Annotated in this window: 57 protein-coding genes and 2 tRNA genes (2 of these 59 cut by a window edge); 30 read left to right on the forward strand and 29 right to left on the reverse strand. The window is 61.5% G+C overall.

Translation table 11 applies throughout. The annotated features are described in order from the left end of the window. The 5 genes in view from RCH10_RS07620 to tatC are tightly spaced (at most 60 nt apart) and all read left to right on the forward strand, a layout consistent with a single transcriptional unit that may run on beyond the window. Nucleotides 1-228 carry the 3' portion of a hypothetical protein gene (locus tag RCH10_RS07620; RefSeq protein ID WP_187054548.1) on the forward strand. The gene continues 162 nt to the left of window position 1, outside the view, so 228 of the gene's 390 nt are visible here — the last part of the coding sequence; the start codon falls outside the window, past its left edge; it ends in the stop codon at nt 226-228. Continuing rightward, entirely contained in the window at nt 218-577 is a 360-nt protein-coding gene (locus RCH10_RS07625) for a histidine triad nucleotide-binding protein (RefSeq protein ID WP_323494668.1), read from the forward strand. Before RCH10_RS07620 ends, RCH10_RS07625 begins: the two co-directional genes overlap by 11 nt. Nucleotides 578-621: 44 nt before the next feature. After that, nucleotides 622-858 carry a Sec-independent protein translocase subunit TatA gene (gene tatA / locus RCH10_RS07630; protein WP_323494667.1) on the forward strand — a complete coding sequence of 79 codons (237 nt, stop codon included), beginning with the start codon at nt 622-624 and terminating at the stop codon, nt 856-858. A gap of 13 nt (nt 859-871) precedes the next feature. Then, nucleotides 872-1,333, forward strand: coding sequence for a Sec-independent protein translocase protein TatB (gene tatB / locus RCH10_RS07635; RefSeq protein ID WP_187054551.1), 462 nt, complete (start codon nt 872-874; stop codon nt 1,331-1,333). 60 nt (nt 1,334-1,393) lie between these two features. Further along, the gene (gene tatC, locus RCH10_RS07640) at nt 1,394-2,203 is read left to right on the forward strand and encodes a twin-arginine translocase subunit TatC (protein WP_409051914.1); all 810 of its coding nucleotides are present in this window, start codon (nt 1,394-1,396) and stop codon (nt 2,201-2,203) included. Between the two features lie 61 nt (nt 2,204-2,264). Here tatC and RCH10_RS07645 read toward each other — a convergent pair whose 3' ends face one another. Next, nucleotides 2,265-3,431, reverse strand: coding sequence for a Do family serine endopeptidase (locus tag RCH10_RS07645; RefSeq protein ID WP_187054553.1), 1,167 nt, complete (start codon nt 3,429-3,431; stop codon nt 2,265-2,267). Between the two features lie 77 nt (nt 3,432-3,508). Here RCH10_RS07645 and RCH10_RS07650 point away from each other — a divergent pair, with 77 nt between their 5' ends. Together RCH10_RS07650 and pdxA are read left to right on the forward strand one after the other, a co-directional pair. Then, entirely contained in the window at nt 3,509-4,282 is a 774-nt protein-coding gene (locus RCH10_RS07650) for a Nif3-like dinuclear metal center hexameric protein (protein WP_409051915.1), read from the forward strand. Then, on the forward strand, nt 4,279-5,349 hold the full coding sequence (gene pdxA, locus RCH10_RS07655; RefSeq protein ID WP_409051916.1) for a 4-hydroxythreonine-4-phosphate dehydrogenase PdxA: 1,071 nt from the start codon (nt 4,279-4,281) through the stop codon (nt 5,347-5,349). The genes RCH10_RS07650 and pdxA overlap by 4 nt, the downstream gene beginning before the upstream one ends. Here the strand turns inward: pdxA and mscL are convergent. Beyond that, nucleotides 5,336-5,764: a large conductance mechanosensitive channel protein MscL gene (mscL, locus tag RCH10_RS07660; RefSeq protein WP_323494664.1), complete on the reverse strand. Its 429-nt coding sequence runs from the start codon at nt 5,762-5,764 to the stop codon at nt 5,336-5,338. The two genes, pdxA and mscL, sit on opposite strands and share 14 nt — an antisense overlap. A 162-nt stretch (nt 5,765-5,926) precedes the next feature. Here mscL and petA point away from each other — a divergent pair, with 162 nt between their 5' ends. From petA to RCH10_RS07690, 6 genes are all read left to right on the forward strand, one after another. After that, entirely contained in the window at nt 5,927-6,547 is a 621-nt protein-coding gene (gene petA, locus RCH10_RS07665) for a ubiquinol-cytochrome c reductase iron-sulfur subunit (protein WP_187054557.1), read from the forward strand. A gap of 11 nt (nt 6,548-6,558) precedes the next feature. Then, the gene (locus RCH10_RS07670) at nt 6,559-7,995 is read left to right on the forward strand and encodes a cytochrome bc complex cytochrome b subunit (protein ID WP_187054558.1); all 1,437 of its coding nucleotides are present in this window, start codon (nt 6,559-6,561) and stop codon (nt 7,993-7,995) included. Between the two features lie 54 nt (nt 7,996-8,049). Further along, a complete protein-coding gene (locus RCH10_RS07675) occupies nt 8,050-8,838 on the forward strand; it encodes a cytochrome c1 (protein WP_187054898.1) in 789 nt (262 codons plus the stop codon). Between the two features lie 96 nt (nt 8,839-8,934). After that, entirely contained in the window at nt 8,935-9,546 is a 612-nt protein-coding gene (locus tag RCH10_RS07680; protein WP_187054559.1) for a glutathione S-transferase N-terminal domain-containing protein, read from the forward strand. Nucleotides 9,547-9,573: 27 nt separating this feature from the next. After that, complete coding sequence (locus tag RCH10_RS07685; RefSeq protein WP_409051917.1) at nt 9,574-10,143, forward strand: ClpXP protease specificity-enhancing factor; 570 nt, start codon at nt 9,574-9,576, stop codon at nt 10,141-10,143. 68 nt (nt 10,144-10,211) lie between these two features. Next, nucleotides 10,212-10,287, forward strand: a tRNA-Thr gene (locus RCH10_RS07690). Here the strand turns inward: RCH10_RS07690 and RCH10_RS07695 are convergent. Beyond that, complete coding sequence (locus RCH10_RS07695; protein ID WP_409051994.1) at nt 10,261-11,007, reverse strand: TetR/AcrR family transcriptional regulator; 747 nt, start codon at nt 11,005-11,007, stop codon at nt 10,261-10,263. The two genes, RCH10_RS07690 and RCH10_RS07695, sit on opposite strands and share 27 nt — an antisense overlap. 62 nt (nt 11,008-11,069) lie before the next feature. Between RCH10_RS07695 and RCH10_RS07700 the strand changes: the two genes are divergently transcribed. From RCH10_RS07700 to RCH10_RS07710, 3 genes are read left to right on the forward strand one after another with little or no spacing between them, the layout of a single operon-like run. Beyond that, nucleotides 11,070-12,101 carry a Rieske 2Fe-2S domain-containing protein gene (locus RCH10_RS07700; protein ID WP_409051918.1) on the forward strand — a complete coding sequence of 344 codons (1,032 nt, stop codon included), beginning with the start codon at nt 11,070-11,072 and terminating at the stop codon, nt 12,099-12,101. Then, nucleotides 12,098-13,063, forward strand: coding sequence for a PDR/VanB family oxidoreductase (locus RCH10_RS07705; protein WP_409051919.1), 966 nt, complete (start codon nt 12,098-12,100; stop codon nt 13,061-13,063). Before RCH10_RS07700 ends, RCH10_RS07705 begins: the two co-directional genes overlap by 4 nt. A 22-nt stretch (nt 13,064-13,085) precedes the next feature. Continuing rightward, nucleotides 13,086-13,343 (forward strand): hypothetical protein, encoded by a 258-nt coding sequence (locus RCH10_RS07710; protein ID WP_323495540.1) that lies wholly within the window; start codon nt 13,086-13,088, stop codon nt 13,341-13,343. Between the two features lie 70 nt (nt 13,344-13,413). Here the strand turns inward: RCH10_RS07710 and RCH10_RS07715 are convergent, their stop codons facing one another. Next, nucleotides 13,414-13,722 (reverse strand): hypothetical protein, encoded by a 309-nt coding sequence (locus RCH10_RS07715; protein ID WP_409051920.1) that lies wholly within the window; start codon nt 13,720-13,722, stop codon nt 13,414-13,416. A 170-nt stretch (nt 13,723-13,892) separates the two neighbouring features. On the opposite strand from RCH10_RS07715, the gene secA reads away from it, so the two are divergent. From secA to RCH10_RS07735, 4 genes are read left to right on the forward strand one after another with little or no spacing between them, the layout of a single operon-like run. Continuing rightward, nucleotides 13,893-16,679: a preprotein translocase subunit SecA gene (gene secA, locus RCH10_RS07720; RefSeq protein ID WP_409051921.1), complete on the forward strand. Its 2,787-nt coding sequence runs from the start codon at nt 13,893-13,895 to the stop codon at nt 16,677-16,679. A 29-nt stretch (nt 16,680-16,708) separates the two neighbouring features. Then, complete coding sequence (gene argJ / locus RCH10_RS07725) at nt 16,709-17,938, forward strand: bifunctional glutamate N-acetyltransferase/amino-acid acetyltransferase ArgJ (protein ID WP_409051922.1); 1,230 nt, start codon at nt 16,709-16,711, stop codon at nt 17,936-17,938. A 13-nt stretch (nt 17,939-17,951) separates the two neighbouring features. After that, on the forward strand, nt 17,952-18,827 hold the full coding sequence (locus RCH10_RS07730) for an ATP-binding protein (RefSeq protein WP_323495536.1): 876 nt from the start codon (nt 17,952-17,954) through the stop codon (nt 18,825-18,827). After that, entirely contained in the window at nt 18,824-19,273 is a 450-nt protein-coding gene (locus tag RCH10_RS07735; RefSeq protein ID WP_409051923.1) for an NUDIX domain-containing protein, read from the forward strand. The genes RCH10_RS07730 and RCH10_RS07735 overlap by 4 nt, the downstream gene beginning before the upstream one ends. Before the next feature lie 10 nt (nt 19,274-19,283). Here RCH10_RS07735 and RCH10_RS07740 read toward each other — a convergent pair whose 3' ends face one another. The 11 genes from RCH10_RS07740 to RCH10_RS07790 all read right to left on the reverse strand — a co-directional run bounded on the left by RCH10_RS07740 (nt 19,284) and on the right by RCH10_RS07790 (nt 29,701). After that, nucleotides 19,284-19,499: a DNA gyrase inhibitor YacG gene (locus RCH10_RS07740; protein ID WP_187054569.1), complete on the reverse strand. Its 216-nt coding sequence runs from the start codon at nt 19,497-19,499 to the stop codon at nt 19,284-19,286. Nucleotides 19,500-19,522: 23 nt separating this feature from the next. Further along, a complete protein-coding gene (zapD, locus tag RCH10_RS07745) occupies nt 19,523-20,278 on the reverse strand; it encodes a cell division protein ZapD (RefSeq protein WP_409051924.1) in 756 nt (251 codons plus the stop codon). Nucleotides 20,279-20,308: 30 nt separating this feature from the next. Then, nucleotides 20,309-21,274, reverse strand: a complete 966-nt coding sequence (locus RCH10_RS07750; protein WP_409051925.1) for a hypothetical protein — start codon at nt 21,272-21,274, stop codon at nt 20,309-20,311. Nucleotides 21,275-21,315: 41 nt separating this feature from the next. Next, complete coding sequence (locus RCH10_RS07755; protein ID WP_409051926.1) at nt 21,316-22,326, reverse strand: hypothetical protein; 1,011 nt, start codon at nt 22,324-22,326, stop codon at nt 21,316-21,318. 2 nt (nt 22,327-22,328) lie between these two features. Then, nucleotides 22,329-23,822, reverse strand: a complete 1,494-nt coding sequence (locus RCH10_RS07760; protein WP_409051927.1) for an MBOAT family O-acyltransferase — start codon at nt 23,820-23,822, stop codon at nt 22,329-22,331. A gap of 80 nt (nt 23,823-23,902) precedes the next feature. After that, nucleotides 23,903-24,505 carry a dephospho-CoA kinase gene (gene coaE, locus RCH10_RS07765; protein WP_409051928.1) on the reverse strand — a complete coding sequence of 201 codons (603 nt, stop codon included), beginning with the start codon at nt 24,503-24,505 and terminating at the stop codon, nt 23,903-23,905. A gap of 19 nt (nt 24,506-24,524) precedes the next feature. Beyond that, complete coding sequence (locus RCH10_RS07770) at nt 24,525-25,484, reverse strand: prepilin peptidase (protein WP_409051929.1); 960 nt, start codon at nt 25,482-25,484, stop codon at nt 24,525-24,527. After that, nucleotides 25,484-26,704 (reverse strand): type II secretion system F family protein, encoded by a 1,221-nt coding sequence (locus RCH10_RS07775; protein ID WP_187054576.1) that lies wholly within the window; start codon nt 26,702-26,704, stop codon nt 25,484-25,486. The genes RCH10_RS07770 and RCH10_RS07775 overlap by 1 nt, the downstream gene beginning before the upstream one ends. A 21-nt stretch (nt 26,705-26,725) precedes the next feature. Then, nucleotides 26,726-28,459, reverse strand: coding sequence for a type IV-A pilus assembly ATPase PilB (gene pilB / locus RCH10_RS07780; RefSeq protein WP_409051930.1), 1,734 nt, complete (start codon nt 28,457-28,459; stop codon nt 26,726-26,728). 119 nt (nt 28,460-28,578) lie between these two features. Next, nucleotides 28,579-28,655, reverse strand: a tRNA-Pro gene (locus RCH10_RS07785). A gap of 47 nt (nt 28,656-28,702) precedes the next feature. Next, complete coding sequence (locus RCH10_RS07790) at nt 28,703-29,701, reverse strand: polyprenyl synthetase family protein (protein WP_409051931.1); 999 nt, start codon at nt 29,699-29,701, stop codon at nt 28,703-28,705. A 186-nt stretch (nt 29,702-29,887) separates the two neighbouring features. On the opposite strand from RCH10_RS07790, the gene rplU reads away from it, so the two are divergent. The 4 genes from rplU (at nt 29,888) to proB (ending at nt 32,798) form a co-directional block, all read left to right on the forward strand. Then, nucleotides 29,888-30,199, forward strand: a complete 312-nt coding sequence (gene rplU, locus RCH10_RS07795) for a 50S ribosomal protein L21 (protein WP_187054579.1) — start codon at nt 29,888-29,890, stop codon at nt 30,197-30,199. Between the two features lie 12 nt (nt 30,200-30,211). Further along, nucleotides 30,212-30,481, forward strand: coding sequence for a 50S ribosomal protein L27 (gene rpmA / locus RCH10_RS07800; protein WP_187054580.1), 270 nt, complete (start codon nt 30,212-30,214; stop codon nt 30,479-30,481). Between the two features lie 68 nt (nt 30,482-30,549). Next, a complete protein-coding gene (gene cgtA / locus RCH10_RS07805) occupies nt 30,550-31,617 on the forward strand; it encodes an Obg family GTPase CgtA (RefSeq protein ID WP_187054581.1) in 1,068 nt (355 codons plus the stop codon). Nucleotides 31,618-31,622: 5 nt separating this feature from the next. Further along, nucleotides 31,623-32,798, forward strand: a complete 1,176-nt coding sequence (gene proB, locus RCH10_RS07810; protein ID WP_409051995.1) for a glutamate 5-kinase — start codon at nt 31,623-31,625, stop codon at nt 32,796-32,798. Here the strand turns inward: proB and RCH10_RS07815 are convergent, their stop codons facing one another. Continuing rightward, on the reverse strand, nt 32,799-33,428 hold the full coding sequence (locus RCH10_RS07815) for a CNP1-like family protein (protein WP_409051932.1): 630 nt from the start codon (nt 33,426-33,428) through the stop codon (nt 32,799-32,801). Further along, complete coding sequence (locus RCH10_RS07820; protein WP_187054901.1) at nt 33,370-34,038, reverse strand: RNA pyrophosphohydrolase; 669 nt, start codon at nt 34,036-34,038, stop codon at nt 33,370-33,372. The genes RCH10_RS07815 and RCH10_RS07820 overlap by 59 nt, the downstream gene beginning before the upstream one ends. A 124-nt stretch (nt 34,039-34,162) precedes the next feature. On the opposite strand from RCH10_RS07820, the gene RCH10_RS07825 reads away from it, so the two are divergent. Together RCH10_RS07825 and RCH10_RS07830 are read left to right on the forward strand one after the other, a co-directional pair. Beyond that, complete coding sequence (locus RCH10_RS07825) at nt 34,163-35,908, forward strand: proline--tRNA ligase (protein WP_409051933.1); 1,746 nt, start codon at nt 34,163-34,165, stop codon at nt 35,906-35,908. After that, entirely contained in the window at nt 35,905-36,621 is a 717-nt protein-coding gene (locus RCH10_RS07830; RefSeq protein ID WP_187054584.1) for a lytic transglycosylase domain-containing protein, read from the forward strand. The genes RCH10_RS07825 and RCH10_RS07830 overlap by 4 nt, the downstream gene beginning before the upstream one ends. Nucleotides 36,622-36,648: 27 nt before the next feature. On the opposite strand, the gene RCH10_RS07835 is transcribed toward RCH10_RS07830, so the two are convergent. Beyond that, complete coding sequence (locus RCH10_RS07835; protein ID WP_409051934.1) at nt 36,649-37,938, reverse strand: hemolysin family protein; 1,290 nt, start codon at nt 37,936-37,938, stop codon at nt 36,649-36,651. Nucleotides 37,939-38,017: 79 nt separating this feature from the next. On the opposite strand from RCH10_RS07835, the gene RCH10_RS07840 reads away from it, so the two are divergent. Further along, on the forward strand, nt 38,018-38,251 hold the full coding sequence (locus tag RCH10_RS07840) for a hypothetical protein (protein ID WP_409051935.1): 234 nt from the start codon (nt 38,018-38,020) through the stop codon (nt 38,249-38,251). A gap of 33 nt (nt 38,252-38,284) precedes the next feature. On the opposite strand, the gene RCH10_RS07845 is transcribed toward RCH10_RS07840, so the two are convergent. From RCH10_RS07845 to hemA, 5 genes are all read right to left on the reverse strand, one after another. After that, nucleotides 38,285-38,791 (reverse strand): cupin domain-containing protein, encoded by a 507-nt coding sequence (locus RCH10_RS07845; protein WP_409051936.1) that lies wholly within the window; start codon nt 38,789-38,791, stop codon nt 38,285-38,287. Next, on the reverse strand, nt 38,788-39,114 hold the full coding sequence (gene grxD, locus RCH10_RS07850; RefSeq protein ID WP_187054588.1) for a Grx4 family monothiol glutaredoxin: 327 nt from the start codon (nt 39,112-39,114) through the stop codon (nt 38,788-38,790). The genes RCH10_RS07845 and grxD overlap by 4 nt, the downstream gene beginning before the upstream one ends. 34 nt (nt 39,115-39,148) lie before the next feature. Next, nucleotides 39,149-39,976: a peptide chain release factor N(5)-glutamine methyltransferase gene (gene prmC, locus RCH10_RS07855; protein WP_409051937.1), complete on the reverse strand. Its 828-nt coding sequence runs from the start codon at nt 39,974-39,976 to the stop codon at nt 39,149-39,151. Further along, complete coding sequence (gene prfA / locus RCH10_RS07860; protein ID WP_409051938.1) at nt 39,973-41,061, reverse strand: peptide chain release factor 1; 1,089 nt, start codon at nt 41,059-41,061, stop codon at nt 39,973-39,975. The genes prmC and prfA overlap by 4 nt, the downstream gene beginning before the upstream one ends. Before the next feature lie 115 nt (nt 41,062-41,176). Then, nucleotides 41,177-42,451: a glutamyl-tRNA reductase gene (gene hemA / locus RCH10_RS07865; RefSeq protein ID WP_187054591.1), complete on the reverse strand. Its 1,275-nt coding sequence runs from the start codon at nt 42,449-42,451 to the stop codon at nt 41,177-41,179. Between the two features lie 106 nt (nt 42,452-42,557). On the opposite strand from hemA, the gene RCH10_RS07870 reads away from it, so the two are divergent. Continuing rightward, nucleotides 42,558-42,836, forward strand: a complete 279-nt coding sequence (locus RCH10_RS07870) for a hypothetical protein (RefSeq protein ID WP_409051939.1) — start codon at nt 42,558-42,560, stop codon at nt 42,834-42,836. A 14-nt stretch (nt 42,837-42,850) separates the two neighbouring features. Here the strand turns inward: RCH10_RS07870 and RCH10_RS07875 are convergent, their stop codons facing one another. The 6 genes from RCH10_RS07875 to ugpB all read right to left on the reverse strand — a co-directional run bounded on the left by RCH10_RS07875 (nt 42,851) and on the right by ugpB (nt 50,249). After that, nucleotides 42,851-45,277 (reverse strand): DUF3772 domain-containing protein, encoded by a 2,427-nt coding sequence (locus RCH10_RS07875; RefSeq protein WP_409051940.1) that lies wholly within the window; start codon nt 45,275-45,277, stop codon nt 42,851-42,853. A gap of 52 nt (nt 45,278-45,329) precedes the next feature. Next, a complete protein-coding gene (gene ugpQ, locus RCH10_RS07880; protein WP_409051941.1) occupies nt 45,330-46,067 on the reverse strand; it encodes a glycerophosphodiester phosphodiesterase in 738 nt (245 codons plus the stop codon). Then, entirely contained in the window at nt 46,064-47,071 is a 1,008-nt protein-coding gene (ugpC, locus tag RCH10_RS07885; protein ID WP_409051942.1) for a sn-glycerol-3-phosphate ABC transporter ATP-binding protein UgpC, read from the reverse strand. The genes ugpQ and ugpC overlap by 4 nt, the downstream gene beginning before the upstream one ends. Nucleotides 47,072-47,083: 12 nt before the next feature. Continuing rightward, on the reverse strand, nt 47,084-47,935 hold the full coding sequence (ugpE, locus tag RCH10_RS07890; RefSeq protein WP_187054596.1) for a sn-glycerol-3-phosphate ABC transporter permease UgpE: 852 nt from the start codon (nt 47,933-47,935) through the stop codon (nt 47,084-47,086). Between the two features lies 1 nt (nt 47,936). Then, entirely contained in the window at nt 47,937-48,818 is an 882-nt protein-coding gene (gene ugpA, locus RCH10_RS07895; protein WP_409051943.1) for a sn-glycerol-3-phosphate ABC transporter permease UgpA, read from the reverse strand. Between the two features lie 120 nt (nt 48,819-48,938). After that, nucleotides 48,939-50,249 (reverse strand): sn-glycerol-3-phosphate ABC transporter substrate-binding protein UgpB, encoded by a 1,311-nt coding sequence (ugpB, locus tag RCH10_RS07900; RefSeq protein ID WP_409051944.1) that lies wholly within the window; start codon nt 50,247-50,249, stop codon nt 48,939-48,941. Nucleotides 50,250-50,428: 179 nt separating this feature from the next. Between ugpB and serA the strand changes: the two genes are divergently transcribed. Together serA and RCH10_RS07910 are read left to right on the forward strand one after the other, a co-directional pair. Next, nucleotides 50,429-51,658, forward strand: coding sequence for a phosphoglycerate dehydrogenase (gene serA, locus RCH10_RS07905; RefSeq protein WP_409051945.1), 1,230 nt, complete (start codon nt 50,429-50,431; stop codon nt 51,656-51,658). A gap of 181 nt (nt 51,659-51,839) precedes the next feature. Further along, nucleotides 51,840-55,734: the 5' portion of a DUF3683 domain-containing protein gene (locus tag RCH10_RS07910; protein ID WP_409051946.1), read on the forward strand. It continues 23 nt past the right edge of the window; only the first 3,895 of its 3,918 coding nucleotides appear in the window; it begins with the start codon at nt 51,840-51,842; its stop codon lies off the right edge, out of view.

Consider the following 55,734-nt stretch of genomic DNA (forward strand, 5'->3'; position numbering starts at 1 on the left):
CGCGATGATGCGGCCGGCACTTGGCAGGCGTCGCACTTCAGCTGGCGCATTCGCTCAGTCTTGTGGGCTGGGGTGCTGTACCTGCTGACCTCGTGGCTCTGGCTGCTGCTGTTGGTGCCGGGATGGATTGCCTGGGGCTTAATCTCCCTGTGGTTTCTCTACCGCATCGTCAAGGGAATGATCCGCATGAACGACGGCCGCCCGATGGACACCAGCAATGTCGTCTGACCCGAACTGCGTTTTCTGCAAGATCATCGAAGGCAAGATTCCTTCGCGCAAGGTCTACGAAGACGACGACCTGTTCGTCTTCCACGACATCGCGCCTTGGGCGCCGGTCCATTTCATGATGGTGCCCAAAGACCATATTCCGTCGATGGCGCAACTGACACCCGCACACGCCGCGCTGATGGGAAAAATTATGACGCTGGCGCCCAGCCTAGCGACGGAGCAGGGCTGCCGCGCTTACCCGGAAGGCGGCTTTCGCGTCGTAGTCAATACCGGCGCCGAAGGTGGGCAAGAAGTGCACCATCTCCATGTTCACGTCATGGGCGGCCCTCGTCCGTGGCTGCGCGGCTGAGATCGCCGCAAGACTAAAATTCATACATTCTTCAGGAGTCTTCCATGGGTTCTTTTTCTATCTGGCATTGGCTGATCGTGCTGCTGATCGTGGTGATGGTGTTCGGCACAAAGAAGTTGCGCAATATGGGCAGCGACCTTGGCGGTGCCGTCAAGGGTTTCAAAGACGGCGTCAAAGACGGGTCGAGCACCGACACGGCGGTACCGCCCGCCGGTCACGTAACGTCGAACCCGGCCGCCGACAAGTCGACGATCGACGTCGAAGCGCGCCAGAAGTCCTGAGCCGCCGCACCCAGTGTTCGACCTCGGTCTAGAAAAGATGGCGCTGATCGGCGTGGTCGCGCTGGTCGTCATCGGTCCCGAAAAGCTGCCCCGCGTGGCGCGCACCGTCGGCATGCTGCTGGGCAAGGCGCAGCGCTATGTCAACGACGTCAAGTCCGAGGTAAATCGGTCGATGGAGCTCGATGAGTTGCGCAAGATGAAGAGCACTGTCGAAGACGCGGCGCGCGACGTTCAGAGCAGCATCCAGTCGAGCGCGAGCGATCTCGAAAAGCAGCTCTCCGGCAGCAGCGCCGAAACGTTGTCGGCGCTGGCCGAGCCGGAGCCGGTCGTTCCGGAATACAGGCACCCCCGCAAAAACTGGCGCCTGAAGCAGGGCGCCACCCCGCAGTGGTACAAGTCGCGCAACGGTGTGCGCACCAAGGCGCTTTCGGGTGCGGCGCGCGTTGCGCGCTTCCGCCCCCACAAGATCAACTAGCGCACCACCCAAGCGACCCTCGCGCGCCGCACGGCGCTCGACAGCGCTCATTTGCTCCCCATGGCTGATTCCGATACCCATAACAAAGAAGACGAACTGGCCGGCACCGAGCAGCCTTTCGTCGCGCATCTCGTCGAGCTGCGCGACCGATTGCTGTATTGCGCCTACGGCCTTGCCGTCGCCGCGGCGCTGCTCGCTATTTGGCCCGGCCCGAGTGGTCTGATCGACATGATCGCGGTGCCGATTCGCGCGCACATGCCAAGTGGGGGCAAACTGATCGCCATTGGCGTGTTCTCGCCGTTTTTCGTGCCGCTCAAAGTGTTGGGCATGACCTCGGTGTTGCTGGCGCTGCCTTGGCTGATGTACCAGATCTGGATGTTCGTGGCGCCTGGCCTGTACAGCCACGAAAAACGCTTTGCCTTGCCGCTGATTTTCTTCGGCAGCTTGCTGGCGTACACCGGCATCGGCTTCGTGCAATTCTTCGTGCTCGACAAGATGTTTGGCTTTATCCAGCGCTTCACGCCGGTGTCGGTCAATGCGACGCCCGACATCTCGTCATACGTCGAAGCCATCCTGTCGCTGTACATCGCGTTCGGCGTTGCGTTTCAGGTGCCGATCGTGGTGATGTTGCTGGTGCGCTTCGAGATGGTCACCGTCGAAAAGCTTCGCTCTTTTCGTGGCTACTTCATCGTGGTCGCGTTCGTCGTCGCCGCCGTGTTGACACCGCCCGACGTGGTGTCGCAACTGGCACTCGCCATCCCTATGTGCCTGCTGTACGAGATCGGCATTCTCGGCGCGAAATACTTCGTAAAGCACAGCAAGAAGCCCGACGACATCGCGGCATCGACCGAAGTCGATGCCAAGCTTTGAGCTGAAATTCGTCTGAGCCGAAGGGCGCTTGAGCCGAACTTCGCCGAGCGGCGGTCGGAGCTTATTCGTTGTCTTGCGCAGGTGCCTTGCGAATCGGCGTCTTGGGTCGCAGGCCGGGCGTCACGTCGAGTTCCATCTTGTCGCCGCCGCGGCGCAAGGCGAAGCGCGAGGCGTTGCCCGGCTTGAGTCCGGCGACCGCGGTCAACAGCTCCTGCACGTTGTCGATCTTCTTGTCGCCCACACCGGTGATGACGTCACCCGGACGAATCCCCGCTTTGGCAGCCGGCCCGGCCTGCAGTACGCCGGTGATGATGACGCCGGTGTCGGCCTTCACGCCGAAGGTTTCGGCCAGCTCGGGCGACAGGTTGTTCGGCTCCACGCCGATCCAGCCGCGCCGCACCTGGCCTTCTTTGACGATGCCTTCAAGCACGATCTTCGCCATCGACACGGGGATCGCGAAGCCGATGCCCATGCTGCCGCCCGAGCGCGAATAGATCGCGGTATTGATGCCTTCGAGGTTGCCGTTCACGTCGATCAGCGCACCACCGGAATTGCCCGGGTTGATGGCGGCGTCGGTCTGAATAAAGTTCTCGAAGTTGTTGATGCCCAACTGGTTGCGGCCGAGTGCGGAGACGATGCCGCTGGTCACGGTCTGGCCGACGCCGAACGGGTTGCCGATGGCCAGCACCTGATCGCCCACTTCCAGCCCGTCCGAATTGCCAAGGGTAATGACCGGCAGCTTGTCGAGTTCGATCTTGAGCACGGCCAGGTCGGTATCGGGGTCGGTGCCGATGACTTTGCCATGCGCATGCCGGCTGTCGTTGAGCGTGACTTCGATCTCGTCGGCGCCCTCGACCACATGGTTGTTGGTCAGGATGTAGCCATCGGCGCTGACGATCACGCCGCTGCCCAGTCCGACTTGTGGCTGGTCGCCCCCCTGGTCGCCGAAGAAAAACTTGAACCACGGGTCGTTGCTGCGCGGATTGCGCTGTGCGGCCTTGCTGGTGTTGATGCTGACCACGGCGGGAGATGCCTTCTTGGCAGCAGCGCTCAAGCTGCCCGGCGCGATGTTGTTCAGTGCGCCTGCGGGCGCTTCGACGACCGACACCACTCCACCGAGCAACGTGGCACGTCGGTTGACCCATTCGGGCTTGAGCGTCGACACGACGAAAAAAGCTGCCAGCAGCACGGTGACGGCTTGGGCGAACAGCAGCCAGATACGTTTCATGGGAAGTGGAAAGGGGGAGAAAAAGAAAACGCATTGTCCCTCAGCGCCTGGCCTTCGGCCGCGGCCACAATGGCGTGATGAGCACGACCCGCCACGAACTCCTGCATGCGTTCGACCTGCTGCTGGCCCCCGCACGATTCAAGGACTACGGGCCAAATGGCCTGCAAGTCGAAGGCCGTACGGTGGTGCGCAAGATCGTATCCGGTGTCACTGCCAGCCGTGCGTTGATCGAAGCCGCCATTCATGCCGAAGCCGACGCGATTTTTGTCCACCACGGCTTGTTCTGGCGCGGGCAGGACGGGCGTGTCACCGGCTGGATGAAGCAGCGGCTCGGGCTGCTGCTTGGCGATGACGTAAATCTGTTCGCGTATCACCTGCCGCTCGACGCGCATCCCGACCTCGGCAACAACGCGCAGCTCGGGCTCAAGTTGGGCTTGGTCGCGCAACCTGGCTCCGGTGGTCGGTTCGGGGAGCAAGAGCTCGGGTTTCTCGGCGGACGTACCGATGGCGCATCGTTCCCCAGCGCCGCTTTGCTCGCGATTCATATTGAAAAAATACTCGGACGCCCGGTCACGCTGGTTGACGGCGCGCATCGTCCGATCAAGACTATTGCGTGGTGCACCGGTGGCGCGCAAGGCCACTTCGAGGCAGCGATCGCGGCGGGTGCCGACGCCTTCATCACCGGAGAAATTTCAGAGCCGCAAGCGCATTACGCGCGCGAAATGGGTGTGGCGTATCTCGCCTGCGGCCATCACGCGACGGAACGCTACGGTGCGCCTGCTGTGGCCGGGCATATCGCTGCGCAGCTCGGCTTGGCCCACGAGTTCATCGACATCGACAACCCGGCATGAAGACGACGAAGCCCATTGCAATTACGTTGGGCGACCCGGCAGGTATCGGCCCCGAGATCATCGTCAAGGCTTTTCGGGATGCGCCGGATGCCACGCGAGGTTGCTTCGTTGCGGGTGATGTTGCGACGGTGCGCGCTGCATGTGCGGCGCTGGCGTCACCGGGGCAACTGGCTTGGCCGGTGGCATTGCTCGACAGCGCAAGCGAGGCGGTCGATGTTCCGCCTCGTTGCGTTCCGGTGCTGCAAGTGGTCGAGCCGCCGCCCGTTATCGCCGTGGGCATCGTGAGTGCATTGGCAGGAAAAGTGGCGGGCGACTGCGTGGTGTGGGCGGCGCGTGCTGCACTTCACGGTGACATCGCTGCGATCGTGACTGCGCCGCTTCACAAGGAGTCCCTGGCTGCGGCCGGTTTTCCATATCCCGGTCACACCGAGTTGCTGCAGGCCGAGTCGGCGGCGTATCTCGGGCGCCCTGTCTCCAAGGTGCCGGTGCGCATGATGCTGGCAACCGACGAGCTGCGAACTGTGCTCGTCAGCATCCACATGTCGCTTCGAAACGCTATCGATGCCGTGACGTTCGAAGGCGTGTTGCAGACGTTGCGCATCACGCATTCAGCTTTGGGAGCGGCGCTCGGGCACGCGCCGCGAATCGGTGTGGCTGGCCTCAATCCCCACGCAGGCGAGGGTGGGTTGTTCGGCTCGGAAGAGCAGCACATCATCGCGCCGGCGATAGCCGCGGCGCGTGCCGAAGGAATTGACGCGCACGGACCGTATGCGCCGGACACCGTGTTCATGCGCGCGCGCGGCAAGCCAGGCCGCAAAGGCGAGTTCGATGTGGTCGTCGCGATGTACCACGACCAGGGGCTGATTCCCGTCAAGTACCTTGGTGTCGATAAAGGCGTCAACGTGACGCTGGGCTTGCCGCTGGTCCGCACCAGCCCCGATCACGGCACGGCGTTCGACATTGCCGGCACCGGACGCGCAGATGCATCGAGCCTGATCGAGGCGCTGCGCATGGCCCGCACGTTGGCTGGCGTCGGCAGAGATAAAGCTGCAGTTACGAGCGTTTGAGGCTGTCGCGGATTTCGCGCAACAGCACGATGTCTTCGGGCGTCGGCGCAGGGGGTGGCGCCACGTCGTCGTGCCTGCGCAGTTTGTTGATCTGCTTAACCATAAGGAAAATGATGAAGGCAAGAATCGCGAAGTTCACCGCCACGGTGATGAAGCTGCCGTAGGCGAGCACGGGTACGCCAGCCTTCTTCAGGTCGGCCAGCGTGTTGGCTACGCCGGGTGGCGCTGTGCCCATCACGACGAAATAGTTCGAAAAATCGAGCTTGCCGAAAACGAGCCCGACGATCGGCATGATGATGTCGCCGACCAGTGAGTCGACGATCTTGCCGAACGCTGCCCCGATGATCACGCCCACTGCCAGGTCAACGACGTTGCCTTTGACTGCGAACTCGCGAAATTCCTTGATAAAACTCATGCCGGTTCCTCGTGCGCTAGGGCTGATTCAGGCGTCGAGTATAGGAGGCTGAAACGGCGTTGCGGGGTGGGCCGACGCCCCGCCGCACGTTGAATTCGCCTGTATCGCTCCGCTACAATCGCGGGTTGAGCCAAGCCCCAGCGAAGAAGATTGAGGACCCCCATGAGTGACATCACTGTCGGCCAACCCAGGATCGACACCAGCAGACGTACGTGGTTGATCGCATCCAGTTGTGCAGGCGCAGTGGGCGGCGTCGCCGTCGCAGTGCCCTTCATCAGCACTTTCGAGCCTTCGGAAAAGGCCAAGGCAGCGGGTGCACCGGTCGAAGTAGACATCAGCGCTCTGAAGGTCGGCGAGAAGATGACCGTCGAATGGCGCGGCAAGCCGGTCTGGATCCTGAAGCGCACACCAGCGCAACTGGCCGAGTTATCAAAGCTTGATCCGCAATTGGCGGATCCGCTTTCGAAGCGTCACCCCGACGAGTTCACTCCCAAATACGCGCAAAACGAGCACCGTTCGATCAAGCCTGAATTGCTCGTCGTCGTCGGCATCTGCACGCACCTCGGCTGCTCGCCGAGCGATCGCTTTCAGGCAGGTCCACAGCCGTCGTTGCCCGCCGATTGGGAAGGCGGTTTCTTGTGTCCTTGCCACGGCTCGACCTTCGACCTGGCCGGCCGCGTATTCAAGAACAAGCCCGCACCCGACAACCTTCCGGTGCCTCCGCACATGTACATGACCGACACGCGTTTGCTCATCGGCGAAGACAAAAACGCCAAGGCTTGAGAGACAAACACATGGCTGAATTCCACGAGATATCGCCCAATGCACCAGCCGGTGAAAAGCTGTTGAACTGGGTCGACAACCGGTTCCCGCTGACCAAGCTGTGGAACGACCAATGGGGCAAGTACTACGCTCCGAAAAGTCTTAACTTTTGGTACGTTTTCGGTTCGCTTGCGATGCTGGTGCTGGTCATACAGATCGTGACCGGCATATTTCTGGTCATGCACTACAAGCCTGATGCAACGCAGGCGTTTGCGTCGGTCGAGTACATCATGCGCGATGTGCCCTGGGGCTGGCTCATTCGTTACATGCATTCGACGGGCGCCTCGGCGTTCTTCGTCGTGGTGTATCTGCATATGTTCCGCGGGCTTCTTTACGGCAGCTATCGCAAGCCGCGCGAACTGATCTGGGTCTTTGGTTGCGCGATCTTTCTGTGTCTGATGGCTGAAGCCTTCATGGGCTATCTGCTGCCATGGGGCCAGATGAGCTATTGGGGCGCTCAGGTGATCGTGAACCTGTTCGCCGCGATCCCGTTCGTCGGCCCTGACCTCGCATTGCTGATTCGCGGTGACTACGTGGTGAGCGACGCCACGCTCAACCGCTTTTTCAGCTTCCACGTGATCGCCGTGCCGCTGGTGTTGCTCGGCCTGGTGGTTGCGCATTTGATCGCGCTGCACGAGGTGGGATCGAACAATCCGGACGGCATCGAGATCAAGGCGAACCGCGGCGCCGATGGCCATCCGGTCGATGGCATCCCATCGCATCCTTACTACACGGTGCACGACATCTTCGGCGTGGTGGTGTTCCTCACTATCTTCTCGGCGGTGATCTTCTTCGCGCCTGAAGCGGGTGGCTACTTCCTGGAGTACAACAATTTCATCCCGGCCGATTCTTTGAAGACGCCGAACCACATCGCACCGGTCTGGTATTTCACTCCGTTCTATTCGATGCTGCGTGCGACCACTGACGACATGGTCAACGTGTTCGCGCTCATCCTCGCGATCGCGGCGGTCTGGAACTTCATCAAGGGTAAGTCGGGCATGTTCATCAAGGTGGCTGTCGTGGTCGCGGCTTTGGTGCTGATCGCCTTGCTGAAGTCGTTCGACGCCAAGTTTTGGGGCGTCGTGGTGATGGGTGGTTCGGTCATCATCCTGTTCTTCCTGCCGTGGCTCGATCACAGCGAAGTGCGGTCAATTCGTTATCGCCCGAGCTGGCACAAGTATGTGTACGGCGTGTTCGTGTTCTTCTTCTTGATCTTGGGGTACCTAGGCATCGAGCCGCCAGGCGTATGGGGCGGCATCACGATCGGCTCCCTCACGCTCGACATCGCGCAGACGGTTTCGCAAGTCGGCACGTTGCTCTACTTCGGTTTCTTTCTTCTGATGCCTCTCTGGAGTCGCGCAGGCGAGTTCAAGCCGGTGCCCGACCGCGTTGTTTTTGCTGCGCACTGAGGCCGGACCAGCATGACCAAAAAGACAAATACATCGACAGGCTCTGCGACCACGATGAAGACGCTGAAGCAGGGTATTGCCAGCTGGCTGGCAACGTTCAGCCTCGCCCTAGGCTTGGCCTTTGTGGTGGCTGCCCCGGCTGCTGCCGAGAGCGAAGGTTATGTGTGGGACAAGGCGCCCAACAAAACAAACGACGTTGCCGCGTTGCAAAACGGCGCCAAGCTCTTCGTCAACTACTGCCTGAACTGCCACTCGGCTGCGTTCATGCGCTACAACCGGCTGCAGGACATCGGCATCACCGAGCAGCAGATTAAGGACAATCTTCTGTTCACGACCGACAAGGTCGGCGAGACCATGAAGGCCAACATCGATCCTCGGCAGGCCAAGGAATGGTTCGGCGCCAATCCACCCGACCTGACTTTGGTCGCGCGCTCGCGCGCTGGCCATGGCGGCACTGGCGCTGACTATCTTTACACCTACCTGCGCACGTTCTACCGCGACGACACCAAAGCGACGGGCTGGAACAACATGGCCTACCCGAGCGTGGCCATGCCGCATGTGCTGTGGGAACTGCAAGGTGACCGTCGCCCGGTCTACGAGAAGATCGAGCAACACGGTCATGAGACCGAGGTGTTCAAAGGCTGGCAACAGGTCACTCCGGGCACCATGACGCCTTTGCAGTACGACCAGTCCATTGGCGATCTCGTCAGCTACCTTCAATGGATGGCCGAGCCTGCACAAAACACGCGTGTACGCATCGGTGTGTGGGTCTTGTTGTTCTTGCTGATGGCGGTGGTCTTTACGTGGCGGTTGAACGCGTCTTACTGGAAAGAAGTCAAGTAGCGTCCGCTTACCGCCGATCGGCCGCTGACGCGTCCGGTCCTCCAGAGTGGGTTGCTGATGCTGCCCACTCTTTTTGATTTTTAGGAGTCTTTCGCCATGATGGTTCTGTATTCAGGAACAACCTGCCCCTTTTCCCATCGCTGCCGCTTTGTCTTGTTCGAGAAGGGCATGGACTTCGAAATTCGCGACGTCGACCTCTATAACAAGCCAGAAGACATCAGCGTGATGAACCCGTACGGGCAAGTGCCGATCCTGGTCGAGCGCGACCTCATCCTGTACGAGTCGAACATCATCAACGAGTACATCGACGAGCGCTTTCCGCATCCGCAATTGATGCCCGGCGACCCGGTCGACCGCGCACGCGTCCGGCTGTTCCTGCTCAACTTCGAAAAGGAACTTTTCGTGCATGTGTCGACGCTCGAAAACCGCACGTCGAAAGGCAACGATAAGGCGCTTGAGAAGGCCCGTGCACACATTCGCGATCGCCTTACGCAGCTCGCGCCGGTTTTCTTGAAGAACAAGTACATGCTTGGCGACAACTTCTCGATGCTCGACGTCGCGATTGCACCGCTGCTTTGGCGCCTTGACTACTACGGCATCGATCTCAGCAAGAACGCTGCACCGCTGCTCAAGTACGCCGAACGCATTTTTTCGCGCCCGGCCTACATCGAAGCGCTGACGCCGTCTGAAAAGGTCATGCGCAAGTAAGCGCTCTTTGCCGGTGACTTTGTCGAAATGATCAACGCGCTCGAATCGTCTTCCACGCGACCGTACCTCATTCGGGCACTGTACGAATGGTGCATCGACAACGGGTTCACGCCCTATGTCGCGGTACTGGTCGACGAGACCGTGCAGGTCCCGCGCGAGTACGTCAAGAACGGCGAGATCGTGTTGAACATCAGCTTTGACGCGACGAGTTCGCTCAAGCTCGGCAACGATTTCATCGAGTTCAAGGCTCGCTTCGCAGGCACGGCGCGCGAGATCAACGTACCGGTCGGTCGCGTGATTGCCATCTACGCGCGTGAGAACGGGCAGGGGATGGCTTTTCCGGCGCCTGCGCAGCCGGCTGCTGCAAAAGGCCCACAGGTAACTCAGTCAACCGTTGATATAGGCGAAGGGCGCTCACCGGTGCGCGCAGCGCAACGCGGCGACGGTGCCAGCGACACCAAAATCATGCACCTCGTCACTGGCGACGAGTTGCCCGGCCACCGTGGCACAGCCGAAGATGCACCGACGGATCAGGACGATCCGCCGCGGCCCCCAGCGGGCGGCGGCGCCAAGCCCTCGTTGAAACGCATCAAATAGTCGACGAAGTCGAGGCTACAAGTTGACACCGCGATGCGCGCTACGCGCACCGCTAAAATCCAGATCCCGCCGCTTTAGCTCAGTTGGTAGAGCAACCGCCTTGTAAGCGGTAGGTCGTCAGTTCGATTCCGACAAGCGGCACCATTCATGACCGGGGCTCAAGATGCCCCGCACAAACAATCCCAGCACGGCGCTCAGGCGCTTCATGCCACTGGCGAGCCTTGGCGGCTCGTCGTTCAGCCAGCGGCGCACCTCGATCAGGTACAGGCTGAAGATCAGCGAAGCGATCTGGTCGGCGGGCACGTCATCCTGTGCTTCTCCGCTTTTTTGTGCAGCGCGCACCATCTGTTCGATGTGGCCCAAGATCACCGGGCGGCGGGCGTAGAAGCGATGCGCCTCTTCGCCGTGGTTGACCCCCGGCGCCAGAAATTCGGACGTCTCGCGCAGCGCCGGACGCGCCAGCCGCGGTTCGCTGGCCCAGTAGCGGTATCGGAGCTCGAAGTACGGTAGCAATCTTTCGCGCAGCGAGCCTGGTCTTTCCAGCAATGCTTGTCCTTTGAGATTGACCGCGTCGAGCTCGTCGTTGACCACCTGTAGCAACAAGTCGCGCTTGTCCTTGGCGTAGACGAATACCGTGCCGGTGGACACGTCAGCCCGCGTGGCGATCTCGCGGGTAGTCGCCGCCTCGTAGCCATGCTCGATGAACACAGCGCGCGCCGCCTCGATGATGCGCTTGCGTTTGTCGGTTTTGCTCCGCTCGCGCAGGCCCGCTCGGGGTGCTTGTGTCGGCTCAGTCTCGAAGTTGGGCATCCACGCATTATCTAATCGTTGACGAGAAAATTGAGCAAAGTTATATTTGAGCACGCTCAATTAAACGAGTCAGTTGCCTGAAGTGGCGAGTGCCACCCCACCAAAGAGAGACACGCATGTTCCCGAAGAATGCTTGGTATGTTGCCTGCATGCCCGAGGAAATCGACGACAAACCATTGGGTCGAAAGATCTGCAGTGAGGCGATCGTTTTTTATCGCGGCCCGGACAACGTGGTCGCAGCGCTCGAAGACTTTTGCCCACATCGCGGTGCGCCGCTCTCACTGGGCTCAGTGGTCGAAGGCAAACTGGTCTGCGGTTATCACGGGCTGGAAATGGGATGCGACGGCAAGACCATCGCCATGCCGGGCCAACGCGTGCGCGGCTTTCCAGCGATACGTGCTTATCCGGTGATCGAGCGCTACGGCTTTGTCTGGGTCTGGCCCGGCGATCCAGCGCAAGCCGACGAGGCCAAGCTCCACCGGCTCGAGTGGGCCGAAAGCCCCGAATGGGCGTATGGCGGCGGGCTCTATCACATCGGATGCGACTACCGCCTCATGATCGACAACCTGATGGACCTGACGCACGAAACCTACGTTCATGCGACCAGCATAGGGCAGCCGGAAATCGACGAGACGCCGACCAAAACGACCACCGAGGGCGACGAAGTGATCACCGCCCGCCACATGGAAAACATCATGGCGCCGCCATTTTGGCGCATGGCGTTGCGCGGCAACCATCTGGCCGACGACGTGCCGGTGGATCGGTGGCAAATCTGCCGCTTCACCCCTCCGAGTCACGTGCTCATCGAGGTGGGCGTCGCCCACGCAGGCAACGGCGGCTACAACGCCGACGCCAAGTTCAAGGCGTCGAGCATCGTGGTCGACTTCATCACGCCGGAAACCGAGACGTCGATCTGGTATTTCTGGGGCATGGCGCGTAACTTCAATCCAAACGACAAGGCGTTGACAGCCAGCATTCGCGAAGGCCAGGCCAAAATTTTCGGTGAAGACCTCGAGATGCTCGAGCGCCAGCAAAGGAACCTGTCGGCGCACCCTCACCGCGCGTTGCTCAAGCTGAATATCGACTCGGGAGGAGTTCAGTCGCGCCGCGTGCTCGACCGTATCCTCGCGGCGGAGAGCGCTTCGTGACGCCAAGTGACCATCAGGTTCGCGTCGCTCGCAAGGTCGACGAGGCCATCGACATTGCAACCTTCGAACTGGTCAGCATCGACGAGCGTCCCTTGCCGGCGTTTTCGGCAGGTTCCCACATCGACGTGCACTTGCCCAACGGGTTGACTCGCCAGTATTCGCTGTGCAACGACCCGAAAGAAGCGCATCGCTACCTGATCGGCGTGCTGCGTGACCCAGGCTCGCGTGGCGGCTCGCAAAGCCTTCACGATGCGGTCAACGAAGGCGACATCTTGCACATCGGCGCGCCGAAAAATCACTTTCCGCTGGCGCACGAAGCGAAGCACAGCGTGCTTGTCGCTGGAGGCATCGGGGTCACGCCGATTTTGTGTATGGCGGAGCGCCTCGCGGTGACGGGAGCGTCGCTGGAAATGCACTACTGCACTCGCTCGCCCGAGCGCACTGCGTTCCGTCAACGCATCGCAGCTTCTGCGTTTGCAGCGAAGGTGCAATTCCATTTCGACGACGGCGATTCAGCGCAGAAGCTCGACCTCGCCCGGCTGTTGTCCACGATGAACCCAGGGGTGCATTTGTATGTCTGCGGGCCCGAGGGCTTCATGGACTGGTTGCTGAATGCCGCCCGCGCCGCGGGCTGGCCGGCGGAGCAACTTCACTATGAATTTTTTGGCGCGGAAGTCGTCAAATCAAAGGACGACGCCAGCTTCGAGGTGAAGCTTGCGAGTCCGGGCAAGGTTGTCTTCGTCTCCAAAGAGCAGACCGTGGTGCAAGCCCTGGCCGCCGCCGGCATCGAGGTGTTGACTTCGTGCGAGCAGGGCGTCTGTGGTACTTGTCTGACGCGCGTGCTCGAAGGTGAGCCCGACCATAGGGACATGTACCTGACGCCGGAAGAGCAGGCGGCCAACGACCAGTTCACGCCGTGTTGTTCGCGCTCGAAGTCGCGGCTTCTGGTGCTTGATTTGTGACCTTCAACTGCGAGGTTTTCTGATGTCTTGCTCGATCTCAAAAATCGTTTTTGCGTTCTTCGTTGCCACCGCTGCCGTCATGGTGAACACCGCCGATGCAGCGCCTGTGAAGCGACATGGCGCTCACCCGGTCAAAAAGGCGCGGGCCGCTGTCGATGCACCCAAGCCGGAAAAACTGGTTCGGGCGCCCGGCGGCGTCATGGTGCCGAAGCAAGCAACGGCGGGCCGCAACCCGGGCTTCATGGACGACGGAGCGAGCAAGCGCGGCGACAAGCCCTGAGCCACTCGAGCAGCTTGCGCGCGCTCTGAGAAAGCAAAAAGCCGTGAGTCGGCCAGAGCGGCGATCGCAGTCAGCGTCGAGTCTGCTGCACCTTGATTCGCAGCGTCGCCACCTCCCAGCCCCGGTCCTTCAGTCGCGCGACGATCATGGGTGCCAGCTGGCGCAGCTTGGCCGCCGCGGCGCTGCCATTGACCAGCACGCACCACACATCGCAGTCGGCCGGGCCGGGCTGAACCGCGGCACGCATCTCCTTCGGTATCAGCTCTTCCACCGCTTTTAGACGTTCCGAGGCGTCGCGGGCGCGTGCCAGCAAGCCCGCGAGGGTGGGGGAGCCGTCGGCAGCCTGGAGCAATGTGAAGGTGGTTGTGCGGCGGGTCATAGGGAAATAACGGACTGAAACAAGCTGGCTAAAATGCGGGGTTTGTCGGCGCATTCGCCTGGCATCAGGGCCGCTTGCTTTTCATGAAAGTGCGCCCAATTGCTTTCACCATATCTTAGGGATCTGGATCGCAGCGCCCCGCGTGCAGGGTGTCCGTCGATCCTCCACTCATGGCAACCAATTTCCTGACCCAGATTTTCGGCAGTCGCAACGACCGTCTCCTGAAGCAATATCGGAAGACGGTCGAACGCATCAATGCGCTCGAATCCGAGTTCGAAAAGCTGAGCGACGACGCCCTGCGCGCCAAGACCGAGGAGTTCAAGGCCCGCGCCGCCAAGGGCGAAACCCTCGACGACCTGCTGCCCGAAGCCTTTGCGACTGTGCGAGAAGGTTCCAAGCGTGTCATGAAGATGCGCCACTTCGATGTGCAGTTGCTCGGCGGCATGGCCCTGCACAACGGCAAGATTTCTGAGATGCGTACCGGCGAGGGCAAGACGTTGACCGCCACGTTGCCGGTGTACCTGAACGCGCTGTCGGGCAAGGGAGTGCATGTCGTCACAGTGAACGACTACCTGGCCAGCCGCGACGCGAAATGGATGGGCCGGCTCTACAACTTTCTCGGTCTATCGGTCGGCATCAACCTGCCGAACATGCCGCGCGAAGAAAAGCAGCAGGCGTATGGCAGCGACATCACGTACGGCACGAACAACGAGTACGGCTTCGACTATCTGCGCGACAACATGGTCTACGAGCCCGGCGATCGGGTTCAGCGCGGCCTGAACTACGCCATCGTCGACGAAGTCGATTCCATCCTGATCGACGAGGCTCGCACGCCGCTGATCATCAGCGGCCAGGCCGAAGACCACACAGACACCTACCTCGCGATCAACAAGGTCGTACCGCTGCTCACCAAGCAGGAAGGTGAAGCCGATCCCCGCACCGGCGAGGGCGTCACCAAGCCCGGCGACTTCACCGTCGACGAAAAAACGCATCAGGTCTTTCTGACCGAAGACGGTCACGAGAACGCCGAGCGCATCCTCAGCGAGTTCAAGCTATTGCCCGATGGCGCATCGCTCTACGACCCGGCCAATATCACGCTGATGCACCACCTGAACGCCGCGCTGCGTGCGCGGCACCTCTATCACCGCGATCAGCATTACGTGGTGCAAGAGGGCGAGGTTGTGATCGTCGACGAATTCACTGGCCGCCTGATGACGGGCCGCCGCTGGAGCGATGGTTTGCATCAGGCCGTCGAAGCCAAGGAAGGCGTGCAGATCCAGGCCGAGAACCAGACGCTGGCGTCGATCACGTTTCAGAACTATTTCCGTCTCTACGGCAAGCTGGCTGGCATGACGGGTACGGCAGACACCGAGGCCTACGAGTTCCAGGAAATCTACGGACTCGAAACCACGATCATTCCGCCGAATCGACACAGCAAGCGCGAAGACCAGCTCGACCGTGTCTACAAGACCACGCGCGAAAAGTACGAAGCCGCCATCGAGGATATTCGCGAGTGCTACGACCGCGGTCAGCCGGTGCTGGTCGGCACCTCGTCGATCGAGAACTCCGAAATCATCGACGAGCTGCTGAACAAGGCGGGCCTCCCGCACCAGGTGCTCAACGCGAAGCAGCATGCGCGTGAGGCCGACATCGTGGCGCAAGCCGGCCGCACGAAGATGATCACCATCGCGACCAACATGGCCGGTCGCGGCACCGACATCGTTCTTGGCGGCAACGTCGAGAAAATGATCGAGCTGGTCGAGGCCGACGAGGGCCTGGACGATGCGGGCAAGCAGGCCGAAATCGCAACGCTGCGCGTCGAATGGGACAAGGACCACGAGTTCGTGAAGTCGCTTGGCGGTTTGCGCATCATCGCGACCGAACGGCATGAATCACGTCGTATCGACAATCAACTGCGTGGCCGCTCAGGCCGGCAAGGCGATACGGGCTCGTCGCGCTTCTACCTGAGCTTGGACGATCCGTTGATGCGTATTTTTGCAGGCGATCGGGTGAAGGCGATCATGGACCGGCTCAAGATGCCGGACGGAGAGGCCATCGAAGCCGGCATCGTCACGCGCAGCATCGAGAGCGCGCAGCGCAAGGTCGAGGCGCGCAATTTCGATGTGCGCAAGCAGTTGCTCGAGTACGACGATGTTTCGAACGATCAGCGCAAGGTGATCTATCAGCAGCGCAACGACATTCTTGATGCATCCGACCTGACGGCGCAGATCGAGGCGCTGCGAGAAGGTTGTTTTACCGATCTCGCGCGACAGTTCGTCCCGCCGGAATCGGTTGAAGAGCAATGGCAGCTGGCTGCGCTCGAGAAGTCGCTGAACACCGAGTGGGGCCTCGACATTCCGTTGCAAAAAGAAGTCGAATCGGCTGCATCCATCTCCGACGAAGAGGTCGTCGAAAAGGTCGTTGCAGCAGCCAATGCCGCCTTCGACGCCAAGGTGGCGTTGATCGGGCAAGAGAACTTCACGCAGTTCGAACGCATGGTCTTGCTGCAAAGCATCGACACGCATTGGCGCGAACATCTTGCATCGCTGGACTATCTGCGCCAGGGCATCCATCTGCGCGGCTATGCGCAAAAGCAGCCCAAGCAGGAATACAAGCGCGAGGCTTTCGAGCTCTTCGGCCAGCTGCTCGACTCAGTCAAGAACGAAGTGACGCGTCAGCTGATGACGGTGCGGGTGCAGTCCGGTGAACAGCTCGAAGAAGCCGCCGAAGCGCTCGAGAGCCGCGGTGAGAACCTCGCCAACATTACCTACTCGGCGCCAACGGAATCGGGCGAAGTAGAAGTGCGCGTTGAGGAAGAGAGCCAGCGTCGCATCGCCGCGGCTGGGCTCGGCACGCTGGGCGCTGAAGCCGCTGCGTTGGCGCGCGTCGGGCGCAACGATCCATGCCCGTGCGGCAGCGGAAAGAAATTCAAACAATGCCACGGCAAGTTGAGCTGATTGGCAAGGAACCAAAACCATCTAACCCCATGCCCGTCAATCTGTCTGCCCCTGATCCTGCCGCCTTGTTCGCGGTGCCTGGCGTTCGCATCGGTGTGACCGAAGCGGGCGTACGCAAAGCCAATCGCAAAGACCTGACGGTCGTGTTGATCGACGAAGGTGCGGCGGTCGGCGGTGTATTCACCCAGAACCGCTTTTGCGCAGCGCCGGTGCAGGTGTGCCGCGATCACCTGAAGGCGGACCATGGCATTCGTGCCATGGTCATCAACACGGGCAACGCCAATGCCGGCACTGGGGAAGATGGTCTGGCGCGCACGCGTACGGTGTGTGTTGCGCTGGCGCGGCATCTGAACATTTCACCAGAGCAGATCCTGCCGTTTTCGACGGGCGTGATCATGGAGCCATTGCCCGTCGATCGCATCGAAGCCGGCTTGCAGGCGGCCCTGGCCGATGCGGCCCCTGGGCATTGGGCGCGTGCGGCCGAAGGCATCATGACCACTGACACCGTGCCCAAGGCCTTCAGCGAACGGGTGCTGATTGGCGACGCCACGGTGACGATCACCGGCATCAGCAAGGGCGCCGGAATGATCCGGCCCAACATGGCGACCATGCTCGGCTTCATGGCGACCGATGCAAAGATCGACGCGTCGTTGATTCAGCCGCTGGCGCTGCAATTGGCCGATGCGTCCTTCAATCGCGTCACCATCGACGGTGATACCTCGACCAACGACTCGTTCGTTGTCATCGCGACGCAGAAGGCTGGCAACCAGAGCATCACATCGCTCGATTCGACTGACGGTCAGGTTTTGGTGGCGGCGATGCAGAACGTGGCGCGCCAGCTCGCACAGGCGATCGTTCGTGACGGCGAGGGCGCGACCAAGTTCATCACGATCCGTGTCGAAGGCGGCAAGAACTCGGCGGAGTGCCGCCAAGTCGCGTACGCCGTCGCACACTCGCCGCTCGTCAAGACCGCCTTCTTTGCCAGCGACCCCAATCTCGGTCGCATCCTGGCCGCTGTGGGCTATGCGGGCATCGACGATCTCGACCAGACCGGCATCGATCTCTATCTCGACGACGTGCATGTGGCCGTGCACGGAGGGCGCTCCCCTGACTATCGAGAAGAAGATGGCCAGCGCGTGATGAAGCAAAGCGAGATCACGGTACGCATCGGCCTGGGTCGCGGCGATGCCAGCGACACCGTGTGGACTTGCGACCTGAGCCACGACTACGTGTCGATCAACGCTGATTACCGCTCCTGACCATGCGCACGCGATGAACGAGAACTTCGAACACCTGCTCGTGCGCGCTGAGCAACTCATCGCGCGCATCGAATCGATTCTTCCGCAGCCGCTGGTTGCACCGACCGATTGGAACGCGTCGATCGCGTGGCGCTACCGCCGTCGCAGCTCGGGCCATGGTTCGCTGGAGCCGGTTCGCCACGTCGGCACCATGCCGCTCGATGCGCTGAAAGAAATCGAAGTTCAGAAAGAAAAGATCGAGCGCAATACGCGGCAGTTCGTCGAGGGAAAGCCTGCCAATAACGTGCTGCTGACGGGCGCTCGCGGCACCGGTAAATCGTCGCTCATCCGCGCATGTTTGCAGGCTTATGCACCGCAAGGCCTGCGCTTGATCGAGGTCGACAAGGCGGAGCTGGTGGACTTGCCCGACATCGTCGATGTCGTGTCGGGTCGGCCGGAGAAATTCATCGTCTTCAGCGATGACTTGAGCTTCGACGAAGGCGAGCCCGGCTACAAGGCGCTGAAGTCGATCCTCGACGGATCCATCTCCGCACCGACGCCGAATGTGTTGATCTACGCGACCAGCAACCGGCGTCATTTGCTGCCGGAGTACATGAAGGACAACCTCAGCTACACCCACACAGAAGAAGGCGAAGTACACCCTGGCGAGGTGATCGAGGAAAAGATCTCGTTGTCGGAGCGCTTCGGCCTGTGGGTCAGTTTCTATCCGTTCAGCCAAAACGAGTATCTGACGATCGTGGCGCAGTGGTTGTCTTCTTTTGATGTCGACGCCGCAGCCATCGACGCGGCCAAGCCTGAAGCGCTGGTGTGGGCCTTGGAGCGTGGCTCCCGAAGTGGCAGGGTGGCTTACCAGTTCGCGCGCGACTATGCGGGGCGGAGGGCGGTGTGAGCGACGTGCGCAGCGCGAGCGACGTGATCACCGAGACGCGTCTGCACACCGAAGTCGCCGTCGGCATCCTGATCCGGAAAAGCGACGATGCCTTGCTCCTGTCGACGCGCCCGGATGGCAAACCTTACGCCGGTTACTGGGAGTTTCCGGGCGGCAAGGTAGAGGCGGGTGAAAGCATAGAAGAAGCATTGCGGCGCGAGCTGCACGAAGAGCTCGGCATCACGATCGACAGCGCTTCTGTATGGAAGGTGACCGAGCACGACTACCCGCATGCGCTGGTACGGCTGCACTGGTGCAAGGTCACTGCGTGGACCGGTGAGCTAGAGATGCGCGAAGGCCAGGCGATGCGGTGGCAGCAGCTGCCGTTGGACGTCGCGCCAGTGTTACCCGGCGCAATCCCAGTGCTGGGTTGGCTGGCTGCCGAGCGCGGTGTGCCCGGCCCTTGATCCTGCCCGTCTACTGAAGCCGCGGGTCGCCGAACGGATCATCATCGGGCGGTGCGTCGGTCGGCATCCTGAACTCTTCACTGGCCCAGGCGCCCAGGTCGATGCCCTTGCAGCGCGCGCTGCAGAACGGCCTATTCGGATTGGCTGGCCCATAGACGCTATCGCCGCCGCATGCGGGACAGCGAACGATCCGGTCGCCCGCCTTGTTCACTTTGCTCGTCGCCACGTTTTCTCTCCTCCCGTCCTATCTCAAGCGCAGAGGGTCAGCTCGAGCGGCGCGTCATCGGTGCTCTGGTGCAGCCGGTCGTCGTCCTCGTGGCGCATCAATCTCACCGAGACCATCAAGCGGTTGCCGCTGATCTCAGGAATCAAGCCGAGCTTCGGATCGATGCGAAGGCGCAGCAACTGAAAGCTGCGTCCTTGCGGCAACGTTTGCTGAAACTGGCCGTGGGCTGCGATCACCTTGTAAGGAACATCGGCATCACGCAGCAGCTTGAGCAAGAGGTAAATCGATTCGGCCAATGGTGCGAGGGTCGTCAGCCAGCGCTCGATGTCGGTTCGACGCATCTTGGCCGTACCGTTTTGCCACGCAAAGTACGCGGGCAAATCGAACTGGCACGTTCCGCCGGGAATGCCGACGCGGCTGCGAATACTCATCAGCCATTCGTTGTCCGTGAGCGACTGTCCGGCCTTTCCAGGCACGGTATTGAGCGTGGCGAAGTTGCGTTCCAACTGCGCAACGACCTGGTCGAGCGCGGCCACCGAGATCTGCGGATTACCGCGATAACTGTTGAAAACGTTCTTGTGCTTGTCGAGATCGCGCAGCACATCGGCCTTCAAGTCGGCGCGCGCTGCCACGTCCATGATCTCGAAGATCGTGACGAGTGCGTAGTGGTGCAACAGCGCGGAGTCGGAGGGCACCAACTCGCCAAGGCGGCGAAAGAGATGCTCGAGCCGAAGGTAGGTCCGGATGCGCTCGTTGAAGGGGTACTCGTAGAGGATCACGCTGTTCCGTTCTGGTCGGGAATCATAGTCTCACGGCAGCCGCGGCGCGGGCGGCGCCAAGACTTGGCGGACAGCTTGCAACATGCGGTCACCTACAACCAATTGGCCATGCATCGAGAGGTGCGTGTCATTTGGGAAATAGAAATCGCGGACTCTGGCGCGCTCATCGGCGGCAAAACTGAAAAGGTCAGGACCCAGGTCTGCAGTCTTGAAGGCCGCGACGAAGGGGGCTGCATGTTGCGTGTCGACGTACACCGTCGTCTTGTCGGGAATGACCATCCAGACGAACTTGAGGTCAGACTGAGCTTTGTCAAAAGCTTTCATTTGCTCGACCGCCTCCGGTTTGAGCGGTGGATTGTCTGTGTCCTCGACAAAGAAGAGAGCCTTCTCGCACAGCTTGTGACTGAAGTAGCTGCAACCGTCCGGAACCGGGCGCACCCAGGTCTCGTCTCCAAAGAGCGCATCGCCCGAGAGCTTGCGGACTTTTCTCATGTTGGTGTACGTGATGAGTCCGGTCGTCAACTTTGCGCTCCAGTTCAGCGCAAAGCCGGGCACGGCTTCGAGTGGTTCGAGAAACGGAACGGTCTTGACGACGGGCTCCTTCGACATGGTCGTACAGGTGGAGCCCCCCTTGAGCCGGTCACCCAGCAGGCGCTCGACACTCTCGACCACGACGAGCTTGCCCTTGAATCCCGCGCGCCGTATCCAAGGTGTGAAGTCTTTGCACAACGGGCCGGTCTGGCCCCAGTAGATCGTCGCTACTTTGTATCCCTCTTTGACGAGCCGTGATTGCCAACGCAGCGTCATTGAAAAACTGTCACCCACCACCAGCACGTCAGCTTGGTCCAAAGGCACGCCTTTGATGTATGCCTTCGTTACGATCGGAGGTGCGGCTTGCCACCCGAACTCTGCATCCGAAAGACGGCCGATTCGCGTGAGGTCGCCATAAGGCGCCGGAGTGAAAAGCGTCACCAGCAACATCGAGACGATGACCACGAAGCCCGCGGCAAAGTAGCGAAGCCACAAACGCGCCGGCATCATTTTTCAGAGTCCTTTAGGGCTTGCAACATACGGGCGCCGACCAACTGATAGCCGGCAGGAGAAAGATGCGTGTCATTGGGTGAGTAGAGGTCCATTACATGGTGCCGGCTGTTGGCGGCAAGCGCGAAAAGATCGGGACCCAGGTGCAGCGCACCAAGCGCCTGCACAAAAGAAGACGCGTGGTCTTGATTTAGGTACACCGTGGTCTTGTTCGGGATCACCATCCAAATGATTTTGGGCATTCCGGCGAGCCCGTCGAATCGAGCCATCAAAGCGGCAGAGCTTGGACTTAGCACCACATTGCGATCGTCATCAACCAGAAAGATTCCCTTATTACACAGGCGATTGCTGAATTCCTTGCAACCATTTGGCAAAGGACGCGACACGATCAAGTCGCCCCATCTCGGGTGGTCGAATACGAGATCGGCCTGACTCGTCTTGATGGCCCGCGTATGAATGTAGGTCAGCCAGCCGCTTGCCCACTCGGCGTCCCAGTTCAGGCGCTGCGGCAGCGTCATGGCGGTGTCCGCAGCCAGTTGGGTCGCGCGTGGAATGGCCTGGAACGGCAGCGACATCGTTGTGCACGCCGCAGCTTCGTCGAGACGTTCAGGAAGAAGGCGTTCGATGCTTTCAATGATGACGTAGCGCCCCTTGAACCCTGAGCGACGCAGCCACTCGGGAAAGTTGGCGCACAGCGGACCAGTCTTGTCCCAGTGCGTCGTGACGACGCGGTAACCACCTTCGACCAGTGCTGCTTGCCAGGCAAAGCGAATCGAAAAACTGTCGCCGATGACGAGCACGTCGGCGGCGGAAACGGGGGAGTCGACCAAATACGCACTATCGAACTTGGGGCCCGGTCGACGCGCCGCAAACTCGGTTTCGGAAATGCGCCCGACGCGTGTCAAGTCTCCGTAGGCAATCGGGGTGAGCAGCGTGATCCAGAGCAACGCAAAGCAGACGACAAAGCCGACGCCGTAAATGCGAAGCCACAGAACACCCGGCTTCATGACTAGAACTGGAAATACAGGAAAGGGCTGTATGTGCCCAGCCGCGACACGCAGAGGCCCAGAAGAATGACGGTGCCCAGCGCGGTCAGTGCCGGCGCGATCCGCGCGAGCACCGCGCGATGGGCGACAGCGCCAGGAACCGGAATCCAGCGATCGAGCGAGATAGTCGGTGGCAATGCCAGGCAAATCACCATGCCGACCAACAGCGTCTGGAAGAACTCAGGCTTGCGGAAGGGCACGACGAACTCGGCAAAGGCGCTGACCGGTGCGCCGTGTATACCCAGCATTCCCTTGTAGATCTCGATCGCGGCATTCATGCTTTCAGCGCGGAAAACGACCCAAGCCACCATGACGCAAACGAAGGTGAGGAACCAGCCCAGCACGCTTGCAAGCCGACCGCTGGACGGTTTGCCATGACGTACTTTGCTAGTCCAGAGGTGGTTGATGACAAGGAAGGCGCCGTGCAGCGCACCCCAGATCACGAACGTCCATGCCGCGCCGTGCCAGAGGCCGCCCAGCAGCATGGTCATGAAAAGGTTGAAGTAGCGCCGCCCCGGGCCCTTGCGGTTACCACCCAGCGGGATGTAGAGGTAGTCCCGCAGAAAGGTCGACAAGGAGATATGCCAACGCCGCCAGAACTCGATGATGTTGGTCGATTTGTAGGGCGAGCGGAAATTCAGCGGGAGCTGTACGCCCAAGCAAAGCGACAGCCCGACAGCCATGTCGGAGTAGCCGGAAAAGTCGAAATAAATCTGCAGTGTGTAGGCGAGCACGCCCAGCCAAGACGTGTACAGCGAGGGCAGAACGCCGGTGTGCACGCCATTGAACATCATGTCGGCGTATTGGCCGAGACGGTCCGCAATCAGCAACTTCTTGGCGAGCCCGAAGGTGAAGATGGCAATGCCGAGCGCTAGCTTGTTGCTGTCCGCGCGGTAGGTTGAGGGGTTGGCGAACTGCGGCATCATTTGCGCGTGATGCAGCACCGGCCCGGCCACCAGGTGCGGAAAGTACGTGACGAACAAGACGTACGGAATGAACCGCCGCTCCTTCACCTTTCCCTGCCAGCAGTCGACCAAAAAAGCGATCTGCGTGAACGTATAGAACGAGATGCCGATGGGCAACGCGAGGTGCAGCAGCGGCAGCGGGGTCGCGCCGCCCGCCGTCAGACCTGCATTGACGTTCTCCATGAAGAAATTCGCGTACTTGAAGACGGCGAGCACACCCAGGTTGATCGTGAGCGCCACGATCAAGGTGCGTTTGCGGATGGCGTCGACGCGGCCGGGCTCGGGCGTCAGGCGCTGCGCGATCCAGTAGTTGAAGCAGATCGAGGCGAGCAGCAGCGGCAGCGCCTTGACGCTCCACCAGCCATAGAAGAAGAGCGACGCCAGGGCGAGAAAGCCGGCGGCTGCCCGCGCGTTCCGGTGACCGATCAGAAAAAACCCGATCAACACCAACGGAAAGAAAAAAAAGATGAACGCGTACGAATTGAAAAGCATCGAGAGATCGGACTGACGTCTTAAGACTCTTTGCGGGTCTTATAAGTTCGTGGTGGCTCGGCGTCGAGCGTGGCCGAGAATTATCGCGTAGGTCGCTCGGCCCAGTGACCCATCAGTACCTTCACCTCGTCGGACAACTGTGCGAATGACTTCCCGACGTTGAAGATGACTGCGTCCGCGGCTTTCAGTCGCGAGCTTCTGCTGGCTTGCAAGGCGAGTACGGACAACGTCATTTCTTCAGTCCAGTTCGAGCGGGCCATGACGCGGGCCACCTGGACTTCAGCGGTGGCGTCGACCACCAGTATGCGATCGACCTTCTGACGCCAGCGACCCGATTCGACCAGGAGAGGTACGTCGAACACGACCAACGGGCGTTGGGCTATCGCCGCCTGCCGATCGCATTCGGCGCCGATCATCGGGTGAAGAATGGCTTCGAGCCTGGTTTTTTGAGCTGGATTTTCGAAGACGATCGATCGCATCTGCGCGCGGTCGAGTGAGCCGTCCATTGCAATGACGGCGTCGCCAAATGCCTCTCTGATGGGCCCTATGGCCGCTCCGGAAGGCTGCGTCAGGGCGCGCGAAATGGCATCGGTGTCAACCAACGCGGCGCCGCATGCGACGAGCATGGCCGCCACGGTGCTCTTGCCGCTGCCGATTCCGCCGGTGAGACCGAGGCGTTGCATCAGTCGGTTCCGTTGCGTCTCAGGTCGATCTGAACGGAAACACGAAGGGGAAGTGCTGACGAACTTCGACCGGACCGATCACGAGGCATAGCAACCCCGCCCCGGCAAGGAACGGGCCGAACGAGATTGGGATGTCCTTGTGCGCGATCCGGCCTGCCCAAAGCAGGATCGCTCCCAGAATGGCGCCGACAACTGACGACATCAGGATGATCGCGATGAGGTAGTCGGAGCCTAGCCAGGCACCTAGCGCGGCCAGCAGCTTGAAGTCGCCATAGCCCATGCCTTCTTTGCCAGTTGCAAGGCGATAGGCGTGGTAGACCAGCCAAAGGCTCAGGTAGCCCAGTGCGGCACCCCAGACGGCGGCTGGCAACGAGGTTCCAGTCAAGCCCAGCGCCGCTCCCAACAGACCAAGCCACAACAGCACATAGTTGAGCGAATCCGGCAGCAATTGGGTGTCGAGGTCAATCAGAAATTGACATACCAGCAAAGCAGCGAAGGTGGCCCACAGCGCGCCAGTGAAAGTGATGCCGAAGCGGTAGGCGCACAACGCAAAGAGCACACCGGTCACGACTTCGACGATCGGGTAGCGAACGCTGATCGAGGTCTTGCATTGCGAGCAGCGCCCGCGGAGCGCCAGATAGCTGATCACCGGGATGTTTTCGTACCAGCGAATCGCGTGACCACAAGCGCCGCAGCGCGATGCGGGCTTTGCCAGATCGAACGTGGGGAGTGCGTCGAGCGCTGCGCGAGCTTCGGCCGCACTGGACTCGAGTCGGGCTGGTACCGGCACCTTGGCGCCGAAGACTTGAGTCCAGAGGGAAGGTCCGACTGGTGGACGCAGCAGGCCGCCGACGGACTCGTCGAGCCAGCCACGCAACATCATCACCGGAAGCCGGTAGATCACGACATTGAGAAAGCTGCCTATGACGAGTCCGAGCACACCAGCGAACCCGGCATCGATCCCCTGCGACACCAACATCAGACGACTTGGCCGAGCTTGAAGATGGGCAGGTACATGGAGACCACGATACCGCCGATGAGAACGCCCAGGAACACGATGATGATGGGTTCCATCAGGCTCGAAAGGCCAGCGACCATGTCGTCGACTTCGGACTCATAGAAGTCAGCGGCCTTGCCGAGCATGTGATCGATGGAGCCCGACTCTTCGCCGATGGCCGTCATCTGCAAAACCATCGATGGGAACAGGTTCGCGTTGGTCATCGCGCTCGTCAGGCTGGTGCCGGTAGAAACCTCTTGCTGAATCTTGACGGTGGCGTCGGCGTACACCGAGTTGCCCGAAGCGCCCCCCACGGAATCGAGCGCCTCGACCAAAGGCACGCCGGCTGCGAACATCGTCGACAACGTGCGAGTCCACCGTGCCACGCAGGATTTGTCGATAAGCGCACCGAAGATAGGCAACTTCAGCAGCACCCGGTCCATCACCTTTTGAACGCGTTCGTTGCGCTTCCATGCCTGCATGAAAAAGTACAGGCCGCCACCGATGACCCCGAATATCAACCACCAGTAAGCCACGAAGAATTCGCTGATACCCATGACGATCAGCGTGGGCGCGGGCAAATCGGCACCAAACGAACTGAACACCGACTTGAATGCGGGAATCACGAAGATCATGATGATCGCAACCACCACGAAAGCCACGACAACGACCGAAGCGGGATACATCAATGCCGATTTGATCTTCGACTTGATCGCTTCGGTCTTTTCCATGTAAGTGGCCAGGCGGTCGAGCAACTCCTCCAAAATGCCGGCCGCTTCACCTGCCTCGACCAGATTGCAGTAGAGGTTGTCGAAATACTTCGGAAACTTGCGGAACGCCGAGGAGAGCGAAGTGCCTGTTTCCACGTCGCTGCGCACGTCGTTGAGCAGTTTGGAAACGCTGGGGTTTGCGTTGCCTCGGCCCACGATGTCGAACGACTGCAAAAGCGGCACGCCTGCTTTCATCATGGTCGCGAGTTGGCGCGTGAAGATGGCGATGTCTTTAGGCTTGATCGACTTGCCGGAGCGCATCCGGCGCTTCTTGATCTTCGATGCGAGCACGCCCTGCCGCCGCAAAGCGGCCTGGACCTGGTTCTCGCCCGCCGCGCGCACCTCGCCGCGGACGGCTTTGCCATTACGGTCCTTGCCTTCCCATTCGAAGACGAATTCTTTAAGAGTGCGTGTCGATGCGGCGGTGGCCATGTGATCTCCGGTTCGCAGTGTTTATTGGTTGGTGCACGCGACCACTTCTTCGAGTGATGTCAGCCCTTGCATGACTTTCCGAAGGCCGGATTGACGCAGCGAACGGACGCCCTCCGCCTCGGACTGCCGAGCGATGTCCAGCGCACTGCCGTCGCGCAGGATGATCTTCTGGATCTCTTCGGTGATCGGCATCACCTGGTAAATGCCAACGCGGCCTTTGTAGCCGCCATTGCATGCCGAACAGCCCACCGGGCGGTATGGCGTCCAACCGCTGTCGGCGTCGGTCGCGGTAAAGCCTGCGTCAAGCAAGGCTTCACGCGGTATTTCGGCCGGTGTACGGCACACGATACAAAGGCGTCGGGCCAGCCGCTGCGCGGTGATCAGGATGACGCTCGATGCGATATTGAAAGGCGCGATGCCCATGTTGCGCATCCGGGTCAACGTGGTCGGTGCGTCGTTGGTATGAAGGGTTGACAGCACCAGGTGGCCCGTTTGTGCCGCTTTGATGGAAATGTCGGCTGTCTCCAGATCCCGGATTTCGCCCACCATGATGATGTCGGGATCCTGCCGCAGAAAAGCGCGGAGAGCGGTCGCAAAAGTCAGTCCGGCCTTCTCGTTGACGTTGACCTGATTGACGCCCGGCAAATTGATTTCAGACGGGTCTTCCGCCGTCGCGATATTGACGCCCGGTTTGTTCAGCAAATTCAGGCAGGTATAGAGCGACACCGTCTTTCCCGAGCCGGTCGGTCCCGTCACGAGGACCATGCCGTAAGGACGACCAATAGCCTGCAGCAAGCGCGCTTTTTCGTCGGCGTCGTAACCCAGTGCGTCGATGCCCAGCCGGGCGCTGCTCGGATCGAGAATCCGAATCACGATCTTTTCGCCGAACAAAGTCGGCAGCGTGCTGACCCGGAAATCGATGACACGGTCGGCGCCGATCTTGAGCTTCATGCGACCGTCTTGCGGCACGCGCTTTTCGGAAATGTCGAGCCGCGATATCACCTTGATGCGTGATGCCAGCTTGTCTTTGATGACTGTTGGCGGGCTCGCAATCTCGCGCAATTCACCGTCTACGCGAAATCGAACGCGGTAGTTGTGTTCGTAGGGTTCGAAGTGAATGTCCGACGCGCGCATGCTGAAGGCGTCCAGCAGCATCTTGTGCAGGAAGCGCACCACGGGCGCGTCTTCGACTTCGGCAACGGCCTGCTCGTTGGCGTCACCCGATGTGTCCGCCGTGACTTCGTCGAACTCGAATTCGGCGCCAACGATGTTGTCGATGGTTTCTGCCGCGCTGACCGCATTGGCCTCGACCATGCGCGAAAGCTTGTCGTACTCGGCGATGACCCAGTCGACGCCCATTTGCGACGCAAACTTGATCTTCTCGGCGGCTTGCTGGTCTGACGGGTCGGCGGTAGCGACGATCAGTCGGTTGTTTCGCTTGCTGAGAACGACGATGCGGTACGCCTGACACAGCTTGGTATCGAGCAGGTCTTTGGGCAGACGCTGTGGGTCGATTGCATCGAGGTCTAGCAGCGGGGCGCCGAACGCGCTGGAGAGCGTATGGGCAAGGTCGGCGGCCGAAACCGCGCCGGTACCGGTCAATTCGGCAATGAAGCTGGTGCGACTCGACTGCGACTTCTGATAGATATCTTCAGCTGTCTTGGCAGGCAATTTGCCGGCGGAGATCAGCGCGCGCGCTAGACCGGGCAGCGCAACTGGCAGGTTTTCTTTGACGAGAGGTTCGGCAGCGGCCATGCAGCGAGTGTAAAAAGCGTGAAAAAGTGCTTCACGATCATCGCTGATCGCCTTAATACTGTAAACCGCAATTGCCGTGCCATATCGCACAGCTTTTGGCATTACAGCCACACAAAGGCTGGTCGGGGTGAGAGGATTCGAACCTCCGGCCTCTACGTCCCGAACGTAGCGCTCTACCAGGCTAAGCTACACCCCGATTTGTTACAACACGGCGGCGTTTCAGGGCTCGCGCTTTGCGAATTCCTAAGCGCGCCGCTCGAGTAACTGAGCTGCCAATTGTAGCAAACCGTTCGTGTGCGAATTGGCTGGAAAGTCCCGAAGAGCGTCGATAGCGCGTTGCGCTTCAGTCGCAGCCGCGGCTCGCGTGGCGTCGAGTGCGCCGGTCTGGCGCACGATCTCGACAATAAGCGGCAGTTGGCTTGTATCGCCTGCTTCGATCGCTGCTCTTACCAGGGCGCTCTCGTCCGGCTGCGCTCGCTGCATCGCAAGAATCAACGGCAAGGTCGTCTTGCCTTCGCGTAGATCGTCACCCAGGTTTTTACCGGTTTCGCTGGCATCTCCGGCATAGTCGAGCACATCGTCGATAACCTGAAATGCAGTGCCGAGTGCCTGACCGTAGGTTGCGCATGACTCTTCCACGTCTGCGCCAGCTCCAGCCAAAACCGCAGCGAGCCGGGTGCTGGCCTCAAACAGCTTTGCCGTCTTGGAGCGGATCACCCTTAGATAAGCGACCTCATTGAGCGATGCGTCGTGCATGTTCATCAGCTGCAACACCTCGCCTTCAGCGATCACGTTCGTCGCTTCTGCCAGGATTTGCATGACGCGCATGTTGTTTGCATCCAGCATCATTTGAAATGCTCGCGAGTAGAGAAAATCACCGACCAGAACACTGGCGGGGTTGCCGAAAGACTCATTGGCAGTGGGGCGACCGCGTCGCAGGGTCGACTCGTCGACAACGTCGTCGTGCAGCAACGTTGCGGTATGAATGAACTCGACCACTGCAGCCAGGTTATATCGCTGGTCGCCGGTGTAGCCCAGCGCACCGGTCATCAGCAGCAGCAGCGCAGGGCGGAGGCGCTTTCCGCCGGCAGCGATGATGTATTGCGAAACCTGACTGACCAGAGGAACGCCCGTGTCCAGTCGCGCAGCAATCACGCGGTCGACTGCCTCCATGTCATTAGCAATCAAGCCGAGAACGGCGGCTGTGGAAGAGGCTGATGCGTCAGCGGCAGGAACTGGCAAAGCAAGGGCGCCGGAGCGATATAAATGGGCGTCGAAACAGGCCGAAGCCGCGGGGCACTGATTATAGGGAGCAGCGCGCTCATGTCATTTGCCCACGCACCCAATCATGTTAGCAACCGCAAACCGTGCTATAATCTCGGGCTCTACGGAATTCGTCCGTGGAGCTTCCTATTCAAGAGGTCATTCATGTACGCGGTCATAAAAACCGGGGGCAAGCAGTATCGTGTTGCTTCCGGCGAAAAAATTAAAGTAGAACAGATTGCTGCGGACGTAGGCCAGGAAATCGTGATCGACCAGGTTTTGGCTGTCGGAGACGGCAGTGAAATCAAAGTTGGCACGCCCCTGGTGTCCGGCGCAACCGTGACAGTCACAGTACTGTCGCACGGCAAGCACGACAAAGTGCACATCTTCAAGATGCGCCGTCGGAAGCACTATCAGAAACGTCAAGGCCATCGCCAGCAGTTCACCGAACTGCAAATCGGCGCGATCGCCGGCTAAGGAACCGACACCATGGCACAGAAAAAAGGCGGCGGCTCAACGCGAAACGGGCGCGACTCAAAGCCCAAGATGCTCGGCGTCAAGGCGTTTGGCGGCGAGATGATCAGCGCAGGCGCGATCATCGTGCGCCAACGTGGTACCCGATTCCACCCCGGCGTGAATGTCGGCATCGGCAAGGACCACACGCTGTTCGCTCTGGTGAGCGGACATGTTTCGTTCGCCATCAAGGGTTCGCTGAATAAGCACACCGTCAACGTGATGCCGGCGGCTACCCAAGCCTGATCGATCGCTCGATCCGCTCCAAGGAGCCCCGCTTGTCGGGGCTTCTTCATTTGTAAACTGGATATTCCATGAAGTTCGTCGACGAAGCTTTTATCGACATCGCTGCTGGCGATGGCGGCGACGGCTGCGTGTCGTTCCGGCATGAAAAGTACAAAGAATTTGGTGGTCCGAATGGCGGCGACGGTGGCCGAGGCGGCCACGTCTTCGCCGTGGCCGACTCCAACCTCAATACGTTGGTGGATTTTCGTTTCTCGCGCCGGCATGACGCCAAGCGCGGTCAGCATGGAATGGGTTCCGATATGTTCGGCGCCGCAGGTGACGACGTCACGTTGAAGATGCCGGTCGGCACGATCATCACCGACGCAGAAACCGGCGAAGTCTTGTTCGAACTGCTGGCACCGGGCGAAGTCATCACCATTGCCAAAGGTGGCGACGGGGGTTTCGGCAACATGCGCTTCAAGAGCGCAATCAATCGAGCTCCTCGTCAAAAAACGCCAGGATGGCCAGGCGATAAACGCAGCCTCAAGCTCGAGCTCAAGGTGTTGGCTGACGTCGGGTTGCTTGGCATGCCTAACGCGGGCAAGTCGACACTGATTACTGCCATTTCAAACGCGCGGCCGCGTATCGCAGACTATCCGTTCACCACGCTTCACCCGAACCTCGGCGTGGTGCGCGTAGGCCCCGAGCAGAGCTTCGTGGTCGCTGATCTGCCTGGTCTGATCGAAGGTGCGGCAGAAGGCGCCGGACTCGGCCATTTGTTTTTGCGCCATCTCCAGCGCACGCGGTTGCTGCTGCACGTCATCGATATCGCTCCTTTCGACGAGGGTGTCGACCCGGTAGTTCAGGCGAGAGCGATCGTCGGCGAGCTGAAGAAATACGACGCAGCGCTGTACGAGAAGCCTCGCTGGCTGGTGCTGAACAAGCTCGACATGGTGCCCGACGAAGAGCGTGCCGCCCGCGTCAAAGATCTCGTCAAACGGCTGCGCTTCAAAGGCCCGGTATTCGAGATATCTGCGCTCACGCGGGAAGGGTGCGAACTGCTGGTGCAGGCCGTCTACCGTCACGTGAAAGCGCAGCAGCTCGCCGAACAGCCCCCGGCCGAAGTCGATCCGCGCTTCGCCGAACCGGCGCCTTGAAGATGGTGGCATCCACCGTCTTGCGCGACGCGCGGCGTATTGTCGTCAAAGTGGGCTCGAGCCTTGTAACGAACGAAGGGCGCGGCCTCGACGAACACGCGATTGGTGAATGGTGCCGGCAACTCGCGACGCTGGTGCGCGAAGGGCGCGAAGTGGTCATGGTGTCGAGCGGCGCCATCGCCGAGGGCATGAAGCGGCTGGGCTGGCGGGTGCGGCCGCACGAGATCAACGAGCTGCAAGCGGCCGCGGCCGTGGGCCAAATGGGCTTGGCGCAGATCTACGAAACCAAGCTGCGCGAGAATGGCATCGGCAGCGCGCAAGTGCTGTTGACGCACGCTGATTTGGCCGATCGCGAACGCTATCTGAACGCCCGGTCGACACTCGTTACGCTGCTGCGCCTCGGCGTGGTTCCGGTCATCAACGAAAACGATACGGTCGTCAACGACGAGATCAAGTTCGGCGACAACGACACGCTGGGTGCACTGGTCGCCAACCTCGTTGAAGCCGATGCATTGGTCATCCTCACCGATCAACGCGGGCTTTTCACGGCCGATCCGCGGAAGGATGCTGAAGCTCAATTCGTCCACGAAGCAGCTGCGGGCGATGCATCACTTGAGGCCATGGCGGGCGGCGCCGGTTCGAGCTTGGGCCGAGGCGGCATGATCACGAAGATTCTGGCGGCCAAGCGTGCGGCCGGGTCGGGTGCCTCTACCGTCATTGCTTGGGGACGTGAACCCGACGCCCTGCTGCGCCTCACTCGCGGAGAGTCGATCGGCACGTTGTTGATCGCACAAACTGCGAAGCATCAGGCCCGCAAGCGCTGGATGGCCGATCACTTGCAGATGCGCGGCGCGGTGCGGGTCGATGCCGGCGCCGCTGCCAAGGTGCGAGGCGAAGGCAAGAGCTTGCTACCGATCGGCATGACTGCGGTAGAGGGCGACTTCTCGCGGGGCGATGTGATCGCTGTGCGTGACGAGGCCGGCGTCGAGCTGGCGCGTGGTCTTTCCAACTATTCGAGCAGCGAGGCGCGGCTGCTCTGCCGCAAGCCTTCGGCCGAATTCGAGCGCTTGCTCGGCTACGTCGCCGAGCCGGAAATGGTCCACCGCGACAACATGGTGCTTATGCCGTCGGCGTCGGCTACGACGACCGGCCAATCCAACGGGGCGTTCGGCGGACGCTGATCACTGCATGCCGGGGATTTCCGGTTCGCGCATCGGCTGCTTGATATAGCGAACGATCTCGGCGACCGAGGCGCGTGGCGCGTGACCTCTACACAACCCCTGATTCGCCAATTCCTTCGCATAACTGGACCGCAAATCGCGAAAGCTCTTCCACTCCGGGTTGGTGGTGGCACGCCAGCCATCGCTTCCATAGCGCGCATAGCTCTTCGTCTCTTCGCTCGAACAGCGCACGCCTTCATAGAAGGCGTTGATACCGCCACCAGTTGAATTTGAAGCTACGACCACATAGCGAACGATGCCGTCGCCGGTGATCGCGATGGTGGCCGGATCGACGCCAAACTTCGAAGTCATATACGAAGGCATTTCGATCGACAGAAGCTTGTTCGCATCGAACTTGGGCGGCGCTGGAACTTCAGTCTCTTTCCACTCGACGTCCATGCTGGTGCGGGTTGGTAGTGGTGGCGAGCCGGCTTGAGCCCAGTCAGGATTGCTCGTATCGCGCCCAGAGCTTGCGCAACCCACACCAGCGACCGAGACAAGTGTGCACAAGCAAGCAAACGTGAGAGCGCGTTTAGCGCGGCGCGTGAAGCGGATCGGGAGGATAGGGAACATCGTTCGCAAGGTTGGCATTGGCAGGAGCACTGGGGTCAGGATCGAAGCTGGCACCCGGTGGAAGCTCGAAGTTGGATTCATAGCCTGCAGCAGAAGGGTGGCGCTCGAATTCTCGGGCGCGCACATTGCTGCGCAGGAAACGGTTACGAAAATCCTGTCTAGGCAGGTAGCGTGAAAGTTCGGTGAGCGCCATTTCATAGACGCCGCGCTTGAATTCGACCACCACGTCAAGCGGCACCCAGTAGTCGTGCCAGCGCCAGGCGTCGAATTCCGGATGATCGGTCGCGCGCAGATTCAGGTCCCAGTCATGACCGGTGAGCTGCAATAAATACCAGATCTGTTTCTGGCCCTTGTAGTGACCTCGTGCGTCCCGGCGAATAAACCGGTCCGGCACCTCGTAGCGCAACCAGTCGCGGGTACGGGCAACGATTCGCACATGCTCCGGCTGGAGCCCTACTTCTTCATGCAGTTCCCGGAACATCGCTTGCTCCGGACTCTCGCCTCGATCGATGCCACCCTGCGGAAACTGCCAGGAGTGAGTGCGTATGCGCTTGCCCCAAAAAACCTGGTTTCTCTGGTTGAGCAGGATGATGCCGACGTTGGGCCTGAAGCCGTCCCGGTCGAGCATAATCAAACCCCAAATTTCTATGAACTGAGTCGATTATGCACGCCGTGTTACGCACGGCAAGCGACCGGTTTCGAGGGCTTTACCGGCCTTCTTCTTCCCTTTAGATCGTCCTGGCGCGCGCAAGATGAAAGCATCCCGTTTTTTTGTCTCCACCTTGAAAGAAGCTCCGGCAGACGCAGAGGTCGCGAGTCATCGCCTGATGATGCGCGCCGGCATGATCAAAAAGCTCGGCATCGGCATCTACACGTACATGCCGATGGGCCTGCGCGTGATCCGCAAAATCGAGGCGATCGTGCGCGAAGAGATGAACCGAGCCGGCGCCGTCGAGCTCGCGATGCCGGTGGTTCAGCCGGCAGAGTTCTGGCAAGAGAGCGGCCGTTTCGAGAAGATGGGCCCCGAGTTGCTTCGCATCAAGGATCGGCATGACCGCGACTACGTCGTCCAGCCGACCAGCGAAGAAGTGGTGACCGACATCGCGCGGCAGGAGATCCGCAGCTACAAGCAGCTGCCGAAGAATTTCTATCAAATTCAGACCAAGTTTCGGGATGAACGACGCCCGCGCTTTGGCCTCATGCGCGGACGCGAGTTCACGATGAAAGATGCGTACAGCTTCGATCGCGACCTTGACGCTGCCAAGCTCAGCTACAAGGCCATGTCCGATGCCTACCGCCTCATCTTCGATCGCTTCGGACTGCGCTATCGCGCTGTCGCTGCCGACAGCGGCGCCATCGGCGGCGACCTGAGCGAAGAGTTTCAGGTCATCGCCGCCACCGGCGAAGACGCCATCGTGTATTGCGCTGACAGCGACTATGCCGCCAACATGGAAAAGGCCGAGGCGCTGGCGCCAGCCGGCACTCGGCCAGACGCTTTCAATGCGCTCGCCAAGACACCGACGCCCGGTAAGAGCACCTGCGCCGACGTGGCGGAGCTGTTGGGCGTGCCGCTGTCCAGCACTGTCAAGACGCTGGTTCTTGCCACCGACATCGTCGACGCTACGGGCGATATCAAGGGCGCGAAAGTCTGGCTGTTGCTGCTGCGCGGCGATCACGACATGAACGAGATCAAGGTCGGCAAAATCGCCGGGCTCGACCAGGGCTTCCGCTTTGCCACGATCTCCGAAATCGACGATCACTTCGGCTGCAAGCCCGGCTACCTCGGTCCGCTGAATCTCAAGAAGCCGCTCTCCATCGTGGCCGATCGCGAAGTGGCTGTCATGACCGACTGGATCACCGGCGCCAACCAAGTCGACTTCCATATGAGCGGCGTGAATTGGGGCCGCGACCTGCCTGAGCCCGACGTGGTGGCGGACATCCGCAACGTCGTCGCTGGCGATCCGTCGCCGGACGGCAAGGGCGTGCTGGCGATCGAGCGTGGCATCGAGGTCGGGCACGTCTTCGTGCTCGGCACCAAATACAGCAAGGCGATGAACGCCACCTTTCTCGACGAGGGCGGAAAGCCGCAATTTCTCGAAATGGGCTGCTACGGCATCGGCATCACGCGCCTGCCTGCCGCCGCCATCGAGCAGAACCACGACGAGCGCGGCATCATCTGGCCCGACGCGATCGCGCCCTTCACCGTCGTGGTGTGCCCGATCGGCATGGACCGCAGCGCCCACGTCAAAGCGACAGCCGAGTCGCTCTACGAAACGCTGCTGGCAGCCGGTGTCGATGTGCTGATCGACGACCGCGGTGAGCGCCCCGGCGCAATGTTCGCGGACTGGGAACTGATAGGTGTACCGCACCGTATCGTCATCTCAGACCGCGGCATCAAGGAAGGCCAGTTCGAGTATCAGCATCGCCGGGACACAGCGGCGACGAAGGTGCCAGCCGGCGAGGCCGCTGCGTTCCTGAAAGCGCGACTGGCGGGATGAGCGGCCGCGCGCTGCCCGCGCCGTTGGCGGCGCGCACTGTTCCAGGCCCGGCGGCTTTGTCGCGGCGGCGTCTGGTGCTCGGCGCGTCGCTGGCACCCTTGGCGATGTCGATTCACGAGTCGGCCCACGCAGGCGCACAAATCGAAGAGCCGCTGATCGACTCCGTTCGAACGGCCTTGTCGTCGGCCATTCACAACAAGGCACCGCCGATCCCGGAATTCAGCGACACCGAATCGCGCCTGCGCTACCTTCGATGGCTAGGGGCCATGAGCGAACGCCTACTGAAGAAAGTGCCGGACTGGCCGACCCGCAAAGAGCTTTTGCAAACGATTTGGTACGAGTCGAAGCGGTCCGGGCTCGACGTCAGCCTGGTGCTCGGGCTCGTCCAGGTCGAGAGCAACTTCCGCAAGTTTGCAGTCTCGAGTGCGGGCGCTCGCGGCTACATGCAGGTCATGCCGTTCTGGACTCGCGTGATCGGCGACAGCGATCCGGCCAAGCTGTTCCACATGCAGACCAACCTGCGCTTCGGCTGCGTCATCCTGCGCCACTATCTCCAGCGCGAGAACGGCGATTTGTTCATGACGCTGGGCCGCTACAACGGCAGCCGTGGTCGCTCGCCGTACCCGGATGCGGTGTTTGCCAATCAGCGCCCGTGGCTCTTCGCCGACCGTACACCCGACAAGATCCCGCCCGTCGAGCCGCCGCGCGGATAGTCGTCCCAGTCGTCCTGCGTTCCTGGATCAGACTTTCTTGCTGACCAGCACTTGGTCCACGCGGTGGTTGTCGACGTCGACCACTTCGAACGCGTAGCCGCCCCAGTTCACGCAATCGGTGCGCTTGGGCACGCGGCGTAGCATCACCATCAGAAAGCCCGCCAGCGTTTCGTATTCGTCGGCGTGCGGCAGCGTATCGATGTGGAGCGCACGCATCACATCCTGCACCGGCGTCACGCCGTCGATCAACCAAGAGGTGTCGTCGCGCTTGACGATCTGCTGCTCCTCGTCTTGCGCACCGACGAGGTCGCCCATCACCGTGCTCATCACGTCGTTGAGCGTGATGACGCCGACCACCAGGCTGTATTCATTGACGATGATCGCGAAGTCTTCGTGCGCCTGCTGGAACTGTTCGAGCACTTCGGTCAGCGACAAGCGATCTGGGATAACCAGCGCCTTGTGCAGCGGCACGCCCTGGTCGAGCGCCAGCGGCTGGCCGCTCAGCACACGCTGGAACATGTCCTTGGCATCGACATAGCCGAGCACGTGATCGATATCGCCGTCGCACACCGGATACGCGGAGAAGGGTTCGGCCACGATGCGCGCACGCAGCACCGATTCAGGGTCGTCCTTTTGAAACCACGTAATGCGGTCGCGCGAAGTCATCACGCTGTGAACCAGTCGCGTGTCGAGCTCGAAGACGTTGGCGATCACCTGTTGCTCCCGCACCGCCAGCACGCCGGCCCGCGCCCCCGCTTCGGTCATCGCGAGGATATCGGCCGACGTGATCTTGTCGATGCGCTGCAGCGGAATGCCGAGCAGTTTGAAGAGCACATCCGTGCTGCGCGTGAAGAACCAGACGAGTGGCTTGAAGGTCGTGATCAGCACGTTCATCGGACCGACCATGCGCACCGCGAGGTGTTCCGGGTCGCTCATGCCGAGCCGCTTGGGGAAGAGATCGGCAAACACCAGGAACACCGCGATGATCGTCACGAACGAGGCCAGAAATGCGCCGGTCTTCGCTGCATCGGGCCCGAACCAGATGCCGAGCAAACGTTCGAAGAACGGGCTGAGCGCGCCTTCGCCCACCACGCCGCCCAAAATGGCGACCGCGTTAAGACCGATCTGGACCACGGTGAAATAGTGGCCCGGCTGCTCCTGCACTTTCAGCACTTGCTCCGCCCTGGCATCGCCTTCGTCGGCCATCTGGCGCAGCCGCAGGCGGCGCGATGCAGCAAGCGTGATTTCAGCAAGAGAAAAGAACGCGCTCGTCGCGATCAGAACGACGATGGCGAGCAGGCTTTGGGTCAGGGTCATGGCAAGTCTATGGAGCCTGCCATGGTGCCATCGAAACGGCAGTGCCCGGGGCTGGGTCTCGACCTACTGCGCGAAGCCGATGTGGCTCTTGCCAGTGGCTGCACGGGGAAGCCGTGCCGACTATCTGCGGCACCCGCGTAGTTTTTTTTACGATTCGCGCGGCAATGCCATCTACGTCGGGAAAACAGAAAAGCTGGACTTCTGGACGGAAGCAAACAATGCGCTCGCTCGGGACAGGAAGGAGCTGCAATGCGTTCGGCTCGTTGACCATCCCCGCACCAATGTCGCCTTCAAGCCGGCATTCCACACCTGAAATGAGCCAAACCCCGGGGCTCTGCCGAGTTGCTTACACCGCGCCTTGCGGGTGCGTCGGATCGATCCAGAGAACAGACTCCGGCTTTTCCACCGGTGCGATGTCGAGGTTGACGGCCACCGCCTCGCCGTCGCTTCGGCACAGCACGCATTCGAGTGCTTCTGTCGCGCTCGCATTGATTTCCTGGTGCGGCACGTAGGGCGGCACGTAGATGAAATCGCCTGGGCCGGCTTCGGCGGTGAACTCGAGGTAATCGCCCCACCGCATGCGGGCCTTGCCTCGGATCACGTAGATCACAGACTCGAGGTGCCCGTGGTGATGCGCACCGGTCTTGGCGTCCGCATGGATCGTTACCGTGCCGGCCCACAGCTTCTGCGCGCCGACGCGGGCAAAGTTGATGGCAGCCGCGCGGTTCATGCCCGGCGTTTGCGCCGTGTTCACGTCGAGCTGACCTGCCTTGACGACGCGTACGCCATCGTGCTTCCAGGCCGGCTCGCCGTGCGGATGCACGCGGCCGTCGCCTTCGTGTTCGTGACTCAAGCCGCGCTGCCGTTCAACGCCTGTTGCAGCTCACCCGACTCGTACATCTCCATCAGGATGTCGGAGCCGCCCACGAATTCGCCCTTGATGTAGAGCTGCGGAATGGTCGGCCAGTTGCTGTATTCCTTGATGCCCTGACGGACTTCCGGGTCGTCGAGCACGTTGACGGTCTTGAGCGACTTGGTGTCGACGCCCACGGCCTTCAGGATCTGGATGGCTCGGCCGGAAAAGCCGCACATCGGAAAGCTGGCGTTGCCCTTCATGAAGAGCACGATTTCGTTGGTCTTGACGAGGTCGTCGATGCGTTGCTGGGCGTCGGACATGGGAAGCTCCTTTATGGAATACGAGTTGAAGGGATTATTTCACCGTGCGCCAAATCCCGCCGGAGCAACGCGCGATGCCGGCGAGGTCATTCCGGCTTTGCACTTCGGCAAAGCCGCGCTCGGCCAGCAAGGCCCGTACGGCGTCGGCTTGATCGTGGCCGTGTTCGAGCAGCAGCCATCCACCTTCGGACAGGTGCGGCGGCGCGTCGCGCACGATGCGCCGCAAATCGTCGAGGCCGTCCGCGCCGGCGGCCAGGGCGGTAATGGGCTCATGCCGCAGAGCGGCAAGGTGGCGGTCATCGGCCGCGATGTAGGGCGGGTTCGAGACGATGACGTCGTAACTGACCGCGGCGCCGTCCAGCCAGTCGGCCTGAGTGAATTGCACCGCCAAGCGCAGCCGCGTGGCATTCGCTGCGGCCACTGCCAATGCATCGGCGCTGGCATCGATCGCACGCACCAACGCATCGGGCCGTGCGTGAACCAGCGCCAGGGCGATAGCACCGCTGCCGGTGCCGAGGTCGAGCACGGTGGGTGACGCCAACGCGTCGAGCCGCTCCAGCGCCCAATCGACCAGCGTTTCAGTGTCGGGCCGCGGAACCAATACGCGGGCATCGATCTTCAAGGTAAGCCCGTGGAATTCCTTCTCGCCGACGAGATAGGCCAGAGGCTCGCCGGTCGCACGTCGGTCTAACTGCCGCGCGAAGGCCGGCCACCTCGATTTGGAAAATTCGTCGGTGTCGTGCGCCCGTAACCAGGCCCGGTCGTGTAGCGGGCGCCCGATCGCATGGAGCAAGAGCAGTTGCGCATCGAGCCGGTCGATGCCGAGTGCCAGCGCCGCAGCCAATGCCTGCGCGATCGTCATGCCGGCAGGCTCGATTCGAGTTCGGACAATTGCTCGGCTTCGCGTGCGGCTTGCAACGCGGCCAGCACGTCGCCCAGGTCGCCTTCCATGATCGCCAGCAGCTTGTAAAGCGTCAGGTTGATGCGGTGGTCGGTGAGTCGCCCCTGCGGAAAGTTGTAAGTGCGAATGCGATCGCTGCGGTCGCCGGTGCCGATCAGGCCCTTGCGCTCGGCCGCGTCCTTGGCCGCGCGCTCGCTGCGATCCTTTTCATGGATGCGGGCGGTCAGCACCTTCATGGCCTGGGCCTTGTTGCCGTGCTGGCTGCGGCCGTCCTGGCACTCGGCGACGATGCCTGTCGGAAGGTGCGTGATGCGCACCGCCGAATCGGTCTTGTTGATGTGCTGGCCGCCCGCGCCGCTGGCACGGTAGGTGTCGATGCGCAGGTCGGCCGGGTTGATCTTGATAGCCTCCTGTTCGTCCGGCTCGGCCAACACCGCGACCGTGCAGGCGCTGGTGTGGATGCGGCCTTGCGTCTCGGTCGTCGGCACCCGCTGCACCCGGTGGCCGCCCGACTCGAAGCGCAGCTGGCCAAACACATCGGTGCCGATCACGCGGACCACGACCTCCTTGTAGCCACCCAGTTCGCTCTGGCTTTCGCTGACGATCTCGCAGCGCCAGCCCACGCGCTCGGCGTAGCGCGTGTACATGCGAAGCAGGTCGGCCGCGAAGAGTGCCGATTCGTCGCCACCGGTGCCGGCGCGGATTTCGAGGAACGCGTTGCGCGAGTCGTCCGGGTCCTTGGGCAGCAGGAGGCGCTGCAGCTCTTCTTCGAGCTGAGCCAAATCGGCTTCGGCGCCTGCGATTTCGTCGCGCGCCATGTCGACCATTTCCGGGTCCGCGAGCATCCCGCGTGCGCCGGCTATGTCGGACTCCCGCCCCACATAGCGCGCATAGCGGCCGGCGATTTGCGTGACCTCGGCATGCTCGCGCGAGATGGTGCGGTACTGCGCCATGTCGCTCATGATGTCTTCGCGCGACAGCAGAAAGTCGAGCTCCTCCAGGCGTAACGCATAACGCTCGAGTTGATGGCGCAGGAATGATTTCAAGGTGGAAAGACCAAAGGCAATAGGAAAAGGGGACGCCGCCATCGGCGACTGAAGCGGCTGCACTCGACAAATGCGCACACCGCTGAACGGGCTATGGGCCCACCGACCAGCGTCGCTAACGCTCTTTGCGCAGGAACAGGCGCGAGATGGTCTGCGCAGTTTGCTCGCGCGCTGCGACGTCGCCGGCGTGAAGCTCGGTCATTGCGCCATGCAACATCTTCTGCGTCAGCCCGCGCGCCATGGCTTCGAGTACCGCCTCCACCGGCTCGCCCTTGGCCAGCATCTTGCGGGCACGGGCCATCTCCGTCGCACGCCATTCATCGCTCTGTGCGTTGAGCTGTTGAATGAGTGGCACCGTGCCGCGCTGGTCCAGCCACTGCATGAAGCTCTGGACGCCGGCGTCGATGATGACTTCGGCTTGCGCCACCGCAGCCTGGCGGTTGGCTTGGCCCTGCTGCACCACCTGCGCCAGATCGTCCACTGTGTAGAGGTACACGTCTTCGAGCGCCTTCACTTCGGGCTCGATGTCGCGTGGTACGGCCAGATCTACCATGAACATCGGCCGGTGCTTGCGTGCCTTGAGCGCCCGCTCGACCGCGCCGAGGCCGATCAGTGGCAACGTGCTCGCAGTGCAACTCACCACGATGTCGAACTCTGCGAGTCGACCCGGCAAATCGGCCAGGCGCATGGATTCGGCGCCGAAGCGCGCGGCCAGCACTTCGCCGCGCGCCTGAGTGCGATTGGCGATGGTGATCGACTTGGGCTCCTTCGCCGCGAAGTGCGTCACCGCCAGATCGATCATTTCGCCGGCGCCGACGAACAGTATCCGAGTCTGTTTCAGGTCTTCGAACAGTTGGCCGGCGAGGCGCACCGCAGCCGCCGCCATGCTGATCGAATGCGCACCGATCTCGGTGGCAGTGCGCACTTCTTTCGCGACCGCGAACGAGCGCTGAAACAACTGATTGAGCGTGCTGCCCAGCGCACCGGCCGTTTCGGCGGCGCGCACCGCATCTTTCATCTGGCCGAGGATCTGCGCCTCGCCAAGCACCATCGAATCGAGCCCGCTGGCGACGCGGAAGGCGTGACGCGCAACATCGTCGTTGTGTAGGGTGTAGGCATGCGAGCGAAGCAGGGCAGGGGCAACGCCGCCGCTTTGGGCCAACCAGCCCATCGTGTGGTCGAGCGCGATGTCGTCTGCTGCGGCGCAATAAATCTCGGTGCGATTGCAGGTCGAAAGGATCGCGGCTTCGATTTGGGGATGGCGACCAGCAGGGAAAGAGCTGCGCAGGCTCTGCAACGTCGGGGCCAACTGGTCGATCGCGAACGCGAAACGACCGCGCAGGTCGAGCGGCGCGGTCGTGTGGTTCAAGCCGAGAGCCCAGACTGACATAGCTGACAATTATAAAATTTATAGCGCCCCAGGGCGGGCGGTCTCCATGTGGCCGAGACTATCGGCGGTTTAGCCTACGCCGCCCCGCTTTTTTTTGATCTCCGCCGTGTCTCCATTTCAACTGCTCGACTCCCTGCTCAACTTCGTAGCGCCGGCCTTTTTCATCGCGCTGGTGCTGGCGTTGGCAACCCGCTTTTTGATGAGGCGACGAGCAGGAGCGCCAGGGTTCTGGACGCAGACAGGCATCAATTTCCTGGCGGGTATTGCGGTGATGGTGACCGGTCTGGTCATCTACGGCCATGACGGCATGATGTGGACCTATGGCGCCTTGGTGATCGTCTGCGGTACCGGTCAATGGCTGCTGGCCGGCGGTGAACGGCGATAGACGGAACCAGCTGGTCACGCGGGGCGCGGTCCCGGGTCCGGGCCTGGAACTTCGGCAGGTTGCGATGCAGAGGCTGGCGGCGCGACTGGCATCGGCGCAGCGGCATAGGCCGCCAGCGGCAATTGCGCCTTGTTCAGCTCGTCGAGGATCTTGAAGAGCAGGTCGCTCCGCACACCACCCGCCAACCTCGGGTTCTGCACATAGGCGATCAGCTGGAAGATCAGGAACCCGCCTTCGATGCCATCCAGCATGAGCGATGGTTCCGGGGTCGGCAGCACGCCCGGATGCTCACTGCAGGCCGACAGCATCACATCGCGCGCCCGGTGCGCATCGGTGGTCAACGGCATCGGCAAACGAATCAATACACGGCCCTCGGCGTTCGCCAGCGTCATGTTGCGGACGGTCTTGGTGATGAACTCCGAGTTGGGCACGATCAAGGTCGACCGGTCGCCCAACTGGATTTCGGTGGCACGCACGTTGATCCGCTTCACATCTCCTTCGGCCGTGCCCAGCACCACCCAATCACCTACTTTGACCGGCCGCTCCGCCAGCAGGATCAGGCCGGAAATAAAGTTCTGCACGATGGCCTGCAGCCCAAAGCCGATGCCGACCGACAGCGCGCTCGCGACCCAGGCGATGCGATTCACACCGATGCCGAGCGCAGACAAGGCAAACGCGACCACCACGATCGTCCCGACGTAGCCAAGCAGTGTCGTGAGCGAACTGCGCATGCCGACTTCGAGGCTGGTCTCCGGCAGATAGCTGTTTTCGAGCCAGCGCTTGAACACGCGCAGCAAGACAAAGCCGATGAGCAACGCGGTGATCGCGCTCACGATGGCGCCCGGCACCAGCTGGAACTCGCCGACCTTCAGTCCGTTGCCATAAGTGCCGCTGCGCTGAAACACCTCGGCGGGGCTCGTGCCCAGTGGGGTGATGAGCGACACCAGCATGTAGAAGAAGAGGGCGACGCGGCCCAGCCCGGAAAGCACGACCGCGGCTTGGTCGAGCGTTTGCGGCTGCAGGTCGAAGGCCTTCTGCAGCCGCTGACCGAAGCTGCTCTTCGATGCGACGACCGCCATGAACAGGTCGTCGACGAACTTGAACAGCACGTAGAAGGCCATCGCCACGATGCCGGCCCATGTCAGCTGCGTTGCCAGAAAGCTCGCCAGCGCCACATACCCAAGCGCGACCAGCACCCATATCGCGACCGTCAACACCGCGATGGCGGCGAGCAGCAAACCGACCCACATCGGACGTTCGGCAGGCTTGCCGGTGTCTGGGTCGGCCTCGGCGCTCAGTGGCTTGACGCGATGCAGCACGATGGCGGTCAACGCGGTGAGCCCTAGCGCGGTGAGCACGTGGGTGGCAACCACGGCGGCAAAGCTGGCGTCGACCAGTGCGTTGATGCGCGCCGGCGCCCACACCAGCGCCGCCACCACCGCGACGAACCAGGGAAGCGGCGCGAGACGCGCGGCGGCCGCTTCCGACATCGGCGGCAAGCGCCACGACGGTCGACCAGCCGACAAGAGCGCTCGCCCGAGGCTGATCACGAACGCGATGAAGATCAGCGACTGCACCACGCTTAGCGCCGCGGCCCGAGACTGCGGCGGCCACGACTCACGCTTGTCGAGCATGTAGAACGACCAGTGCGCGGCGATCGCGACCAACAGCACGTTGGTCGTCACGATGGCGATCACCAGGAGCGAACGGCGCAATCGGCCCACCGGAAGCACGCGCGCCGCCAGGCGCGCAAGGCCCTTCTCCGCCACCCAGTTGCCGAGCGTCGCGATCAGCAGTGCGGCCAACAGCACCGCGAGTACTGCGGCGCGGTGCGGTGGCTGGATCGCCAGCGCGACACCACGTTTGATGTTGCCGATCAGCTGGCCGACGCGCGCCGTGTCGTCGGGCCACGCATCGTGCAGGTCGTTCCAGAAATCGCTTCCGAGCGGCGAGGCGGCGCGCTCGGTGAGCTGCGCCTCGAACAGCGAACGACGCTGCGCCAGCAAGTCGCTGCCGCGCTGCTGTGAGTCGATGATAAGCAGCCGCGCAAGCCGGATATCGGCGTCGAGCCCGTTGCGCTCCTTGGTGAGCGCAGCACGTTGGCGCGTGATGTCGGGGTCTTCGGTCGCGCCCGCAGCCGGCGCGTTGCCAAGCTCGCCCAGCCGGGCATTGATATCGGCAAGCTGGCCGGCGTGCGACGCCACGAAAGCCTCGCCTTGCTGGCCGATGTCGTTGATCTCCGCCAGCCGCGCCCGCACCTCCTTCGCGTTGTCCAGCGTGGCGGGCAGCGCGTTGAGCTGCGCTCGCAGTTCGGCCACGCTCGGTTGGGGGTCGGCGGCCGCTGCGGGAGCGCTGTTGTCCTGCGCGTGCGCTGCGGCGCACAGCACCACAGCGAACAGAAGCGCCGACAGGCGAGAGATCCAGGTCTTGTTGCTGATCATTGAGCCTATTACACAGCGAGCCCTGCCGGCCAGACCGACGGGCTCGCTCCGGTCACGCTGCCGGACTGAAGAGGTCGATGCGGTCGGTGATGATGCCGTCGGTGCCCAGTGCCAGCAGACGCTGCACGGCCCAGTCGTCGTTGACGGTGTAGCTCAGGGTGCGCATACCGATCGCCTTGGCTTCGGCCACCGTGACGGTGTTCCACAAACCCTGGTTGCAGACGATGGCAGCGCAGCCCAGGTGAGATGCGGTGTCGAGCCAGCCATCGGTCAACGTGTCGAGCAGCAAGCCGCGTGGCAGATCGGGCTGAGTGGTTGCAGCGCCTTCGAGCGCTTCGACCTGAAACGATGTCAGCAGCGGCGGGATGGCCGCGTCTTGCCAAAGGCGAGCGGCATGCCAGGCCACGACTTGCCCCGTCTCGCGCTCGCTGCCGGGCGTCGGCTTGATCTCGATGTTGAGGAAGTAGTCGTTCGCCAGGCAGAAGCGAGCGACGCTCTCGAGTGTGGCGAGCGGTTCGCCGGCAAAGGCGCGCGAATGCCAGCTGCCGGCGTCGAGCAGCGCCAGATCGCTCCACGGTAATTTGCCGCCGGCGCCCTGACCGCTCGTGGTGCGTTCCAGCGCCGCGTCGTGCATCAGAAAAGGCACGCCGTCGGCGCTCAGCTTGGCGTCGCACTCGAACATGCGGTAGCCATGCGCGGCGCCGACGCGGAACGCGGCCAGCGTGTTTTCAGGCGCCAGCTGGCCTGCACCGCGGTGCGCGACCCAGCGCGGATAAGGCCACGGCGTCAATCTGCGCGCTTCCCTGAGCCGGCATCGAACCAATGCAGCTTGTCTTGCCGCGCCGCGATCTTCACGGTGTCGCCGGCAACCGGTGGATGGTCGCCCTCGTCGGTGCGCATGATGATTTGCTCGTCGCCGATGCGGCCGTACACCAGGCGCTCGGCGCCCAGCAGTTCGACCTGCTCGACCTGCACCGACCATCCGTTTTCGTCGAGCTTCATGTGCTCGGGCCGGATGCCGAGAATATGACCCGACCTGACGCCCGGTGCATGCCGCAGCAGGTTCATCGGCGGCGAACCGATGAAGCTCGCAACGAAGGTGGTGGCAGGGCGGTTGTAGACCTCTTCGGGTGTTGCGAACTGGTCCATCACGCCACCGTTCATCACGATGATGCGTTGTGCCAGCGTCATTGCCTCGACCTGGTCGTGCGTGACGAAAAGCGATGTGATGCCGAGCTCGCGGTGCAGCTTCTGGATCTCGAGACGCGTTTGAGCGCGAAGCTTGGCGTCGAGGTTAGAAAGCGGTTCGTCGAACAAAAACACCTGCGGTTGGCGCACGATGGCGCGACCCATCGCCACGCGCTGCCGCTGGCCTCCGGAAAGCTCGCGCGGCTTGCGTTGGAGCAGGCTGCCGAGTTCGAGAATCTTGGCAGCCTTGTCGACACGCGTCTTGATCTCGGGCACCGGAACCTTGGCGATTTTCAGGCCGTAGGCCATGTTGTCGAACACGCTCATGTGCGGGTACAGCGCGTAGTTCTGGAACACCATCGCGATGTCGCGCTCCGACGGCTCGAGGTCGTTGACCACGCGGTCCCCGATGCGAATTTCGCCCGCTGAAACTTCTTCGAGGCCCGCGACCATGCGCAGCAGCGTCGATTTGCCGCAGCCCGAAGGCCCGACGATGACGATGAATTCATGGTCGGCAATCTCGGCGCTCACGCCGTGGATAACCTGATTCGCCTTCGGCCCGATGCCGTAGCGCTTGATGACGTTGCGTAGTGAAAGAGAAGCCATATTTTCTTTGTCTTATTTTTCAGTGTCCACGAGGCCCTTGACGAACCACTTCTGCATCAAAACCACGACCAGCGCGGGCGGCAGCATCGCGAGGATCGCGGTCGCCATCACCACGTTCCAGTCGTTGGACGCGTCGCCGCCGGCCATCATGAGCTTGATGCCGACCACCACCGGGTACATGTCTTCGCCCGTGGTCGCCAACAGCGGCCAGAGGTACTGATTCCAGCCGTAGATGAACTGAATCACGAAGAGCGCCGCAATCGAGGTTTTCGACAACGGCAGCAGCACGTCGATGAAGAAACGCATCGGGCTCGCGCCGTCCATGCGGGAGGCCTCGGTAAGCTCGTCCGGCACCGTCATGAAGAACTGCCGAAACAGGAAGGTCGCGGTGGCCGATGCGATCAGCGGGACCGTGAGGCCGGCGTAGGTGTTGAGCATGTGCAGGTTCGACAGCACCTGGTAGGTGGGCAGGATGCGCACCTCCACCGGCAGCATCAGCGTCACGAAGATCATCCAGAACACGATCTTCCTGAAGCGGAACCTGAAATACACGATGGCAAAGGCCGACAGCAAGGAAATGCTGATCTTGCCGATCGAGATGACCATCGCGGTCACGAAGCTGACCCACATCATGTGGGCCACCGGCGCGTTCGATCCATTGCTGGTTTCGCGGCCGAAGAGCGCGGCCTTGTAGCTCTCCCACATATGGCTCCCGGGCAGCAGCGGCATGGGGGCCTGAACGATTTCCTGTGCCGTATGCGTCGATGCGACGAAGGCAAGATACAAAGGGAAGGCGACGACCAGCACGCCGAGAATCATGACGACGTGCGCCAGGATGCCGTGGGTTCCGCGTTTTTCGACCATGTCAGTAGTTCACTTTCTTTTCGACGTAGCGGAACTGCACCACCGTCAACGCCACCACGATCACCATCAGCACGACGGACTGCGCGGCCGAACCACCCAGGTCCATCGCCTTGAAGCCATCGTGATAAACCTTGTAGACCAGGATCGAAGTGTCCTGGCCCGGACCGCCGTGCGTGGCCGCGTCGACGATCGCAAAGGTGTCGAAAAACGCGTAGACCACGTTGATGACCAGCAGAAAGAAGGTGGTTGGCGTCAGCAAGGGGAACTGCACCGTCCAAAAGCGGCGCCACGGTTTGGCTCCGTCGATGGCCGCAGCTTCGATCAACGATTTCGGGATCGACTGCAGGCCTGCCAGGAAAAACAGGAAGTTGTACGACAGCTGCTTCCATATGGCCGCCATCACGATCAATGCCATGGCCTGGCCCGAATTGAGCAGATGGTTCCAGTCGATACCGAACTTGCCCAGCGCATACGACACCACGCCGAGCGAGGGCGAGAACATGAAGACCCACAGCACTGCGGCCACCGATGGTGCGACCGCGTACGGCAGGATGAGCATCGTCTTGTAGAACATGCCGCCACGCACGATGCGATCGGCGAAGACGGCCAGCATGAGTGCCAGTGAAATACCGATGCTGGCGACCAGTACCGAGAAGAAAGCGGTCGTCTTGAAAGACGCCGCATAGCTCGGGTCGGCGATCAATTGCCTGAAGTTGTCGAAGCCGACGAATTCGATCGAGGTGCCGAAAGCATCCTGTTGCTGCAGCGACTGAAAAACGGCTTGGGCGGCCGGCCAGAAGAAGAACACCAGGATGACGACCGCCTGCGGCAGGATCAACAGCCAGGGCAGCCAGCCCGATCGAAAGACGACGCGTTTTTCCATGGGGTCCCTTACGTAAAAATCCCGCCCGACCGTCCTTGCAGCGGGACCGGCGGGGCGGGCGATATTAGCCGGAGCCGGGCACGGCGCCGGACGCAGGCCCGGCGAGCGCGGCCGCGAGGGTCAGCTCTTGTTTGCCTTCTGGAAACGCTCCAGCTGCTCGTCGCCGCGCTTGACGATTTCGTCGAGCGCTTCCTTGGCCGTCTTCTTGCCGTTCCAGACCTGCTCGAGTTCTTCGTCCTCGATGGTGCGAATCTGCAGGTAGTTGCCCAGGCGCACGCCGCGGCTCTTGTCGGTCACCTTGCGGATCATCTGGGTCACTGCGACATCGGTGCCCGGCTTTTCCTTGTAGAAGCCCGACTCCTCGGTCAGTTTGTAGGCCGCCGTCGTGATGGGCAGATAGCCCGTGCGCTTGTGGCTGGCCGACTGCACTTCGGGCTGCGACAGGAAAGTGAAGAACTTGGCGATGCCTTTGTACTTTTCAGGCGTCTTGCCCGACATGACCCAGAGGCTGGCGCCGCCGATCACGGTGTTCTGCGGCGCGCCGGGAACGTCCGGGTAGTAGGGCAGCGGGGCCAGGCCGTAGGCAAACTTGGCGTTTTTGGCGACGTCGCCGTAGAAGCCGGACGACGTCTGGATCATGGCACATTCACCTGAAGTGAACGAGGCTTGCGGCACGCTGCTGCGGCCCTTGTAGATAAACAAGCCCTGCTTGGCCATGTTGGCCAGGTTCTCGATGTGGCGCTGGTGTAGCGGCGAGTTGACCTTCAGGCGTGCGTCCAGACCCTGCAGGCCGTTGCTCTTGGTCGCGAACTCGACGTTGTGCCAGGCCGAGAAGCTCTCGAGCTGCGTCCAGTTCTGCCACGCTGTGGTGAATGGGCACTTGTGACCGCTGGCCTTGAGCTTGGCGGCGGCGGCGACCACTTCCGGCCAGGTCGACGGTGCCTTGTCGGTCGGCAGGCCAGCGGCCTTGAAGGCGTCTTTGTTCCAGTAGAAGATTGTCGTCGAGCTATTGAAGGGGAAGCTCAACATCTGGCCGTTCGGTGCCGTGTAATAGCCAGCCACCGCGGGCACGTAGCCGCTCGGATCGAACTTTTCGCCCGCGTCCTTCATGACCTTGCCGACTGGAATCACGGCGCCCTTGCTGGCCATCATGGTGGCGGTGCCCACTTCAAACACTTGCAGGATGTCGGGCGCGTTGCCCGCGCGAAACGCCGCGATGGCGGCAGTCATCGACTCCGAATATTCGCCCTTGAAGGTCGGGACGATCTTGTATTCCTTCTGGCTCTCGTTGAACTGCTTTGCCAGGTCGTTGACCCACTCGTTGTTGACGGCGGTCATCGAATGCCACCACTGGATCTCGGTCTGGGCCTGCGCCGTGTGGAACAGCGTCGCGGCCAACGCCGAAACCATGGCGAGCGTCTTGAATCGCATGAAGACTCCTGAAAATTGGGAAAATAAAGGGGCGGATGCTAGGTCATCTTTGTGACGGTTCCGCGTCGCCATTTGTCGCATGGAAGACTCCTGGCAACCAGCCGGGGAAACCCTTTTTGTAGCGCCGCTATCCAGGTAGGAGCGCCGCTTGCTGCGATGCACCATGCTAGCCTTTGCGTATGAGCAAGACCTCTCTCGACAAAAGCAAAATCAAGTTTCTTCTGCTTGAGGGCATCCATCCTTCAGCGCTCGAAGTGATCCGCGGCGCTGGCTACACGCAGATCGAAACGCTGCCCAAGGCACTGCAGGGGGAAGAGCTGAAAGCCAAGCTGGCCGATGTTCATTTTTTGGGGATTCGATCGCAGAGCAAGCTCACCGCCGACGTGCTGTCGGCGGCGCCCAAGCTGGTGGCGGTGGGGTGCTTTTGCATCGGAACCAATCAGGTCGATCTGAATGCGGCCCGCGAGCGTGGTGTGTCGGTGTTCAACGCGCCGTATTCGAACACCCGCTCGGTCGCAGAACTCGTGCTGGCTGAAGCCATTCTTTTGCTGCGCGGCATCCCCGCCAAAAACGCGCTGGTGCATCGCGGCGGATGGATGAAGTCCGCCGCCAACTCGCATGAAATTCGCGGCAAGACGCTCGGCATCGTCGGCTATGGGTCGATCGGCACGCAGTTGTCGGTACTGGCCGAAGGGCTGGGAATGCACGTCACGTTCTATGACGTCGTGAGCAAGTTGCCGCTGGGCAATGCGCGTCAGATTCCGCAACTGCACGACCTGCTGGCGCAGAGCGACATTGTGAGCCTGCATGTTCCGGAGTTGCCGTCGACGAAATGGATGATCGGGCCAGCCGAGATCGCCGCGATGAAGCCGGGCGGCATTCTGATCAACGCGGCGCGGGGCACGGTGGTCGATATCGATGCGCTGGCCGAGGGCATCAAGAGCCAGAAACTCTGGGGCGCGGCCATCGATGTGTTCCCGGTCGAACCTGGCAGCAACAACGAAGAATTCCAGTCGCCGCTGCGAGGTCTGGACAACGTGATTTTGACGCCGCACGTGGGCGGCTCGACGATGGAGGCGCAGGCCAACATCGGCGGCGAGGTGGCTGAAAAGCTGGTCAAGTACAGCGACAACGGCACCTCGGTGTCGTCGGTGAACTTTCCGGAAGTGGCGCTGCCGGCGCATCCGGGCAAGCACCGTCTGCTGCACATCCATCACAACGTGCCGGGTGTTCTGTCGGAGATCAACAGGATCTTTTCGGACAACCACATCAACATCGCATCGCAGTTTCTGCAGACAAATGAAAAGGTCGGGTACGTGGTGACGGACATCGATGCGGCTTCTTCGGATCTGGCGTTGGAGAAGTTGGCGCAGGTGCCTGGGACTATTCGAAGCCGGGTGTTGTTTTAGTTGTCGTTGGCGGGGAGCGTATTTGTCGATGGTTTAAGCGGGGAAGCTCCGCTGCTGCTCCCCTCGGAAAGCGGGGTCCGCGCAAACATCCGACGCGAAGAGCAGTCAACACCACCGCTGACCTAAAATCACAGTCCCGGCAAGAGGGTGCGCAGCGCCCGACCGAGGCCCACTTTCCCCGATGAATGCACCGACCGCTTTGACTGCGTTGTTGTCGCAGGCCGCAGAGCCCGCACGATTGCGTGAGATCCCGTACAACTACACCAGCTTTTCCGATCGCGAGATCGTGATTCGCCTGCTGGGCGAACGCGGCTGGGAGTTGCTGCAGAACCTGCGATCCGAGCGCCGCACCGGCCGCTCCGCGCGCATGCTTTATGAAGTGCTCGGCGACATCTGGGTCGTGCAGCGCAATCCATACCTCGTCGACGATCTGCTCGACAATCCGCGCCGCCGCGGTCAGCTAGTCGATGCGTTGAACCACCGGCTGACCGAGGTCGGCAAGCGCCGCACTCCTGATGTCGATGCCGAGCGCGACGCGTTGGTTGGCGAACTCACCGCGCTGGTGAGTCACGCCATCGTAGCGTTCGACGCAATGTTCCGCGATGTCGCCGCCTTGCGTCGTAAAGCCACCCGCGTGCTGCGCCGACTGACAGCCAAAGACAACATCAAGTTCGACGGACTCTCGCGCGTGTCGCACGTGACCGACGCGACCGATTGGCGGGTCGAGTATCCCTTCGTCGTGCTGTGCCCGGACACCGAGGCCGAGATGGCGGGGATGGTCAAGGGCTGCATCGATTTGGGCCTGACCATCATCCCGCGCGGCGGCGGCACCGGCTACACCGGCGGCGCGATTCCGCTGACCTGGAACAGCGCGGTCATCAACACCGAAAAGCTCGAAGCCATGACCGAGGTCCAGGTGATCGCGCTGCCCGGCCTCGATGCACCGGTGGCCACCGTCTGGACCGAAGCCGGCGTGGTCACGCAGCGTGTCGCCGATGCGGCCGAGCGGGCGGGCTATGTCTTCGCGGTCGATCCGACTTCGGCCGAGGCTTCGTGCGTCGGCGGCAACGTCGCGATGAATGCCGGCGGCAAGAAGGCCGTGCTGTGGGGAACCGCGCTCGACAACCTGGCCTCGTGGCGCATGGTGACGCCGCAGGCCGAGTGGCTCGAAGTCACGCGCATCGGTCACAACCTCGGCAAGATTCACGACGCTGAAAACGCCGTGTTCGATCTGCAGTATTTCGCGGCCAATGGAACGACCAAACTGCGCAGCGAGCGCCTGACGATTCCCGGCAAGACCTTTCGCAAAGAAGGCCTCGGCAAGGACGTGACCGACAAGTTTTTGTCGGGCCTGCCGGGCATCCAGAAAGAGGGCTGCGACGGGCTGATCACTAGCTGCCGTTGGATCGTGCACAAGATGCCGGCGCACATGCGCACCGTGTGTCTGGAGTTCTTCGGCAACGCCAAGGACGCGGTGCCGAGCATCGTCGAGATCAAGGACTTCATGTTCGCCGAGCAGAAGCGCAGTGGCGTGCTGCTGGCCGGACTCGAACATCTCGATGATCGCTATTTGAAGGCGGTCGGCTACGCGACCAAGTCGAAGAAGCACGGCGGCTTGCCGAAGATGGTCTTGTTCGGCGACATCGCCGGCAACGACGCCGATGCGGTGGCGCGCGTGACCTCTGAAGTGGTGCGCATCGCCAACTCGCGCAGCGGCGAAGGTTTCATCGCCATCAGCCCGGAAGCGCGCAAGAAGTTCTGGCTCGACCGCAAGCGCACGGCCGCCATCAGCAAGCACACCAACGCTTTCAAGATCAACGAAGACGTGGTGATTCCGCTGCCGCGCATGGCCGAGTACACCGACGGCATCGAACGCATCAATATCGAGCTGTCGCTGCAGAACAAGATCGCATTCGCGGATGCGCTGGAAGCGTTTTTTACGCGCGGTAGTCTGCCGCTCGGCAAGGCAGACGATGCCAACGACATACCTTCGGCCGAACTGCTCGAAGACCGTGTGGGCCAGGCAATCGATCTGGTTCGAGAAGTGCGCGCGCTGTGGGCCGGTTGGCTCCAAAGCGTCGATGTGCTCTTCCCACAGTTGCAGGACCATTCGTTGCGCGCCAGCTGGAAGACGCAGATCCGTCTGCCGCTGCAAAGCATCTTCACCGGCGCGGAGTTTCAGCCGATCCTCGACGAGTGCAACGCCATTCACCAGCGCGTGCTCAAGGGCCGCGTGTGGATCGCCCTGCACATGCATGCCGGCGACGGCAACGTACACACCAACATCCCCGTCAACAGCGACAACTACGACATGCTGCAGACCGCGCACGCAGCGGTGGTGCGCATCATGAAACTGGCGCGGGATCTGGACGGCGTGATTTCCGGTGAGCACGGCATCGGTATCACCAAGCTGGAATTCCTGACCGATGAGGAACTGCAGCCGTTCACCGACTACAAGATGCGGGTCGATCCTGAAGGGCGGTTCAACAAGGGCAAGCTGTTGCGCGTGACAGCGCAGAGCGCGCTCCACGCGGACCTCACCAACGCCTACACGCCAAGCTTCGGTCTCATGGGCCATGAGTCGTTGATCATGCAGCAGAGCGACATCGGCGCCATTGCCGATTCGGTCAAGGATTGCCTGCGCTGCGGCAAGTGCAAGCCGGTGTGCGCGACGCATGTGCCTCGCGCGAACCTGCTCTACAGCCCACGCAACAAGATCCTCGCGACGTCGCTGCTGGTCGAGGCTTTTCTTTACGAAGAGCAAACGCGCCGCGGCGTCAGCATCAAGCACTGGGAAGAGTTCGAAGACGTGGCGGACCACTGCACCGTGTGCCACAAGTGCCTGTCGCCGTGCCCGGTCAAGATCGATTTCGGCGACGTGTCGATGAACATGCGGAACCTGTTGCGCAAGATGGGCAAGAAGAGCTTTCGGCCCGGCAATGCCGCCGCGATGCTCTTCCTCAACGCGACCAACCCGCAGACCATCAAGGCGATGCGCGTCGGCATGGTCGATATCGGCTTCAAGGCGCAGCGCCTGGCAAACGACCTGTTGCGCCGCGTCGCGAAGAAGCAGACCGCCGCGCCGCCATCGACGCTAGGCCCCGCGCCGATCAAGGAACAGATCGTTCACTTCATCAACAAGAAAATGCCGGGTGGCCTGCCGAAGAAGACCGCGCGGGCGCTGCTCGACATCGAGGATGCGGACTACGTGCCGATCATTCGCGACCCGAAGACGACGACGTCGGAAACCGAGGCCGTCTTCTACTTTCCGGGGTGCGGATCGGAGCGACTGTTCTCGCAAGTCGGCCTCGCAACGCAGGCGATGCTGTGGCATGCCGGTGTGCAAACCGTGCTGCCGCCGGGTTACCTGTGTTGCGGCTATCCGCAGCGCGGCAGCGGCCAGTTCGACAAGGCCGAGAAGATGATCACCGACAACCGGGTGCTCTTCCACCGTGTGGCCAACACGCTCAACTACCTCGACATCAAGACAGTGGTGGTGAGCTGCGGCACCTGCTACGACCAGCTGCAGGGCTACCAGTTCGACAAGATCTTTCCGGGCTGCCGGATCATCGACATCCACGAGTACCTGCTCGAAAAAGGCATCACGCTGGCGGGTGCGGTCAATGGCGCGATGAACGGTGCCAAAGATGGCGCGGCAGGCGGCTACCTGTACCACGACCCCTGCCACAGCCCGATGAAACTGCAGGACCCGATGAAGACCGTGAAGGCGCTGGTCGGCAACGCAGCTGGAGACAACGTGCTTAAGAACGACCGCTGCTGCGGCGAGTCGGGCACGCTCGGTGTCACGCGGCCCGACATCTCCACTCAGATCCGCTTTCGAAAGGAAGAAGAACTGAAAAAAGGCGAGACCGACTTGCGCGCGACCGGCACGGTCGCGGCACAAGGCAACGTCAAGATATTGACCAGCTGCCCGAGTTGCCTCCAAGGCCTTAGCCGCTATGGCGACGACCTGAACAACGGCTTGCTCGAAGCAGACTACATCGTGGTCGAAATGGCCAATTTGATCCTCGGCGCAGACTGGCTGCCGAACTACGTGGCCGCGGCCAACCGTGGCG

The organism is Variovorax sp. GrIS 2.14, from assembly GCF_046115955.1.
Taxonomy (GTDB): Bacteria; Pseudomonadota; Gammaproteobacteria; order Burkholderiales; family Burkholderiaceae_C; genus Variovorax.

Excerpts from the sequence above, each read along its gene's own strand:
- RCH10_RS07835 (WP_409051934.1), bottom strand. The coding sequence starts at position 37,938 with ATGACCCTGACCCAAAGCCTGCTCGCCATCGTCGTTCTGATCGCGACG.
- RCH10_RS07700 (WP_409051918.1), top strand. The coding sequence starts at position 11,070 with ATGTTCCCGAAGAATGCTTGGTATGTTGCCTGCATGCCCGAGGAAATC.
- rpmA (WP_187054580.1), top strand. The coding sequence starts at position 30,212 with ATGGCACAGAAAAAAGGCGGCGGCTCAACGCGAAACGGGCGCGACTCA.
- tatA (WP_323494667.1), top strand. The coding sequence starts at position 622 with ATGGGTTCTTTTTCTATCTGGCATTGGCTGATCGTGCTGCTGATCGTG.
- RCH10_RS07755 (WP_409051926.1), bottom strand. The coding sequence starts at position 22,326 with ATGAAGCCGGGTGTTCTGTGGCTTCGCATTTACGGCGTCGGCTTTGTC.
- pilB (WP_409051930.1), bottom strand. The coding sequence starts at position 28,459 with ATGGCCGCTGCCGAACCTCTCGTCAAAGAAAACCTGCCAGTTGCGCTG.
- mscL (WP_323494664.1), bottom strand. The coding sequence starts at position 5,764 with ATGAGTTTTATCAAGGAATTTCGCGAGTTCGCAGTCAAAGGCAACGTC.
- RCH10_RS07830 (WP_187054584.1), top strand. The coding sequence starts at position 35,905 with ATGAGCGGCCGCGCGCTGCCCGCGCCGTTGGCGGCGCGCACTGTTCCA.
- RCH10_RS07645 (WP_187054553.1), bottom strand. The coding sequence starts at position 3,431 with ATGAAACGTATCTGGCTGCTGTTCGCCCAAGCCGTCACCGTGCTGCTG.
- RCH10_RS07875 (WP_409051940.1), bottom strand. The coding sequence starts at position 45,277 with ATGATCAGCAACAAGACCTGGATCTCTCGCCTGTCGGCGCTTCTGTTC.
- serA (WP_409051945.1), top strand. The coding sequence starts at position 50,429 with ATGAGCAAGACCTCTCTCGACAAAAGCAAAATCAAGTTTCTTCTGCTT.
- prmC (WP_409051937.1), bottom strand. The coding sequence starts at position 39,976 with ATGACGATCGCGCAGGCATTGGCTGCGGCGCTGGCACTCGGCATCGAC.
- RCH10_RS07715 (WP_409051920.1), bottom strand. The coding sequence starts at position 13,722 with ATGACCCGCCGCACAACCACCTTCACATTGCTCCAGGCTGCCGACGGC.
- grxD (WP_187054588.1), bottom strand. The coding sequence starts at position 39,114 with ATGTCCGACGCCCAGCAACGCATCGACGACCTCGTCAAGACCAACGAA.
- hemA (WP_187054591.1), bottom strand. The coding sequence starts at position 42,451 with ATGTCAGTCTGGGCTCTCGGCTTGAACCACACGACCGCGCCGCTCGAC.
- RCH10_RS07670 (WP_187054558.1), top strand. The coding sequence starts at position 6,559 with ATGGCTGAATTCCACGAGATATCGCCCAATGCACCAGCCGGTGAAAAG.
- RCH10_RS07760 (WP_409051927.1), bottom strand. The coding sequence starts at position 23,822 with ATGCTTTTCAATTCGTACGCGTTCATCTTTTTTTTCTTTCCGTTGGTG.
- coaE (WP_409051928.1), bottom strand. The coding sequence starts at position 24,505 with ATGCAACGCCTCGGTCTCACCGGCGGAATCGGCAGCGGCAAGAGCACC.
- ugpA (WP_409051943.1), bottom strand. The coding sequence starts at position 48,818 with ATGGAAAAACGCGTCGTCTTTCGATCGGGCTGGCTGCCCTGGCTGTTG.
- rplU (WP_187054579.1), top strand. The coding sequence starts at position 29,888 with ATGTACGCGGTCATAAAAACCGGGGGCAAGCAGTATCGTGTTGCTTCC.
- RCH10_RS07650 (WP_409051915.1), top strand. The coding sequence starts at position 3,509 with ATGAGCACGACCCGCCACGAACTCCTGCATGCGTTCGACCTGCTGCTG.
- ugpB (WP_409051944.1), bottom strand. The coding sequence starts at position 50,249 with ATGCGATTCAAGACGCTCGCCATGGTTTCGGCGTTGGCCGCGACGCTG.
- RCH10_RS07730 (WP_323495536.1), top strand. The coding sequence starts at position 17,952 with ATGAACGAGAACTTCGAACACCTGCTCGTGCGCGCTGAGCAACTCATC.
- petA (WP_187054557.1), top strand. The coding sequence starts at position 5,927 with ATGAGTGACATCACTGTCGGCCAACCCAGGATCGACACCAGCAGACGT.
- RCH10_RS07840 (WP_409051935.1), top strand. The coding sequence starts at position 38,018 with ATGTGGCTCTTGCCAGTGGCTGCACGGGGAAGCCGTGCCGACTATCTG.
- RCH10_RS07680 (WP_187054559.1), top strand. The coding sequence starts at position 8,935 with ATGATGGTTCTGTATTCAGGAACAACCTGCCCCTTTTCCCATCGCTGC.
- RCH10_RS07625 (WP_323494668.1), top strand. The coding sequence starts at position 218 with ATGTCGTCTGACCCGAACTGCGTTTTCTGCAAGATCATCGAAGGCAAG.
- RCH10_RS07825 (WP_409051933.1), top strand. The coding sequence starts at position 34,163 with ATGAAAGCATCCCGTTTTTTTGTCTCCACCTTGAAAGAAGCTCCGGCA.
- RCH10_RS07820 (WP_187054901.1), bottom strand. The coding sequence starts at position 34,038 with ATGCTCGACCGGGACGGCTTCAGGCCCAACGTCGGCATCATCCTGCTC.
- RCH10_RS07770 (WP_409051929.1), bottom strand. The coding sequence starts at position 25,484 with ATGTTGGTGTCGCAGGGGATCGATGCCGGGTTCGCTGGTGTGCTCGGA.
- tatC (WP_409051914.1), top strand. The coding sequence starts at position 1,394 with ATGGCTGATTCCGATACCCATAACAAAGAAGACGAACTGGCCGGCACC.
- RCH10_RS07685 (WP_409051917.1), top strand. The coding sequence starts at position 9,574 with ATGATCAACGCGCTCGAATCGTCTTCCACGCGACCGTACCTCATTCGG.
- cgtA (WP_187054581.1), top strand. The coding sequence starts at position 30,550 with ATGAAGTTCGTCGACGAAGCTTTTATCGACATCGCTGCTGGCGATGGC.
- secA (WP_409051921.1), top strand. The coding sequence starts at position 13,893 with ATGGCAACCAATTTCCTGACCCAGATTTTCGGCAGTCGCAACGACCGT.
- ugpC (WP_409051942.1), bottom strand. The coding sequence starts at position 47,071 with ATGGCTTCTCTTTCACTACGCAACGTCATCAAGCGCTACGGCATCGGG.
- ugpE (WP_187054596.1), bottom strand. The coding sequence starts at position 47,935 with ATGGTCGAAAAACGCGGAACCCACGGCATCCTGGCGCACGTCGTCATG.
- pdxA (WP_409051916.1), top strand. The coding sequence starts at position 4,279 with ATGAAGACGACGAAGCCCATTGCAATTACGTTGGGCGACCCGGCAGGT.
- argJ (WP_409051922.1), top strand. The coding sequence starts at position 16,709 with ATGCCCGTCAATCTGTCTGCCCCTGATCCTGCCGCCTTGTTCGCGGTG.
- RCH10_RS07775 (WP_187054576.1), bottom strand. The coding sequence starts at position 26,704 with ATGGCCACCGCCGCATCGACACGCACTCTTAAAGAATTCGTCTTCGAA.
- RCH10_RS07675 (WP_187054898.1), top strand. The coding sequence starts at position 8,050 with ATGAAGACGCTGAAGCAGGGTATTGCCAGCTGGCTGGCAACGTTCAGC.
- RCH10_RS07710 (WP_323495540.1), top strand. The coding sequence starts at position 13,086 with ATGTCTTGCTCGATCTCAAAAATCGTTTTTGCGTTCTTCGTTGCCACC.
- RCH10_RS07815 (WP_409051932.1), bottom strand. The coding sequence starts at position 33,428 with ATGCCAACCTTGCGAACGATGTTCCCTATCCTCCCGATCCGCTTCACG.